Below are 55,311 nucleotides of genomic sequence, written 5' to 3' on the forward strand. Positions count from 1 at the left end.
GCCCCAGGCCCGACGCCTTCATCCCGCCCATGGGGGCGTCCATGGAACCCCAGGCCGCGGCATACGCGTCGTTGACGTTGACCGTGCCGGCCTCGAGCCGGGCGGCGACCGCTCGGCCGCGATCCTCGTCGGACGTCCAGACGCTGAAGTTCAGGCCGTACTCGCTGTCGTTGGCGCGAGAGATCGCCTCCTCGTCGTCGGCTACGCGGTAGACGCTGACGACGGGTCCGAACGTCTCGTGGTCGTAGACCTCCATCGTGTCGTCGACGTCGGTGAGGATCGTCGGCTCGTAGAAGAACGGGCCGAGGTCGGGACGCGCCCGTCCGCCGGCCAGGACGGTCGCACCCTTGGCGCGGGCGTCCTCGACGTGCCGCTCCACGGTCTCCAGCTGCTTGGCGGAGACGAGCGAGCCCATGTCGCCGGAGTAGTCGATGCCTGCCGACAGGGTCATCGCCCGCGCGGCGCTGGCGAACTTGGTGGTGAACTCCTCCCACAGGGCGCCCGGCACATAGATGCGCTCCATCGAGATGCACAGCTGTCCGGTGTTGGAGAAGCTGGCCCGGATCGCGCCGGAGACGGCCTTGTCGACGTCGGCGTCCTCGAGGACGAGGAGGGCGTTCTTGCCGCCGAGCTCCATCGAGCTCTCGATGAGGCGCTCGCCGGCCTGGGCGGCCACGGTGCGCCCGACGGCCGTCGAGCCGGTGAACATGAGGAAGTCCGAGCTGTCGATGATCGGCTTGCCCAGCTCGGCGCCGGAGCCGGTGACGACCTGCACCAAGCCTGGCTCCATGCCAGCCTCCTCGAGCAGGTCGACCGCCCACAGTGCCGTGTACGGGGTCTGGGCGTCGGGCTTGGTCAGCACCGCGTTGCCCGCGACGATCGCCGGCAGCGCGTCGCTGATCCCGAGGGTCAGCGGGTAGTTCCACGGCGAGATGACCCCGACGAGTCCCTTCGGGTGGTGCAGCTCCCACACGCGGGTCAGGCCCGGCTGGGCGCCCTGGCGCCGCTTGGGTCGCAGGTATGCCGGCGCGGTGTGGGCGTAGTAGCGGGCCGCCATAGCGGCGTCCATGATCTCCTCGAACGCGTGCCGGCGGGCCTTACCGTTCTCGAGCTGGATCAGGTCGAGCGCCTCGTCCTGACGCTGCAGCACGAGGTCGTGGAACCGCAACAGGACCTTGGCCCGCTGCCTGACGGGCCGCGCCGCCCAGGCCTTCTGAGCGGTCCGTGCCCGGGCGGCGGCCGCGACGACGTCCTCGCGTGTGCTGCGCGGGACGGTGCCGAGGACCTCGCCGGTCATGGCGTTCGTGACGTCCTGGGTCAGCGCCGAGTCGGCGACCACGACCCGGCTGCTCAGCCGGCGAAGCCGGTCGGTGTCGATCCGCGGGGTGAGGGCGCGGTTGGTGTTGGTGCTGATGTGGTCAGTGCTGTTGCGGTTCGTGGCGGTGCTGTGGGTGACGGTGGTCATCGTGGGTCTCCTGGTGGTTTCGCTCAGAGCGCCAGGACGCGCGGCATGTGCAGCGCGAGCTGGCCCGAGGTCATGACGTCGAACATGAGGGTGCGGATCGGAGCGAGCGATCGGACGTCGTCCGAGAGGCGGCCGGTGCCGAGCGTGAGCTCGATCCCGCGCGGCAGGAACTGGCTGCCGGAGGCGAGGGCGTTGGTCTGGTTGAAGGTGCCGTGCCAGCCGCCGTTGAACTGCGTGTACGAGGTCAGGGCGGACACGGCGGTGCCGCTGCGGTGGGTGTGCTGGGTCGGTGTCGGTGCGGTCAGCTCGAGGTCAAGCCCACCATTGTCGTTCGCCACGCGGCCGTAGGTGCGCGTCGGCGTGATCTCGACGTCGATGTCGGTGACCCACTTGGGGAAGCCGTAGCCGTCATGACCGCGGACCTGGGCGATGTCGGTCGTCACGGGGAGCGATAGCACGTAGGAGTCGAGGTGCTTGTTCTTCAGGGCGGCGAGCAGGTCCACGGTGCCGAGCCCGCCGTGGTGCGGCGGCCGGACCGCGATCCCCACGGCGACCTCGTTGTAGGCGTCGATGTCGGCGACGTCGTAGCGAAAGAGGATGACCGAGGCGAGGCCGAGCCCGGGTGCGATCTCGAGCGGGTCGAGCTCGTCGGGCAGGCGCCTGCGCAGCCGGTGGGTCGGTGCGACCATGACCAGCCGTGCCGTCGAGATCGCGTAGTAGAAGTTGGGCGTGAAGGTGGGTCCGATGTTGGACTGGACCTCGGTCTTGGGCTGGTCGCGGAACCAGTCGACCCCGGGCACGCGCGGATCGCGCGCCACCTCGTCCAGGTCGGTCTGCATCCGGTAGCGGTCGTAGAGGCCGCCCTTGGGCACCTGCACCGTCCGCGGCCCGAGGGGAACCTCGACCTGCTGCGTCTGCGTCGTCCTTGTCCCTGTCGTCTTTCCCGTGTTGCTCATGGCTCGCGTGCCTTCCTGTCTGGAGTAGCCGGCCCGCTGAGTTCCTCAGCGGCGATGTTGACACTGTCAACATAGACTCTCCCGCGACCATTCCCCCCGGAATGTGGCCCTGCTCTCAGGGTGCAGTGCGCATGGGTGCGGCTATGATGTGAACATCGCTCACTTCGATCGTTGAGGACACCCGGCATGACGGCCACGGCCACCCGCTCCACCTACCACCACGGCGACCTGCGCGCCGCCTTGGTCGCGGCGGCGAACGAGATGCTCGAGCAGGGTGAGCCGCTCTCGCTGCGCGCGCTCGCCCGACGCGCGGGGGTCTCACCGACCGCGCTCTACCGGCACTTCGCCGACAAGGAGGCGCTCGAGTCCGCGCTCGCCGTGCGGGGCCTGCGCGACCTGTTCACCGACCTCACGGCAGGCAAGGCGGCACCGTCGACGCCGAAGGACGTCACGGAGCTCGGTGTCCGCTACGTGCGGTTCGCACTGCGCCGCCCCGAGCTCTTCAAGCTGATGTTCGGCCGCGAGTGCGACGACCAGGACGACGAGCGCGTGCGCGCGGCGGCCGCCCTCCACGACTACCTCGCCGCCGTCATGGCCGACGTCTTCCCCGGGTCACCCGCCGACGACCTGGCCACCGCCGGCTGGGGGCTGGCGCACGGCCTGGCCTTCCTCCACCTCGACGGCAAGCTCCCCAAGGACAAGCCGCGCGCGGTCGACCGACGCGTGCGCGCGGCATACGCCGCCATCCTCCCGACCACGAACTGACCCAGCAGACAAGGAAGTCCCATGACCAAGCGCATCCTCCTCGTCGTCACGAACGTCGGCCACTACGAGATCGACCCCTCCCACCCGACCGGCCTCTGGCTCTCCGAGCTCACCCACGCGTGGGACATCTTCGAGGAGCACGGCTTCGAGCAGACGATCGTCAGCCCGGCCGGTGGCCGCTCCCCGCTCGAGCCGCGCTCGCTGAAGTTCCCGAACTACGACAAGTCCGCCAAGGCCTGGCACGACGACCCGGCGCGCATGGCCCTGCTCGAGACCACGAAGGCGCCGCACGAGGTCAACGCAGCCGACTACGACGCCATCTACTTCACCGGTGGCCACGCGGTGATGTTCGACTTCCCCGGCAGCGAGGGCCTGCAGCAGATCACCCGCGAGATCTTCGAGCGGGGCGGTGTCGTCGGGGCGGTCTGCCACGGCTACTGCGGCCTGCGCGACACCAAGCTCTCGAACGGCGACTACCTCGTGGCGGGCCGCAACCTCACCGGCTTCTCGTGGCGCGAGGAGGTGCTGGCCCGGGTGGACAAGCTGGTCCCCTACAACATCGAGGAGGAGATCCAGGAGCGCGGCGCCAACTACTCCAAGGCGCTGCTGCCCTTCGTGTCCAACGCCGTCGTCGACGGCACCCTGGTCACCGGCCAGAACCCCGGATCCGCCAAGGAGACCGCCACCAAGGTCGCCGCTCTCCTCTGATCACGCGTCCAGCTGGAGATGAGCTGGGTCTCAGACCTTGATGACCTGCAGCGCGCCGATCTCGGCGAGCGGGTCGAAGTCGCCGTCCTGGCTCACGACCGGCAGGTCGTTGCTGATGGCGATGGCGGCGATCCACAGGTCGTTGACATTGACCCGACGGTCGGCGTCGCGCAAGCGCACTCGCAGCTCTGCCCACACCTGCGCCGCCCGCACGTCGACCTGGAGCACCTCAGCATCGAGAGCAACGTGCAACGTGGCCAGCCTGCGGGAACGCGACACGCTGTCCGCGGCAGCGAGCACACCCGCCTGGAGCTCGGCGATCGTCACCACGCACACCGCCAACTCAGCTGGGATGCGGTCGCGGTCGATGGGCCGTCCGAGCTCGCCCGAGGTCAGGACACTCGTGTCGGCGAGCGCGCGCTGGGGCGTGGTCTCAGTCGAGGTCATCGAGATCGTCGGTGGTGCCCTCGGTGATCCAGGCGAGGTCCCGGACCAGCATGGGATCCGGCTGCTGTCGATCCAGCAGTGACACGATGTCTGCTTTAGGGATCGCGGGTCGGCGCCGGCTCTCGACCCGTCGGATCTCGGCCACGGGCCGGCCGTGGACGGTGACCGTGTAGGTCTCTCCGCGCGTCACCCCGTCGAGCACGGAGGCAGTGTGGTTCCGCAACTCTCGGGAGGCAATCGTGGGCATGTGCGCAAACGTAGCACATGGTGCTACAGGACTTCTCGGGATAGTGTCTCCCCGCCTCTTCCCCTCGGACGCAAGGACAAAGACAGATGTCGTATGCCGTGGACTTCACCGACGTCTCCACCGTCGGCCTCGAGTCGTCTCCCGTCGCGGACGCACTTGCGGGTCTGCGGGCCAACGAGGCGCGCTACTTCAAGAACAAGTACGACGTGACCTTCACGACGGAGCCGGCCGCCGTGGCGAAGGAGATCGTCGACTGGGTCGCCAAGGTCCTCAAGGAGGAGCGGGACATCGTCATCTCCTCGCCGGCGCTCGAGGCCACCGAGCTGCACGTCGAGGGCATCCGCTGGGCGCACGTGTTCTACGAGGGCGGGCTCGCGGTCAACGTCCTTTACACGCTCGACGACGGTGGCAAGCGCGCCGTCGGCTTCAAGCTGTCCGAGGGCATGGAGGTGCCGGAGGAGCTGAGCGGCTTCAAGTTCGCCCGGCAGAAGTCCAAGCTCGCCGGCACGATCCGCGGCTCCTACTTCGTCATCAAGGGAGAACACTGACCGAGCCATGACGCTTCGACGCCACCCGATCACCGTCCACACCAAGGAGCGGGGGCGGCTCCACGCTGACGATGTGGAGTACCGCTACCCGATCAATCCGCGGCCCCCCGACACCGGGCAGCCGCCGTGGCGGCCCTTTCCGCCACATGACCTCACCCTAGGTGACCCGGGCGCGACCGTCACACTAGCCCGGTCGGCCCGCTGGTGGCGGCTGGCGGGAGACGTGCTGTTCGTCGCGATGTTTCCGGTCCTGATCGTCGTGTGGCGCGCGGTCGCCGACTGGTCGGGTGCGCTCATGGTGACAGCACGAGCCGCAGTCATCGTGCTCGGCATCGTCGCGGTGATCGCGTGGCGCAAGGGCCGTGGCTCCGTGCGAGGGCGTCGACGCGCCGCAGCGACCTTGCGGCCCGAGGGGTTGACCCGTCCCGAACCGCTGCGTTCGGTTGCGTTGGACGACATGAAGCACATCAGGGTCCACTACGATGCGACGGCCAAGGGTGACCCGCCAAGCCCGAGCGAGACCGCGTGGGTGGGCGTCGATTCGCTGGATTACGGGCCGCGCCCCAAGTGGGTCCAAGACATTATGGACGCCTCGTCCCTGCCGGATGAGGGCGGCCCGTCGATGGCCACGGCCTCGATCGAGCTGAGGCGTGAGAACGACGCCTCCAAGGCTCGGGCCCTCGGCGTTATCCGGGGGTGGGCTCTCGCGCGACCCGAGCTCGTGACCGACAACTACACGGCGTGGCTCCTCGGGGTACCGAACACGGCGGAAAACATTGTGCCCATGAATTGGCGACCAGCGGGTGTCGGCTGGGCCGAGGTGGGCCGTCCCGACTTGGGCGGGGACTCGCCCGAAGCCGTCGAGCGGCGGGCCCAGCTCGCCGCCACGGTTGTCGCGGCGCTCGAGACCCTCGGCCGTGTCACGTGGTACCGCGAGGTCTACGGCCCGGAATACGACCACGAGGTCGGCAACCCCGACGGTTCGTACTCCCCGCCGTCGAACCCCTCGCGGGTGAGTGGGCCACCCAGAGAGCAGATCCGCCTCCACGCGACCAAGCCCAACGGTGAGTCGACGGACCTCGTGTCGGTGACCCTGCACCAGTACATGGCCGAGGGAACCTCGCAGCAGGTCTCGGATGCGGTGCTGGCCCAGCTGCGTGACGAGGCGTTGGATCGTATCTGCCCGATCCTGCGCTGGGACCGCGACAAGCTGGGGCGCGGTGGAGGATGGGTCAACCCCACCTGAGCACTTGCCGTGCTCGCAGCTACATTCGCCGAGAAGCGTGGCCCAGCGAAAAGCGGTGGTGCGGAAACGTCGAGCCGCTCCAGACTGTCGGGGTGCTCGCCGACATCTGGCCGATCTTCCGGCTGCGCATCGAGACTCCGCGGCTGGTGCTGCGACTCCCCGAGGAACCCGAACTCGTGGCCCTCGCCGACCTCGCGGCCGCCGGGGTCCACCGTCCGGACGAGCGGCCGTTCCTCACGCCGTGGGCCGAGGGCAGCCCCCAGGACCGCACCCGATCCGTCCTCCAGGGTCACTGGGGCCGCCTCGCCGACTGGGAGCCCGACAGCTGGAGCCTTGGCCTCGGCGCCTTCACCAAGGACGCCGGTGAGCCGCGTGGGCTGATCGGCTTGCGCGCCAACGACTTTCGCGTGGTGCGTGAGGTGAGCACCTGGTCGTGGATCGGCCTCGCCCACCAAGGACAAGGCCTCGGCACCGAGCTGCGCCACGGCATACTCACCCTTGCGTTCGACCACCTCGGGGCGCTCGACGCCACCACCGGCGTCTTTCAGGACAACCATGCGTCCCAAGGGGTTTCGCGCAAGCTGGGCTACGAGCACGACGGCATCACCCGTGACCGGCGCGGCGAGGAGTGGCTCGTCTCCGACCGGCTGCGCCTCACCAAGGACCGGTGGGACGCACGCGCCGAACTCCTCGACATCACCGTCACCGGCCTCGAGGAGGAGAGTCGCGCCCTCTTCGGATGAGGGGCCGGCTCACACCGGCGCGAGCGGAGTGGGTATGCCGTCCGGGAGGGTGACGGTGATCGGCTCGCCCGGCCGCACCTCACCACCGGTCTCGACCACGGCCATCACGCCGGCCTTGCGGATGTAGGGGATTCGCGCGATGTCGGGCGAGGCCGTCGAGGGCGCCGGTTCGTCGGTGGGGGTGCCGTCACCGCGGGACAGCACGACCTTGAGCAGGCCCGGCCGGAAGGCGTTGATCTGCACGCACGGGTTGCGCAGCCCGGTCAGTCGCACCACTGCCTCGTCACCCAGGCCGAGCAGCGTGCCCGTCGGCAGCGACAGCAGGTCGACACCTGTGGTCAGGACGTTCTCGCCGAGGTCGCCGGGTGCGAGCTCGTAGCCGAGCTTCCGGGCCTCGTCGAACAGCTCGGCGTGGATGAGGTGCACCTGGCGCAGGTTCGGCTGGTTGGGGTCGCGACGGACGCGGGACCGGTGCTGCACCAGCGTGCCAGCGTGCGCGTCACCCATGACGCCGAGCCCGGCCACGAGGGTGATCGACTCCACCGGGACCTTGGAGAACCGGTGGGTCTGGTCCCGGCTGACGGCGGCGACACGGGGGGTGGGCACACGGCATACTCCCACGGCCGCAACGGAACCCGACGAGATGGGGCGAGGTCAGACGAAGAGCATCCCGCCGTCGACGAGCACCGACTGGCCCGTCATGTAGTCCGAGTCCGGGCCGGCGAGGTAGGACACGAGGCCCGCGACGTCGGCGCCGGTGGACACCCGGCCGAGGGTGATGCCCGCGGCCATGGCCTGCATCGACTCGCCCTTGCCCACGTGGTTGATCGCGCCGAGGTCGCTGTCGATCTGCTCCCACATCGCGGTGTCGACGATGCCGGGGCAGTAGGCGTTGACGGTGATGCCGTGCTCGGCCCACTCCTGCGCGGCCGCCTGGGTCAGGGCGCGCACGGCGAACTTCGAGGAGCAGTAGACACCGAGCAGCGCGAACCCCTTGTGCGCGGCGATCGATGCGGCGCCGATGATCTTGCCGCCGCTGCCCTGCTCGATCATCTGCCGCGCCGCCTCGGTGTAGCAGAGGAAGACGCCGCGGCCGTTGACGGCGTGAACTTGGTCGTACTCCTTTGCCGAGACCTCGAGCAGCGGCTTGGTCTGGGCGATGCCGGCGTTGGCGACCATGACGTCGAGCGACCCGAGGTCGCGGGCGGTGTCGCGGACGAGCGCGGCGACGGAGTCCTGGTCGGACACGTCACCGGTGAGCGCGACGTGGTCACCGGCGTCGACCGCCGGCAACCCAGCACGAGTCGACTCGAGCTCGTCAGCCATGGACGGCAGGTCGGACACGGCGACGCGGTGCCCGTCGGCAGCCAGCCGATGCGCGATCGCCTTGCCGATGCCCCGGGCAGCCCCGGTCACGTGGACGTTGCTCATCCCTGCGCTCCTTCGTCGTTGCCGGTCCCGGCGGGACCTCACTGCGGAATGCACATGACGCTAGGTGGGCGCACGGGGCTGGCACAGGGTTGCACCGCGTTGCATCCGCGCCGGCAGGGCAGACTCAGGTCCGTGATCCTCCCCAAGGTCCGAGACCCTCGACTGGTCACCATCCGTCGCGGTGGCACCCTCACCGACGAGCACCACCGGATGCTCGCGCTGTGGGCTGCGGCATGCGCCGAGCACGTGCTGCCGCTCTTCGAGGAGGGCCGCCCGGGCGATGCGCGACCGCGTGCGGCCATCGAGCACGCGCGGGCGTGGACCCGTGGCGAGGTCCCCATGATGGTGTCGCGGGCGGCCGGGGGCCACGCCATGGGTGCCGCGCGATCCCTCACGGGTGCAAGCCGATTCGCCGCGTATGCCGCGGGGCAGGCCGGGTGCGTCCCGCACGTCGCGGAGCACGACCTGGGGGCGGCGGCCTACGCCATCAAGGCTGCTCGTGCGTCGGTCTCCGGTGACGACGCCTCCGAGGCGGGCCGCCGCGAACGCGACTGGCAGCGGGCCCAGCTGCCCGACGAGGTGCGAGAGCTCGTCCTGGCGGATCAGGTCCGGCGCAACGACATCTGCTGGAACGTGTTCGCTGACTGAGGTGGGCGAAGGCGCGTCTGGTGGGGCACCCGGGGCGCCACGCGGCATACCTCCGCGGGGTGGTGCCCGATGAGAAAGTGGCCGGCGAGGAGTCTGCTTTCCAGAACAACCACGTCACACCGCACCCGCAAGGAGCAGCCATGTCCCTCACCAGGGTCCACAACCTCTCCGTCTCACTCGACGGCTTCGCCACGGGTGAGCCACAGTCGCTGGAGGCGCCGTTCGGCCACGCCGGGGAGCGGCTGCACGAGTGGATGTTCGCGACGTGCTTCTGGGGCGAGGGTGGGGCGACCGGCGTCGACGACGCGATCGCCCGGCGGCACGAGGAGGGGATCGGCGCGGAGATCATGGGCGCCAACAAGTTCGGGCCGCCCGGCTGGCACGACGACCCCGACTGGAAGGGGTGGTGGGGGCCCAACCCGCCGTTCCACACCCCGACGTTCGTGCTGACGCACCGCCCGCACGACCCGATCGAGATGGAGGGCGGGACGACGTTCCACTTCCTCGACGCGACACCGGCGGAGGCGCTGGAGAAGGCCCGGGCGGCCGCAGGCGGCAAGGACGTGCGCATCGGTGGCGGTGCGACGGTCGTGCGTGACTTCGTCGCGGCCGGGTTGGTCGACCACCTGCACCTCGTCCAGGTGCCGATCGTGCTCGGACGCGGGGTGCGGCTGTGGGACGGGCTGGCGGCGCTGGAGGTCGACTACACGATCGAGGCCGTGTCGACGCCGAGCGGTGTCACGCACCTGACGTTCGACCGCCGACCCACCGCCTGACGCGAGTCGTCTGGTCCCGCCCTCCCCTGAGTGCCCCTGGGTGCCCGGACCCCCGTCTGCTTGAGAGACCGGGCACCCAAAGCCCTCTCGGGTCAGCGAATCTTGATGACCTCCCGGTGCAGACCCTTGCTGCTCTTGCCGCTCGGGTCGTAGCCGCCCTCGATGTTGCCCTTCTCGTCGACCGAGAACCATTGCAGGACAGTGCGTTTCGCGGTCAGCGTGACCGGCAGGGCGCCACCACGAACGCCGTCCTGCTGCACGGTCGGGGAGCTGAGCGTCGGTCGCGAGCCGTCGGTCGTGTAGTAGATGGTCGCGGGTTCGCTGGTCTGCCACAGCACGTCGACCGGTCCGGCGTAGCTGCCGCGCCCGTCGACGTTGGGCGTGCTGGTCGGAGCGGTCTTGTCGAGCTCATACTGCTGGGCCACCTCGAAGATGCCGTACCAGCCGTTGGCGAACTCCATGGCCTGGGAGAACCCCTCGTCGCGGAACTGCGGCCAGAACGCGCCGGTGTCCTGCCACGAGCTGGTGGCCTTGTCCCAGCGCGGCAGGCCGACCTCGAAGTCCCAGGCGTAGACCTTGGGCTTGCCCGACGTGGGCTCGTTCACGCCGCCGTAGTAGGTCTCGTCGCCGGAGTTGCCGGCCGCCGAGTAGAGGACGTCGACGACGGTGCCGGTCTGGCCCGGCCACACCACGGTGTCGCGGTACTCGCGCACCTCGCTGAGGATCTTCTCCGACGCGGCGAAGAAGTAGTTCTCGGTGCCGAGGCTCGGCCGGGGGAGGGTGGTGCGGTCCGGCCGGTAGGACGCGGGCGACCACATGAAGTAGCCGCCGTAGGAGTGGGTGTTCATGGCGAACTTGATGTTCGGGTGGGTCTTGGTCAGGTAGGTCTCGTTGCGCGACTCCGGCTCGGACAGCTCGGCCTTGCCGGCGAAGTTCGAGCCGCACGTCGCGGTGGCACCGACGTAGCCGTCGAAGAGCGACCCGACCGAGAAGTTGCGGTTGATGTTGACACCCCGGTTGGTGAGGTTGCCGTCGGGCCGCTCGCAGCCGCTGTCGTTGAGGTTGTTGCGCTGGATCGGGTCGTCGTACAGGGAGTAAGCGGACCCGTCCGGGTTGACCTGCGGGATGATGAAGATGTCGAGGTTCTCCAGCAGTGAGCCGGTCAGCGCGTCCGTGTCGGCGTTGCGGATGAGCCGCTGCGCAGTCTCGATGGCGACCAGCGACGTGACCCACTCGCGGGCGTGCTCCTGGGAGTACATGAGGACCCCCGTGCGTGACCCGTCGCGGTGCTTGCCGATCCGAATCGCCTTGACCGTCAACGGACCTCGCGGGTAGCTGGCCGGTGCCTTGTAGCGGCTGCCCTCGGGGTAGCCCAGTGTCGGGTTCGGCAGGTCGATGACCTCGGCGAGGTCGGGCCGGTCGGCGGCCAGCTTCTCGATGACCGCGTCGGTCTGGGTCGCGTCGACGTAGCCGTCGTCGGTGAAGCCCCACTGGAAACCGGCCGGGTATGCCGTGGTGCCGCCCGACGTCCACGGCTGCAGCGCCGCGGTCACGGACGTCCCATCACCGGACTTCACGGTGACCTTGGTCGCGCCGCCGTCCACCATCTGGGGCTCGTCGAACCGGTGGTAGAGGTAGACACCGCGGTCGACGAACGCGCTGAGCCGCAAGGTCTGCCCGGTGTCCGTCGTCGCGGTCACGGTGTCGGTCGGACCGACCTTGCTGCGGACCTCGAGGCTCACCATGCGGGTGCCCTCGGTGGTCCACGTGTCGGAGCGGAGCACCGTCAGCGTGCCCTTGGGTGACACGACCGGTGGGCGTGACCCGCCGGGCTTGCCGGAGGACTTCGACGAGCCGGCCGATTTCGGCGCCAACGCGGCCTTCTCGGCAGCGCTGAGCGGGGTGGCAACGCCCTTGCGTTGGGCGTTCACCTCGGCGCGGGTCGGACCGTCGAGGGTGCTCAGGACCTTCGCCCCCCGAGCCGTGAGGGCCGATACGTCGCTGGCCCCGTCAAGGACGACGGTCGCCTCGATGACGCCGTCCTTCCCCGACGACACGTCGTGTGCCACGTCGAAGCCGGCGGCCTCGAGGCGTTGCACGTCAGTGGTGGACGCCACCTGGATGCGGACCAGCTTGGCGATGGGCGGACCGGAGTCGGCTGCGGCGGGAGTGGCCCCCGGGCCCTGCACGAGCAGGCTCCCGGCGAGGGCGATGGTGGACAGACCGGCAAGGGAGAGTGATGCGGTGCGGCGCATGTCCAGACGGTATTGCGCTACCGGCGGGTACGCGCGGGGAAGGCTGTGACGCGCTCAGTCCGCGGAATCGAGCAGTGACCGGAGCTCACCCGGTCCCATCGCCGCGGCACCCACCCGCTCGAGGCGTCCGCGGAGGCCTCGGTCGGCCGTCGCGACGGTGACCTGGTCACTAGCGTCCCGCGCGGTGGCGGCTTGGGCGACGATCTCGTCGTCTCCCTCGCGAGGCGCATGCACCACCTCGACTGCGCCGTCGGTCGACTCGCCCGGGCCGGACTTGGCCGCACCCTCGAGCACGAGCACGACCCGGTCGTACGGCAACCGCTCGCGCGCCTGCTCCACCTGGGCGAGGAGGCGACTGGCTGCACCGGCACGGTCGCGCCACCACCCGTCCGGTCGGGAGCCAACCACGTTGGCGCCGTCGATGACGAGCGTCCGCCGGGTGCTCACGACACCCTCGCGATCACGACGGCCTGCGCGTCACGCTCCTTGTCCGACAACGGTTTTTGTTCCATTCTGGCCACCTCCGTCATGCCCGCCCCGGCGAGCACGTCGACCACCTGGTCCGGCGTCCGGTTGTACCGCTCGAGCACGACGTCGAGGCCGTGCGCGGCATACGCGGGAGCAACGTCCCGCACCCCGCTGCCCGACTGGAACGCCACCAGCACCACGCCGTTCGGTCGGGCGACCCGCCGCAGCTCGGCAGCGAGCCGGGGCAGCTCCGCGTCAGGGCTGTGGATCGTGGAGTACCACGAGAAGACGCCGTCGAACGTCTCATCGGCGTGGGGCAGGTCGGTCAGGGAGCCCTGCCGAGTGACGAAGTCGGGGTGGTCGACCCGCGCACGACTGACCATCGCCGGTGACAGGTCCACCCCCTCGACGTGACACCCCAGCCCAGCCAGCAGCGGCAGCATCCGCCCGGCACCACAGCCCGCATCGAGCACGGTGGCGCCATCGGGCAGCAGCGAGGCGAAGTGCTCGACCATCGCCAGGTCGAGCGGCGCCTCCGCTTCGGTCGAACGGAAGTGGTCGGCATACGTGGGCGCCACGACGTCGTATGCCGCTCGCACCGTGCCTTCGTCCTGACGCGCCACGACGTTCCGGTCCGCACCCATGGCCCCAGTCTTTCCCATGCGCGCACCACGGGTCCGGACGGCAGGATGGTGGGCATGCCGATCACGGACGAAGAGCTCATCGCGGCAGCGGCCCAGGCCCTGAACCCACGACAGCTCGCGGACGGCTCGTGGGTCGCGGACGTGGGTGCGGCGTTGGAGGCGGTGGACGGTCAGATCTTCACGGGCGCGTCGATCGGCGGCTACCTCGCCGTGTGTGCCGAGCAGAGCGCCTTCACCCAGCTCGTGTCCACGACATCGCCCCGCATCCGTCGGGTCGTCGCGGTATGGCGCGACCCGGCTGACGGAGTCCTCCACGTCCTGCCTCCGTGCGGACGGTGCCGCGAGTTCATGCGGGTGCTCGACCAGGCAAACCTCGACGCGCAGGTCATCCTCGGCCCGGACCACACCAGGAGCCTGGCCGAGCTCCTGCCGCTCCCGGGCTGGCACGCCGAAGCCGTGGAGCGTTCGAGAGGCTGACCTGACTGACCACTCATGTCCCGCAACATGCGGTGGAATTTCGGGCGGGTTCAGGGGGTGAAGGCGAGGGGGTCACCCGGGCGGGCCTGGGCGGCGAGGTCGAGGTCGGTATGCCGCACGACGGCGATCACGGGGTATCCGCCGGTCACGGGGTGGTCGGCGAGGAAGACCAGGGGCCGGCCGTCCGCCGGCACCTGCACCGCCCCGGAGACGAGACCTTCGCTGGGAAGCTCGCGGCCGGCATACTCCTGCGCTCGTTCGAGTGGCGGGCCGTCGAGGCGCACCGCGACCCGGTTGCTGTCGGGGGAGACGGTCCACGTGGCGGTGCTGAGGGTCGCGGCCTTGGCGAACCAGTCGGCGCGCGGGCCGGGGGTGGTGCGCAGCCGCACCGGTGACGGCACGCGCCGGGGCGCGGCCGCGTCGACGACGGGGAAGGCGCCGGTGGGTGGAGTGCCGACCGGCACGGTGTCACCGGCCGTCAACGGGGCGGGGCCGATGCCGGAGAGCACGTCGGTGGACCGCGATCCGAGGACCGCGTCGACCGCGATCCCACCCCTGACCGACAGGTAGGTCCGCAGGCCAGTCTCCGGTGCCCCGAGGGCGAGCCGGTCGCCGTCCCCCAGCACCATGACCGTCGCCATCGGCACCTGTCGACCGCTGACCGTCGCCGGGACTGTGGCGCCGGTGAGGGCGATGGTGAGTGCGCCGTGGACGACGAACTCCGCTGTGCCATAAGTGATTTCGAGAGCAGCAGCATCGTCGGTGTTCGCCAGGAGCCGCTGGCCGAGGGCCCACGCCGACCGGTCCGCCGCCCCCGAACGCCCGACGCCGATCGCGGCGAGACCGGGGCGCCCGCCGTCCTCGACCAGCACCGGCAGACCGCAACGCACCACCTCGAGTGCCGGTCGCGAGGTCATCCGACGGCCCTGAACCGCACTGTCCACCCCGGCCGCAGCAGGGCCGGCGGGTCGCGGTCGACGTCGAAGAGCACGAGGTCGGTGTGACCGACCAGCTGCCAGCCGCCGGGGGAGCTGCGGGGGTAGATGCCGCTGAACTCCCCTGCGAGACCTACCGATCCGGCCGGGACGGACGTGCGCGGCGTGGCTCGTCGAGGAACCTCCAGCCGGTCATCCCCGCCGACGAGGTAGGCGAACCCGGGCGCGAAACCACCGAAGGCGACCCGCCACGGTGTGCCGGTGTGGGCGGCCACCACCTCCGCCTCGGTGAGCCCGGTCGCCGCGGCCACCTCGGCGAGGTCCGGTCCGTCGTAGACGACGGGCACGTCGACCTCACCCTCGGCCGGCCCGGGCTCGCCCCCGGCGACACCGCTGAGGACCTCCTCGAGCCGCGAGGTCAGCGGGGCGACCTGCTCTGGCGACTGCGTCGTCACGAGCAGGGTCCTGGCCGCCGGGACGACGTCCACCACGCCGAGTTCGACGCTCGAAACCAGTTGGCGCACTGCGTGATCGGCGGCAAGCACCATCTCGAGGTCAGCGAGCTCGACCAGCACGGCCTGCTCGCCGTAGGGCACCAGCCGAACCGTCACGTGAACGCCTCGATGTCGACTCCCGCCTCCTCCAACCCAGCGCGGACCTGTCGCGCCATGGCGACGGCGCCCGGGCTGTCGCCATGGATGCACACCGAGTCGGGGTCGACCTCGAGCTCGGTGCCGTCGACCGCGGCCAGCACCCCGTGCGTGACCAGTCGGACGACCCGCTCCGCCACCACTGCGGGGTCGTCGAGCACCGCCCCGGGCTCGCGCCGGGACACCAGGGTGCCGTCGGCGTTGTAGGCACGGTCGGCGAAAGCCTCGGTGTGACAGCGGATTCCGGCAGCTGTGGCCTGTCGCAGAAGCTCGGAGCCGGGCAGCCCGAGGATGGCGAGCTCCGGGCCGTAGGCCAGTACCGCGCTCACTACCGCCTCCGCGTGCGCGGCGTGGTGCACAACGGTGTTGTAGAGGGCACCATGCGGCTTGACGTAGGTGACCCGGGTGCCGGCCGCGCGGCATACCCCGTCGAGCGCGCCGAGCTGGTAGATCACGTCCGCCCGCAGCTCATCCACGCTCGCGTCGACGAACCGGCGACCGAACCCGGCCAGGTCGCGGTAGGACACCTGCGCCCCGACGCGGACCCCCGACGCGGCCGCGCGTTCGACGGTGCCCAGGAGGGTCAGCGGGTCTCCGGCGTGGAAGCCGCAGGCGACGTTCGCACTGGTGACCAGGTCGACCATGGCCGCGTCGTCACCGAGGGTCCACCGGCCGAACGACTCGCCGAGGTCCGCATTGAGGTCGATGGTCCGCGGCGCCGCACCGGCGCCGGCGCTGCCAGCCATGGCACCGACCGTACTAGCCCCTCACTGGCGGGGCTGGATCTCGCCCATCGGGCCGAAGCCGTCGACCTCCTCGGCGTCGACGTAGATGATCTGCGGCTGGGCGGAGACGATGTCCGGCATGGCCGCCATGAACTCTGCGACGTGGTCCTGCTGCATGTGCTCGGCCCCGGCGTCACCATCGCGGAAGCCTTCGATGCAAACGAAGCTCAACGGGTCCTCGACGCTCTGGGAGAACTCGAAGAACACGTTGCCGGGCTCCTCGTTGACGGCGGCGGCATAGCCCGCGGACAGCTCGCGCCACTGCTCGAGCTTGTCCGCACGGATCGGGAACTTGACGGTGATGAGGATCAACGCACTCTCCTGCTGCTGGTCAGGCCTGGGCTGCGGACTCGTCCAGCCTTGCACGCGACTGACAAATCCACCTGACGGCCCCACCTCGCGGATGCCACAGTGGGGCCGTGCCCCAGGTCGTCCTGCTCACCGAACGTCTCCGGCTGGAGCCGCTGGCCGACGAGCACCTCGAGCACGAGGTCGAGCTCGACAGCGATCCGGAGGTCCTGCGCTACCTGTGGGGGCGCGCCCGCAGCCGCGCCGAGGTGGAGCGCAGCCACGTCGAGCGGCTGGCCCACGCGGACCGCGTGGACGGGCTCGGGATGTGGGCCGGCTTCCTGACGCAGGGGGCCGGATCGTCAATCGCCGCACCGTTCGTGGGCCTCTGGATGCTCACGCCGCCGCACGGCCCGGACCAGGTGTTCCGTCCCGACGAGGCAGACCTCGGCTACCGCGTGCTGCGCCGGTACTGGCGGCAGGGCTTCGCGAGCGAGGGGTCGCGGGAGCTGTTGCGCCACGGCTTCGACGACCTTGGCCTCACGCGGATCTTCGCCCAGACGATGGCGGTCAACGAGCCCTCACGGGCGACGATGGCGTCGCTGGGCATGCGGTTCGTCCGCGGCTTCACCATGTCGTTCGACGAGCCGTTGCCGGGGGCCGAGGAGGGCGAGGTCGAGTACGAGCTGCGTCGTGAGGACTGGCTCGCCTCGGCCGACCACGCGTCGTCGGGTATGCCGTGAGCCCACCTCCCAGCCCACCCAGCCGGTGGGCGCGTGCTGCCCTTGGTCATGTGGAGCAGCTCAGCACCGGCGGCCCGCTGGACCGGTCGCTGCGGGTCACCCTCAACTTCCACCCCGACCGCGCGGCCAGGGCCGGCGACTCGCGCACCGTGCTCGAGCGGCTGGCCGACGAGGGCGTCTACCGGTCGCAGTTCGAGACCGGCACGAGCAACGGTGGTCTCACCGCCCACGAGGGCGGCGACCGATGGCGTTGGGAGCAAAGGATGTTCAGCCACGCCTACGACGATGCGCCACCCACTGAGCGGCCCAAGTACGGCGCCCTCGACCACCGCGGTCGGGGGCTGGGCGGCGCGCCCCGGTTCGGCTCGGCCCACCTGCGGCTGCACGCGCACGTGCTCGACCGGACCACCTTCTGCTTCCCCGACTCGTTCCTCGAGCCGGAGCACTTCGCCACGGCCCGCCGGTTCGACCTGATCCGGCTCGCCGACGCCTTCGACGCCATCCCGCGCACCGAGGCGCAGGAGCTGGAGGAGGGCGGACAGCTCGACGACTACGTCGAGGCACACGTCCACGGCCCGGTCGCGCTGGCCGAGGATGTCGAAGCGCTCGTCCTCGACCCCTGCTACCGCGGCACCCCGACCGAGGCCCACGCGCAGGCGCTCAGCCGGCGACACGGCATACCGGTCGAGTGGCACGAGGGCAGACGGCTCGCTACCGAGGAACTGGTGCAGCACAAGGAATTTCGTGGCCCGCACATCGTGGACGTCGGTCTGCGGGTGGGCGAGGACGACGCGCTCGACGCCGCCGTGATCGGTCGCGCCGTCGCACAAGGACGGGAGGACCCGCAGGACCTCAAGAAGGTGTGGCACCTCGTCGCCCGGTTCGGCACCCCGCCTACCCAACGATGAATTCGGTTGGTACCGCTGGTCAGTACGTGTGACGGCGGCTCATGCCGGAGCCGCCCACGCACGAGGAGCACGCCATGGACCAGCCGCAACCCACCCAGCAGACCCTGGCGACCGGTCTTGGTCTCGTGGAGTCCGTACGCGTCCACGACGGCACGCTCTGGTACGCCGACTGGTCGGCGGGCGCCATCCACCGGCACGACGTCCACTCCGGCGCCGACGAGGTCGTCGCCACGGTCCGATCGCTGCCGCTCTGCTTCGACTTCGACCCGCAGGGTCGTCTGGTGGCGCTCGACTGGCGGGCTGGTGTCCTCCTGCGGGGCCGTGCCGGTGATCCGCTCGAGCCCTGGGTCGAGGTCTCCCACCTCGCGCAGGGCGCAGGCAACGAGGTGCTCGCGGTCGGCGACGGGTCCTTCTACCTCAACTTCGGCAACTTCAACCCCGAGCAAGGGTTTCCCACCGAGCCGGTCGGTCTCGTCGCGCACGTGTCCGCCGAAGGGGTGGCTCGCGTGGTCGCCGAGGGGCTGGCCTTCCCCAACGGGATGGCGCTCACCCCCGACGGCTCGACGCTGGTCGTGGCCGAGTCCTACGCGGGCCAGCTCACCGCCTTCCCCATCGAAGCCGACGGGTCGCTCGGCGAACGCCGCGTCTGGGCCGCGGTGCCCGGCTCGGCGCCCGACGGGATCTCCATGTCCGACGCCGGGACCTGCTGGTGTTCCGAGGTGCCCGGGTCGGTGGTCGTCGGCGTCACCGAGGGCGGTGGCGTCGTGGGCCGGGTCGAGCTCGACCGGGGCGGCTTCTCGTGTGCGCTGTCCGAAGACGGCACCGAGCTGTACGTCGCGGCCGCCCGCTGGCCGGCCGATGGCAACATCGCCGACCCGGCGCACGACTGGGACGGCGTCATCCTGCGCGCGCCCGTGCCGCCAACCACCGCGTGAGCGACGGTGTGAGGGTTGGCCAGATGCGAACCTGGGTTTGCCAATTGCCCAACCCAGGTTCGCATTGCGGACCATGGGTATGCCGCTGCGCGGGCTAGGGTCGATGGATGCGTCGCCCGCTCCGGTCCGCCGCGGTGAGATCCCCGGCAGCCCAGGCGCCGACTCCGCACACGTGCGGCAGCTGGACCGCCTGGCCGCCCTCCTCGCCACCCGCCTGCGCTGAGTAGCGGACGCCGAGCAGCGGACGTCGACGTTCGCGCACTTCGCCACGAGTCACACACCCCCCGCTGCGCGAGCCGTGGCGAACTGCGCGATCGTTCGGCGGAATGGCACCACGCGGCATACGGTTGGCCCTGACATGGCTCTTGCGCTCTCGGTCCTCGACCTGGTCCCCGTCCGCTCCGACCAGACCACGTCGGACGCGGTGCGTGCCTCGACGCAGCTGGCCCGGACCGCGGACCGGCTCGGCTACACGCGCTACTGGGTGGCCGAGCACCACAACATGCCGGCCGTCGCCGCGACCAACCCGCCCGTCCTCATCGCGATGCTCGCCGCCGCGACCGAGCGCATCCGGGTCGGGTCCGGTGGCGTCATGCTGCCCAACCACGCGCCGCTGGTCGTGGCCGAGCAGTTCGGGCTGCTCGAGGCGGCCAACCCCGGGCGCATCGACCTCGGCATCGGCCGCGCACCCGGCAGCGACCCGGTGACGTCGTGGGCGTTGCGCCACGGCGGTGGCGGGGTCGACGACGAGGCGGTCAGCCGGTTCCCTGAGTACGTCGAGAACGTGATGGCGATGCTCAGCCCCGACGGCGTCGGCCTCAACCTGCGCGGCCGCCAGTACCCGCTGCACGCCACGCCCGCCGCGACCAGCGTCCCCGAGGTCTGGCTGCTCGGTTCGTCCGACTACTCCGCCAGGCTCGCCGCCCAGCTCGGGCTGCCCTACGTCTTCGCCCACCACTTCAGCGGGCAGGGCACCGCGGAGGCGCTTGCGCTCTACCGGGGCGGGTTCAAGCCGTCGGAGTATGCCGCGGCGCCGCGGACGTTCCTCACCGCCAACGTCGTCGTGGCAGAGACCGAGGAGCAGGCACAGCGCCTGCTGCTGCCGAACCTGCACTCGATGGCGGCCCTGCGCACGGGTGCCCCGCTGACCCCGCAGCTCCTCGTCGAGGATGCCGAGGCGTCGCCGCTCACGCCCGACCAGGAGGCCATCGCCGACGGGATGCGGCGGCGCGCCTACGTGGGCACCCCCGACCAGGTGGCTGCCGGACTGACCGAGCTCGCCGACCAGTTCGACGTCGACGAGGTCATGGTGCACCCGGTCGCGGGGGCGCTCACGGGCACTCCGGCCGACCAGGCGCCCGCCCGCGAGGCGACGCTCGAGCTGCTCGCCGCTGCCCTGCTCTAGCCTGTCGGGCGTGAGCATCGAGGAGACGGCTGCCGCCGCCGCGCGCACGTATGCCGCGCAGCGGCCCGAGCTGGAACGTCTCACCAAGCTCTTCATCGAGTTCGTCACCGAGCTGCTCGACGACGCAGGCATCAACTACGTCAGCATCACCGGACGCACCAAGAGCGTGGAGTCCTTCGCCGCCAAGGCGGCTCGCACTGTCGTCACCGACGATGGCGAAACCGTTGCCCTGTATGGCGATCCGCTCACCGAGATCACCGATCAGATCGGCGTCCGGGTCGTGACCTACCTGCGCGGCGACGTCACCGCGGTGGCTGAGGTGCTGTCCGACCAGTTCAGCGTCTTCGACGACCGGGACATGGGCCAGGAGACGGCGCGGCAGGGCCGGTTCGGCTACTCCAGCCGCCACCTGCTCGTGGCGCCCGACCCGCTCAAGCCGCTGCCCGCGGCATACGCCCAGCTCAAGGGACGCACCGCGTCGGTGCAGCTGCGCTCGATCCTGCAGCACGCGTGGGCCGAGTTCGAGCACGACGTGCGTTACAAGGGAACGATCCCCGTCGAGCAGGCGCCCGACCTCGACCGCCGGTTCACGCTCGCGGCCGGGCTGCTCGAGCTGGCCGACCGCGAGTTCACCGAGATCCGCGACCGGCTGCAGGCCAGCATGGAAGGCCAGCAGGTGCCCTCGGGGCAGGACGACCCGCGCATCAGCTCGGCCGACCTGGCGACCTTCCTCGCCGGGCAGTTCCAGGACGCCCGCTGGTCGCGGACCGACCACTACGCGTGGATCTCCGGGCTGCTGCTCGAGCTCGGCATCACCTCCCTCGACGAGCTCACCGGCCTGCTGCGCTCGATCGACCTGGCTGGCATCAACGCACGGATGGGGTACCGGCACCCACCGGCTGCGGTGCGGCGCCTCGACGATGCACTCCTCGCCGTCTTCGGGCAGCGCTACATCGCCTTGCACGGCAACGAACACCGCGAGGGCGCCCTGCGCGCCCGCCTCGAGAAGCTGCGCGCCTGACCACCGGCCACCGACCACGGCGCGGCACGGCGCCGCGCGCCGCGCGGCGGTTCATGTCCCGCAACATGCCGCCGATCGCGCGGCGGGTCTAGGGTAAAGCGGTGAAACGCGTTGTCCTGACCGCGATCGCGGTCCTTCTGGCCGTGCTGTTCACGTGCGCGCTGCCTTCGTCAGCGGCCCCGCCGGCTCCGGCGGCGACCACGCCTCCCACCTCGCCGGCGGTGCCCACGGGCTCGGCGCCGGCGCCCGCACCGACCCGGGCACCCGGCATACCGGCGACGCTGCGGGTCGGCACCGAGGGCGTCTACCCGCCGTTCAGCTACCACGACGAGAAGACCAACAAGCTCACCGGCTTCGACATCGAGTACATGGATGCGCTGGCGGCCAAGCTGGGCACCAAGGTCGAGTACGTCGAGACTCCGTGGGACGCGATGTTCGCCGCGCTCGAGACCGACCGGTTCGACCTCGTCGCCAACCAGGTGACCTACAACGAGGAACGGGCGGCGCTCTACGACCTGTCCGAGCCGTACATCGAGACCACCGGGGTCATCGTGGTCCGCGACGGTGACGACTCCATCAAGAGCCTCGCCGACCTCAAGGGCAAGCGCGCAGCCGAGAACCTCACGAGCAACTGGGCCGAGGTGGCCAAGAACGCCGGCGCCACGATTGTCGGCGTCGATGCCATGGCGCTCGCCATCGACAACCTGCGACAGGGCCGGGTCGACGTCGTCGTCAACGACAAGCTCGCGATCCAGAACTACCTCGCCACCCGCCCCGACCCGGGCGTCAAGGTGGTCGCCGAGACGGACGACACGAGTCGGTCGGTGTTCGCTGCCCGCAAGGGATCCGGCTACATGCCCTCGATCAACAAGGCCATCAACGAGCTGCAGGCGGACGGCACGACCAAGCGCATCTACGACAAGTACTTCACGCCCAAGGCGCAGGCGCCCAGCCGGTGGGACCTCGTGCGCGACAACGCCTGGCCCATGCTGCGCCAGCTCATCAAGGTGACCATCCCGCTGACCTTCATCAGCTTCGCGATCGGCCTCGTGCTGGCGCTGCTCGTCGCGTTGGGGCGCATGTCGCCCAACCCCGTGCTCTCCAACCTGGCGCGGTTCTACATCTCGGTGATCCGCGGGACGCCACTGCTCGTCCAGCTGTTCATCATCTTCTACGGGCTGCCCGAGTTCGGGGTGAAGATCGACCCGTTCCCGGCCGCGGTGATCGCGTTGAGCCTCAACGTCGCCGGGTATGCCGCGGAGGTGATCCGCGCGGCCATCCAGTCCCTGCCCAAGGGGCAGTGGGAGGCGGCCGAGACGATCGGCATGAACCGGGTGACGACGTTGCGACGCATCATCATCCCGCAGGCGGCGCGCACCGCGGTGCCGCCGCTGTCGAACACGCTGATCTCGTTGCTCAAGGACACCTCGCTCACCTCGGTGATCCTCGTCGTCGACCTGCTGCGGCAGGCCCAGATCGCGGCGGCGCCGTCGCTGCAGTTCTTCACCATGTACCTCATGGCCGCCGTCTACTACTACCTCGCCTGCCTCGTGCTGTCCTTCATCCAGTCCCGCACCGAGGTCCGACTGAACAGGTTCGTCGCCTCATGACCGACCACACGCCCCGCCCCGACCACTCGACCACCGACGGCGGCTCCGTCGCGCCGCCCACGGCAGCACGCGGCATACCCCTCGTCGCCGTCGACCACCTCGCGAAGTCCTTTGGCGCGCATGAGGTCCTCAAGGACATCTCGTTCACCGTCGAGCCGGGCACGGTCACCTGCGTCATCGGTCCGTCGGGTTCGGGCAAGACGACGCTGCTGCGTTCGCTCGACGCGCTCGAGATCCCCGATGCCGGCGTGGTCAGGGTGGGCGACTGCACCGTCGACTTCGGGGAGATCCACCCGGGCCCCAAGCGCAGGCTCGACCGGCGGACCCGCGAGCTGCTGGCGACGCTGCGGTCCAAGAGCGGCATGGTGTTCCAGGCGCACAACCTCTTCGCTCACCGCACCGTCCTGCAGAACCTGCTCGAGGGGCCGGTCGTCGTGCAGGGCGAGCCCGTCGCCCAGGCCACCGAGCGCGCCCGCCGGTTGCTCGACGAGGTCGGGTTGTCGGCCCACGTGGACAAGTACCCCTTCCAGCTCTCGGGCGGGCAGCAGCAGCGTGTTGGCATCGCCCGGGCGCTGGCCCTGCGCCCGCAGGTGGTGCTCTTCGACGAGCCCACCTCCGCGCTCGACCCCGAGCTGGTTGGCGAGGTGCTCGGCGTGATGAAAACGCTTGCCGCAGAAGGGTGGACGATGGTCGTCGTCACGCATGAACTGCGGTTCGCGCGTCAGGTGGCCGACCAGGTGCTCTTCATCGACGAGGGCCTCGTCGTCGAGCGCGGCACCCCCGAGCAGGTCATCGGTGACCCGCAGCAGGCGCGCACCAAGGCGTTCCTGCGCCGCATCATGGAACCCATCTGAGCCGAGTCGAGTGCCTGAGACCTACCCATGGGTCGGTCTCAGGCACTCAACCCGGGTTGCGCTCCTGGAACGCGAGCGCCGGTCCGGCGAGTATGCCGCCCTCGACCGGCAGCGTGACGCCGCTGACCCAGGCGGCGTCGTCCGAGGCGAGGAACGCCACCGCCGCCGCGATGTCGTCCGGCTCACCCAACCGCCCCATCGGGTAGAGCGGTACGAGGGCGTCGGGGTGCTGGGTGTCCCACACGCGCGTGCGGACCGTGCCGGGCGCCACGACGTTGAACCGCACCGGCCGCTGCCCTTCGCCGACCCGCGCCGCGGAGTACTCGACGGTGAGGTTCTGCGCCAGGTTGGGCAGCGCGGCCTTGGCCACCGAGTAGCCGACGTTGCCGAAGGCGGACAGCCCGTTCACCGACCCGGTCATCACCACCGCGCCCCCGTGCCGCGAGGTCAGCAGGCGCGGCATTGACGCCTGGACGCATCGGATCGTGCCACGCAGGGTGGGCCCGACCTGGCGGTCCCACGCCTCGTCGTCGAGCCCGTCGAACCCCTCGCCGCTGGCAACGCCGACGTTGGCCACGAGGACATCGAGGGCACCGAAGGCGTCGACGCAGGCCGCGACCATCGCGGCCACGTCAGCGGCGGCCGTGACGTCGCACCGCCGGGCGGCCGCGCGGCCATCGCCCAGTCGGTCGGCCACTTCCGTCGCCGCGTCGACGTCGAGGTCGGCGAGCAAAACGCTGGCGCCCTCGGCGTGCAGCCGGGTGGCGATGGCGCGACCGATGCCGTGGGCGGCGCCGGTGACCAGGGCAGTGCGCCCGGCGAACCGCGCCATGCCGGGCCGGTCGGCTGGGGTGGCGGAGGGAGTAGACGTCACGACGCCAGTCTGTCGGGAAGTGGCGGCTCCGGCAGGAATGCACGTGCGCCCCGCCGGAGTGGGTGCATTCGCGCCACTTTCGTCAGCTCTCGACACAGTGGGGGTATGCCGGGTGCTCACCCGGGTGCCGATGGTCACTTGGGCGGCCACGCGGCATACCTGGGACGTCTGCGTCACCGGCGGCCATGGCAACCACTCACGCAGACGCAACGCAGTCGGCGCCCACCCCGCGAACGGGATGGGCGCCGATTGCGTTCAGCGAGAAGGTGACTCGGTCAGTGGACCATCACCGCGGGCGTGCCCTCGGTGTCACCGTCGTCGAGCAGGTGCGACTTCTCGCGCTTGCGCGGGAGGAAGGCCGCGGGGACCAGGGTCAGCGCGACGAGGAACGCGGCCACCCAGAAGGTGTGCGCGAACGCCTCGGCCGACAGCTTGGCGACCTCGGCCCCGAGGGCCTTCGTCGCGGCCGCCTGGTCGGCACCGAACTTAGCCAGGAAGGCTGCGACATCAGGCAGCTTGGGGATCAGCTGCTGCTGCTGCGCCTGCGTCTTCCCCGCGAGCTCACTCGCCTGGGTGACCAGCGGGCGGTCGTTGAACTGGTTGGTGAGGACGACCGAGAAGATGGCCACACCGACCGACGACGCGATCTGCTGGGTGATGTTGAGCAGGGTCGACCCGCGGGCCACGTCGTGGTTCTTCAGCGTCTTCAGCGCCGAGGTCATGATCGGCATCATCGTGCCGCCCATGCCGAGACCCATGACGAACAGGACCGGGATGAGGAAGCCCCAGTGCGAGGAGTCCGCCTCGATCTGGGTGAGGGCGAACATGCCACCGGTGATGAGCAGCAGCCCGAACGGCACGATGCGGCCCACCGGGAACTTGTCGGCGAGCGCACCCGCGATCGGCATCGTCAGCATGGCGCCGACACCCTGCGGGGCGACCAGCCAGCCGGCGGACAGCGGCGTCTCACCCTGCACCTGCTGGAGGAACTGGGGGATGAGCAGCAGCCCGCCGAAGAACGCCGCAGCGAAGATGAACATCGTGATGCTGGCGACGGTGAGGTTGCGGTTCTGGTAGAGCCGCAGGTCGAGCAGCGGGTGCGCGGGCTTGAAGCTGTAGAGCACGAACGCCACCATGAGCGCCAGACCGGCCAGGCCGGGGACGAGCACCTTCGCGTGGCCGATGCCGCCCGCCTCCGGGATGGAGGAGACGCCGTAGAGGAACGCGGCGAGGCCGGGGCTCATCATCGCCATGCCGACGAAGTCGAACGACTCGGACGGCTGCGGGTTGTCCTTCGGCAGGGCGAAGTAGGCGTAGACCAGCGCGATCAGGCCGATCGGCAGGTTGATGAGGAAGATGTAGTGCCACGAGAAGTGGTCGATCAGCCAGCCACCGAGGATCGGGCCGAAGATCGGGCCGAGCAGCATCGGCACGCCGAGGATCGCCATGAGGCGGCCCATGCGGGCCGGACCGGCGGCGCGGGTCATGATCGTCATGCCGAGCGGCATGAGCATGCCGCCGCCCAGGCCCTGCAGGACGCGGAAGGCGATGAGCATCTCGATGGAGGTCGCGGCCGCACACAGCACCGAACCGGCGGTGAACAGCAGGATCGCCAACATGTAGAGGCGCTTGGTGCCGAACCGGTCGGCGGCCCAACCGGAGAGCGGGATGACGGTGGCGAGGGCCAGCGTGTACCCGGTGACGGTCCACGCGACGGTGGAGTAGGCAAGCGGCTCACCCCCGTCGGCGAAGGCCGTCTGGAACGTGCGCAGCGCGACGTTGACGACGGTGATGTCGAGGATGGACATGATCGCCCCGAGAACGACCACGCCAGCGACCTTGAGGACGGCGGCGTCGATCTTCTCGGGGTACTCGATCTGGGCAGGTGCAGCCACAGGGTTACCTCTTCGAGGCGAAGAATCGGATAGGGAAAGAAACCGTGGGGCGTTCGCGACACTGCAACCCGCCCGGAACAGGCCAACCAAGGCTAGCGACCGTCTATGCCCGATCTCACCAACTTTTTCTCCGGGCGGGGAAATTCCCGGCATACCGGTCATGAATCCCCAGCAACCCGGCCATCGACCGGGTCCGGTGGCACGGGCTCAGACTCAGGCAGTGCCGTCGCCGGCCGCCTCGAGGGCCGCGATGTCGATCTTGCCCATCTTCATGAGCGCGTCGAAGACGCGGGCCGCCCGGTCCGGGTCGGAGCTGGCGGCGATCTCGTCCCAGTTCTCGGGGACGACCTGCCACGACAGCCCGAACCGGTCCTTGAGCCAGCCGCACGGCCCCTCCTCGCCGCCGTCGGCGGTGAGCGCGGTCCAGTAGTGGTCGATCTCGTCCTGGTCCTTGCAGTCGATCGTGATCGAGATGGCCTCGTCGAAGGTGAACTGTGGTCCGCCGTTGAGCGCGACGTAGGGCACGCCGTCGAGCTCGAACGCGACGGTCAGCACGTCGCCGGCGCGGTCGCCGGCGCTGCTCGGGTAGCGGGCCACGGTCGTGATCTCGCTGTTGGGGAAGACCGAGGTGTAGAACTGTGCGGCGTCCTCGGCTTGGGTGTCGAACCACAGGCAGGGATAGGTGCGGGGCATGGTGACCTCCGGGGTCGGTGGGCCGGCGGGCCTGCTGCCCACCGTCTGCCTGCTCTGACCGGCGCAGCCGCCGGAACTCATCGCGGCCGGCCCGCGGACCGCTACCGTCGGGTGGGTGAGCGACCGCGTGCCCGATGCGCTGGGTGAGGCGATGCAGCGCCTGTATGCCGTGGAGCCCGACGAGTTCATGGCGCTGCGCAAGAGCGTGGTCGCCGAGGTGAAGGCGGCGGGGGATGCCGCCACCGCCAAGGAGATCGGCCAGCTGCGCAAGCCCAGCCTCGCGGCGTGGGCCCTCAACGTCGTGGCGCGCGAACGCGTCGAGGTCGTCGAGGACCTCGCCGACGTGGGGGAGCGAATGCGGGGTGCACAGTCGCGGATGGACACCGCCGCCCTCACCGGCATGCGCGGTGAGCGCGACGCCGTCCTCGCCACACTGGTCGAGGCGGCGACCGACGTGGCCGCCGCGCACGACCGCCGCCTGAGCCCGGCCGTGCTCGACACGGTGCGCGCGACCGGCATCGCCGCGCTCGCGGACGAGACGGCGCAGGCCGCGGTGGCGTCGGGGCAGCTGACGAGGGCGTTGTCGTACTCGGGGTTCGGGGAGGTCGACCTCAGCGATGCGGTGGCGCGCACGACGGGTGGTGCGATCCTCACCGTCATCCAGGGCTCCGGGGCGGCCACGCGGACGGCCGGGTCCACGGACGCGGGTCAGGGTGAAGGAACCGGCGCGGACGCCGGTGCCGAGGGGCCTGCGGACGACGTCGACGACGCGGACGACACGGCCGCCGCGGAGGCGGCCCGCGAGGCGGAGCTGGAACGCCGCCGGTCCGCACTCACCGCGGCGCAGGAGGCGGTCGAGGCCGCCCGGGCCAAGGCCGAGGAGACGCGGGAGCGGCTGGCCGTCGTGGAACGCCAGCTCGCCAAGGCCCGCGCCGCCGACGAGCGCGCACTCGAGGCGGTCACCGACGCGGTGCGGGCGCGCAAGGCCGCCGAGGCCGATCTCGCTGCGCTGCAAGGCGACTGACCAGCGCAGACGCGTCCCCGCGGCATACGGCAACGTCTGCGTGAACGGTGGCCATGACAACCACTCACGCAGACGCAAGGCGGGCGCGAGGTGGGGCAGGGCGGCCGCGGTGTCCACGATCCGTCCACGACGGACTCATGCGTTTGTCGTAAGTGCAGGCTTCAACTGCTGCCTAGGGTTGGTGCCTGCAAGGCAGGGATTGCAAGGAGAGCCACATGGCGCTGGTCGCAACCACCCTGCGCTACCCGAACAGGGCCGAGTGGGTCAGCGCCACCCGGTGCCTGACGTCCGATGACCCGGGCCTGGTGCGCAGGGTCAGTCGCGTTGCCCGCGCGGCGCGCAGGGGAATGGGCCTCGTCCTCGACGGGTCGGGACGCGCCGACCAGGTCGCCGCCGCGGTGGCATCGCGTCTCGCTCCGCAGACCCCTGTCCTGCTCACCGACTGCACCTGGTCGACCGGCGGTTCGGTGCTCGACCGTGTCCTGAGCCGGGTCGGGGTGCGGCTACTCGACCGCCCCAACGTGACCTTCAGCGTCGGGTCGCAGGCCGAGGCCGAGGTGTTCCCGCGCACGTGGGGGATCGCGCCCGAGCGGGTGACCCATGCCTCCTGGTACCACGGTGTCCCCGACGCCGACCCGCTCGACGACGTGCGTCACGACGGGCCGGTCTTCGCCGGTGGCCAGTCGGTGCGCGACTACCGGCCCTTCCTCGAGGCGATGGCGCTGCTGCGGGTCCCGGCGCTGGTGTCCGCGCCGGACTTCGCGCTGCCGGGGGACGTTCCGGTGCCGCCCGGGGTCGACGTGCGCGAGCTGCGTCCCGCCGCCTACGACCAGGCGCTGCGGTCGGCCAGCGTCGTGGTCGTGCCGCTCCAGCAGCGCCACGACCGCGCCGCCGGCCAGTCCACCTACCTCACCGCGATGGCGCTCGGAAAGCTCGTCATCGTCACCGACAGCCTCGGTGTGCGTGAGCACGTCGAGGACGGCGTCACCGGTCTCGTCGTCGACCCGACACCCGAGGCCCTCGCCGATGCCCTGCGCTGGGCGCTCGACCCCGCGAACACCGAGGCCGTCGAGCGGATCCGCACCGCGGCGCGTGCATTCGTCACGACCCACTACTCCCCACAGCGGCACATCGCCCGGCTGGTCGAGCTGGCCGGACGTCTCGGCGCCACCCGGGTCGACGCCCGGCCGCGGTCCCGGCGCGTGACGATGGTTGAGTTCCCGCCGGCCGGTGGGCTGTTCCAGTTCGCCGTGCAGCTCGGGGAGGGGCTGGCCCGCCGCGGTCACCAGGTCGACGTCCTCACCGGACCCCGCCCCGAGCTGGCGTCGCGCGAGCCGGGCTGCCACATCCAGCCGGTCCTGCCGACCTGGCACCCCCACGACGAGAAGCCGCCGCCCGCGTGGTGGCGCAAGCTGCGCCGCGTCGTCCGGGCGGGGCAGCACGTGCTCGCCTGGGTCCAGGTCGTCGCGGTCCTCGCGATCCGTCGACCCGACGTCGTGATGTGGTCGGCCTGGCGCTTCCCCGTCGACGGCTGGGGCGTGCAGGTCGTCCGCCGCGTGCTGCCGCACGCCAGGCTCGTCATGGTCGCCCACGAGCCGCGCCCCCTCGTCGAGCAGGGTGGCGGCGACGGCGCGGCATACCGGGACAGCGGCCTGCTCACGCGAGCGCTCGCCGGCGCGTATGCCGTCGTCGACCACGTCTACGTCCTGGGCGAGCAGACCCGGCAGGTCTTCGAGGAGACCTGGCCGACCCGCGCGACCGTCACCGTCGTCCCCCACGGCGACGAGCGCATCTACCCGGCCGACTCCGTCAAGCCGGTGACCGGCACCCCACCCGACGTGCTCACCTTCGGCACCATCACGGCATACAAGGGGATCGACGTCCTGCTCGAGGCCTGGCCGCACGTCACCGCGCAGGTGCCCGAGGCGACGCTGCGCATCGTCGGCCCGCTCAGCGCTGACATCGACGCCGCCGACCTCGACCGCCGGGCCCGCGCCGTCGGTGCGCAGGTGAGCACCGGCTACGTCGCCGTCGAGGACGTGCCGTCGGTGTTCGACCCGGCGCGGGTCGTGGCACTGCCGTATCTGCGCAGCAGCCAGAGCGGGGTCGCGCACCTCGCCCAGACCTTCCGGCGGCCCGTCGTCGCCTCCCGGGTCGGTGACATCCCCGCGGTCGTGGCCGACGGGGTGACCGGCCTGCTCGTCGAACCCGGTGACGCCGTCGCGCTGGCGCACGCCCTGGTGACGATGCTGCGCGACCCGGACCTCGCCGAGCGCCTCGGGGAGGCCGGGGAGCGGCTCCTGACCGCCGGTGCCTCGTGGGACGAGGTCGCGGCCGCCGTCGACACCGTCTGGGGTGGGCGGTGAGCATGGCCACCCGGGGGCGCAGCAACAGCCTCGTCACCGGTGTCCTGTGGAACCTCGCCCAGTTCGGCGCGGGCCGGTTCGTCACCTTCGTCGTCACCATCGTGCTGGCGCGGCTCGTGGAGCCGTCCGCCTTCGGCCTGCTGGCCCTCGGCCTCGTCGCGCTCGGCGTCTTCGACCGGCTCAAGGACGTCGGTGTCGGTCAGGGGCTGGTGCAGCGGCCGGGCCCGTGGAGCAAGCTCGCGCCGACCGGCTTCATCCTCACCGTCGTCGGGGCGGTCGTCCTCGCCGGCCTCTGCGCCGTCTTCGCCCCGCAGATCGGGGAGCTGCTCGGTGACCGCAACCTCGCGCCGGTGCTGCAGGTGCTCGCCATCAGCCTCGCCGTCAGCGGCCTCGCGGTCTTCCCCGATGCCGCGCTGCGACGGCACATGTACTTCCGCCAGCGCACCGCCCCCGAGCTGGCGGGCGCCGTCGCCAAGGGCGTGGTCTCGATCGCGCTCGCACTCGCCGGGTGGGGTGTCTGGAGCCTCGCGTGGGGCCAGGTGGCGGGATCGGCGGCCACCACGATCGGCTACTGGATCGCCTACCGCCGCCACGTCGACGACCCGATCCGGTCGGGCTGGTCGCCGCCGGTGGCGCGCTCGCTGCTGACCTACGGTGGGCAGCTCGCCTGGGTGTCGCTGGCGGCGCTGCTGCTCGACAACCTCGACTACCTCCTCATCGGGCGTCGGCTCGGGGCGGAACAGCTCGGCTACTACACGGTGGCCTTCCGGCTGCCGGAGCTGCTCGTCATCAGCGTCTGCACCGTCATCGGCCAGGTGCTGTTCTCCACCTTCTCCGCGAGGCAGGGGGACCACACCGGGCTGCGTGACCAGTACCTCATGACCACCGCGGCGGTGGCCACGCTCATCGTGCCGATCGGGGCCGGGCTCAGTGCCACGGCGCCGGATGCCGTCCCCGTCGTGCTGGGCAGCGCCTTCTCCGCCAGCGTGCCGGTGCTGCAGTTCCTCGGGATCTACGGGGCCGTCTACGCACTGACGTTCCACGCGGGAGAGCTCTACAAGGCGACCGGTCGCGCGCACATCCTGCTGTGGCTCGCCGTGGTCAAGCTCGTCCTGATGCTGCCGGCCCTGTGGGTCGCGGCCGGCCACTCCATCACCGCCGTGGCCGGGACCCTCGTCGGCCTGCACGTCGTGTTCGCCGTCATGCGGGCCGGGATCGTGCGCCGGTACATCGGCATCGGCATGGGTGCCCAGCTGCGCGCCGTCATCGCACCGGTGGTCGCTGGCGTCGTCATGTGGGGTGCGGTGGTGCTCCTGGGGGCGCTGCTGCCCGACTGGCCGCACCTGCTGCGCCTGCTCCTGCTCATGGTGGCCGGGGCCGTGGTCTACGTCGCGGCCCTGTCCGTCCTCGACCGCGCGGCGGTGCGCCAGATCCGCTCGATCGTCGCCCAGGTGCGAGGAGCCAGGGCATGACTCGGCACACCGACAGGCTCGCCGGCGTGGCCGTGCTGTCGACGGCCCTGAGCGACGCGTCGGGTGTCCACGTGCGTGCCGACGCCGTGCGTGGCAACGACCTGCGGCCGGACCAGTGGGCGGCTGGCCGTGAGCTGATCGTCGACCGGCCACGGCCCGACGCCGCGGTCATCGTCGTGGCCGACGGGGCCGCGAGCGCCGCGGCACAGCTCGAGGCCGTGTGCGCCGAGGCCGGCGAGGCACCGCACGGCCCGGTGTGGGTGCTGTGGCGCGGGTGGCGCGCAGCGGCCGTCCGCCGGGTTGCCGACCGCACGGGCCTGGTCGTCCACGCGTCCTTCCGGTGCACCGACTCACCGTCCTCCCCGGTCCACCTCGTCCGTGAGGGGCCGAGGCAGGCAATCCGGTGGTTGGGAGCGTCGGCGCGCGAGCGCTGGGGCTGGCGCAGCCGGTTCGGCAGCATCGCCAACCAGCTGCCCGGCGTCGGCCGCTACTTCTTCGAGGGGCGCGCGGTGCTGCTCGGCCGTCCCGACACGACGCTGCGCTGGCCCGGCGGCGTCGCCACCGGTTCGGCCCCGGCAGTGCTGCACCTGGCCGGTGGCCCGACCTCCGGCCGGGTGGTGCTGACCTGGGCCGACGCCTCCGGTGAGCCGACGGTCCACACCAAGGTGGCCGGCCCCGCCCAGGCCGACGACCTGCGCGCCGAGTTCCGTGCCCTGACGGTCCTGGCCACCATGGGCGGCCTGGACGGGTCCGTCCCGCGGCTCGCGCAGTGGCAGGAGACGCCGGGCTGGCTCGCCATCACCCAGACGCACCTGCCCGGGCACGCGGTCCACGCCCGCGCCATCGGACCACGCGGGCGGGCCGCCGCGGGGCAGAACCTCGAGGACCTCGTCGACCGGTGGGTCCGGGACCTCGCGCTCGCCAGCCGCAGTGTGGCCCTGGGCGAGATTCCCACCACCGACCAGGCGCTGCCCGTGGACGTGGCTTCGGCCTTCCGCGACCCCGGCCTCAGCGCGGCAGTCCTGCGCGGACTCGTCGTGTCGAAGGAACGTCCCGGCCTCGTGCACGGCGACCTGTGGCGGGGCAACGTCGTGCGCGCCCCCGACGGCGCCTCGATCGGCGTCATGGACTGGGAGTCCGGCCGGGTCGGGCACGCGCTCTTCGACCTCCTGACCTGGGTCGTGACCGAGCTCAGCGACGATGTTGCCGTCGGTCCGGCGGTGGCCCGGGCGCTCACCCGCGGTGGCGACGGTGCCGTCACGGCCAGGCGCGTGCGGACCCTGCTGTCCGCACTGGACCAGGAGCTCGAACCCGACGACGTCGAGGCACTGGTCCTGGCCCAGCTCGTGCTCATCGCGCTCGAGGGCGGGCCGGCCGCGGCGACGACCGAGACGCGACGACGCGAGTGGCTGGCCGCGGTCGAGCACCTGTGGCAGTCGTGGCTGCGTGACGGGTCGCCCTGGCGGCCGCGCACCGACGGATGGGTGCGGTCATGACCGCGACCAAGGTGTTGCACGTCCTCGACTCGTTCAGCTTCGGCGGGGCCGAGCAGCTCGTCGCGAGCCTGGGCGCGCAACCGTCGCCCGACCTCGTGGTGCGCGCCGCGAGCCTCGCGCCGGAGGGTCTGGGGCGGGACGCCATGCTCCCGCGGCTGGAGGCGGCCGGGCTGCGCCCGGTCCACCTCGGCGTCCGCCGGCTCCTCGACGCCCCGGGCCTGTCGCGTCTGGTCGGCCAGCTGCGCAAAAGCGGGACTGACGTCGTCCACGCCCACCTCGGGTATGCCGCGACGGTCGTGCCGCTTGCAGCTCGCCTAGCCGGGATCCCTTGTGTCGCAACGCTTCACCACGTCCCTGAGGACCTCCCGCGTGGTGAGTGGCTCAAGGAACGGATGTCGGTGCGGGTGCCGACGCGGCTGGGCCGGTTGGTGTTCGTGTCGCAGTTCGCCCAGGACGAGTTCGCGCGCCGGCACGGCCCGGCCCAGGACTCGTGGCGGGTCATCCACAACGCGGTCGACCTCGACCGGTTCCGGCCGCCGGAGCACCGCACCGAGCGGCCGCCGACGTGGCTGGCGCTCGCGGCACTGCGCGCACCCAAGGGCCACGACGACCTGCTCCACGCCTGGGCCCGGGTGGTGAGCAGCCATCCGCAGGCACACCTCCTCGTCGCCGGTGACGGGCCGCAGGCCGACCACCTGCGCGAGCTCGTGGCCCGGCTCGGCCTGCGCGACCGGGTCGAGCTGCTCGGCGCCCGGGAGGACGTGCCCGAGCTGCTGCGCCAGGTCGACGGCGTCGTGTCGGCGTCGCACACCGAGGCGCTGCCGACCGCCCTGATCGAGGCCGCCGCGAGCGGCCTGCCGGTCGTCGCCACCGATGTGGGGGGCACCGGCGAGGTCGTCAGCGACGGCGTGACCGGACGGCTCGTGCCGGCGAACGACCCGGACCGGCTCGCCGCCGCACTGACCGACCTCGTCGACGACCCCGACAGCAGGGCCCGAATGGGCGATGCGGCCAGGTCACGAGCGCTGGACCATTTCGGCATGACCCGCTGGGTCGACCAGCTCACCGATCTCTACACCGAGGTGCTCGGCACCCGCAGCAAGGAAAGGACACCATGACGTCCAGCACGGACCCGTCCACCACGGAGGAGCCGTCCACCACGGACTCCCCCACCCCACGCAGGAACCGGCGGCCGTTCTGGGCCCTGGTGCTCGGCCTGGCGGCTGCCCTCGCCGTCGGGGCGCTCGGCACGGCATACGTCCTGGCCCAGGCTCCCGTCTACGAGGCGCAGGTCGATGTCCTCGTCAGCCCCAGCCAGACCGCGAGCAACTCCGACGCCGCAGCCCTGTTCGACTCGCTCAGCCGCGGACAGGTGGCTGCCACGGCCGCCGAGATCTTCCGCCAGGAGCGCTGGCACGCCGGTGAGCGGGGCACGGTCGAGGCCGGCGTCGTCACCCCCAGCGCGGTGATCCAGGTGACCGCACAGGCCAGCACCGCGGCCCAGGCCACCAAGCTTGTCGAGACGGTCGTCGCCAACGCCGACCCCGAGGTCGACAAGGCGCTCGCGCCCTACCAGGTCGAGCGCCTCGACGACACCAATCCCACTGCGACCGTGGTGGGGTTGTCGCGCGGCCTGATGCTCGTGCTCGTCCTCGTGGCCGCCGTCGTCGCGGGTGCCGCCGTGTGGCGGTTCGTCTACGCCGGCAGGAGCGCTCGCGGCGCGTGACCTCCACCCCAGCCCCCCGGCGTGACGGCTCCGTCGTCGCGCTCGTCGTCGCGTGCCTGTTGGTCGCCGCGGAGTTCTCCGGCGCCTACGGCGTGCTCGACTCGATGCTGCCCTTCTCCGGGTTCACGGCGCTGCTGGGGGTCGGCGCGCTCACGGCCGTCCTGACCGCGCGGGACTGGTTGCGCGGTTTGCCGCTGGTGGTCCTGGGGGCCATGGCCTGCTACGTCCTGGCCCTGGCCCTGTCGGCGACCCAGTCGACGGTCAACCCGACGGTCACCGCGACCGCCGTCACGGACGGCCTCAAGGAGCTGGTGTTCGTCGCGGTGCTGCTCGCACTCGTGACGGCGTCGCCGCGGCGGTGGCGCTGGCCAGCGCTGGCGACGAGCCTCGCCGCGCCGCTCGCCCTCGTCTGCGTCTTCGCGCCCATCAACGAGTGGGTGCTGGGAAACACCTACTCGTTCGGTGGGTTCGACACCGTCACCACCGCGCTCGGCGTGGGCGTCATCGCCGCCCGGCACGCCGGCCCCGTGCCCGACGCGAACTTCTGGGGGCGGTTCCTCGTGCTGGCGTTGCCGTTCGCCCTCGTCATCACTACCCTGCTGTGGCGGCGGGTGGTCCGGCGTGAGCCGCGCCGGTCGGTGCTGCTGGCGCTGGTGACCTCGGGCGGGATCGTGGCGATCCTGCTCAGCGTCTACCTCACCGGGTCGCGCGGCACCTTCCTGGCGGCGGCCGTGGCGCTCGCGGTGCTCGTCTTCGCGGCGGGTGTGCCCCTGCGGCGGCTGTGGTGGGTCGTCCCGGCGGGCGCCGCGGTCTTCGTCGTCCCCGGCGTGGGCAGCCGGCTGCTCAGCACCTTCAGCGTCTCGGAGAACGCCCAGCGCGCGGGTGCGGACGGCTCGGTCATCGAGCGGCTGGCCACCCAGGAAGTGGCGCTGCGGATGATCGAGCAGTCACCCCTCACGGGCATCGGCCCGGGTGGCTACGCGCAGGTCTTCGCCCGCGAGGCCGCCACGACCGACCTCAGCCTCACGCGGGTGGTGGCACCCCACAACCTCTACCTCGCCCTGTGGTCCGAGTCCGGCATCCTCGGCCTGCTCACCTGGCTCGCCCTCGTGGTGACCGCGTGCTGCCTCGCGGTGCGGGCCCTGCGGGTCGCGGCCGCCTCACCGGACCCCCGGGTCGCCGGGTTGCGACCGTATGCCGCGGCGGCCCTCGCCGGCATCGTCGCCTGGTCGGTGGCCAGCGCCTTCCTCCACCTCACCTATGCCCGGATCCTGCTCATCGTCATCGTCCTGGCCGCGGTGCTCGACCGCGAGGCGCGTGCCGCGACCGCCGCGGAGCCGGACGTCGTGCACGACGTCGGCGCGCACCGCACCGACCGCGGCTCCTTCGTCGGTGAGGTGCGGGCCGGTGCCGGGTGGGCCGTGGGCGCCGGCGTCATCAGCGCCGTGGTCGCGGTGGCCGCGGCATTCGCGCTCTCCGGCGGTTCGCGCACCACGCTCTCGGGCTGGCTGGTGCCCGTCGACGACGGCACCTACGCGTTGAGCCTGCGCACGCGGACCGCGGTGCTGCCCACTTTCGCGGTCGCCCTCGGCTCCAACTCGCGCAGCGTCGTCGATGCGCAGGGCGACCCGAGCAGCGGCCTCGTCACGCTCACCGCGTCCGCCCCCAACGGCCCCGCCGCGATCGCCCAGCTGGAGGAGGTCGCCGCCGGCACCCCCTCGGTCCTCGAGCACACCGGTCTCGACCGGCTCTACACGGTGCGCTGGAGCGAGGTGCGGGTGGTGCCCTCGAGCGACCGCCTCGTCACGGTCGTCCTTGCCGGAGCGGGTGGTGGCCTGCTCGGGGCCCTGGCCGGAGTCCTGGCGGCCATCCGTCGCATCCGGCCCAGGCCCGCGTGGCACGACCTGGAGGAGACCGCGTGAAGGTCGCCCACGTCATCCACTCCCTCGGTGCGGGCGGCGCCGAGACGGTCCTCGAGCACCTGGTGCCGGCCGCCGCCGACACGGGCGTCGAGGTCGTCGTCATCGGCTTGTCCGACGCCGAGGACAACCGCACCGCCCAGCGGCTGCGTGCCCTCGGTGCCCGCGTCCACGAGCTGCACCGCCCGCGCTACGACCCCACCGTCGTGCGTGCCGTCGCCGGGCTGTTGCGGTCCGAGGGTGTGGACCTCGTGCACACGCATCTCAAGCACGCCGACGTCGTGGGCGGCGCGGCCGCCCGGCTGGTCGGCCTGCCTGCCGTGTCGACGCTGCACGTCATCGAGGACCCCACCACCCCAGCGGCGCGCCTTCGCGTGCGGTTCGCGGCGGCGCTGCGCTCCCGGCTCGCCGCCCGGACCGTCGCCCTGTCGGGCGCACAACGCGACTGGTATGCCGTGTGGGCACCTCACCCGGAACGAATCGCATTGGTGCCCAACGGCGTTGCCGAACCCGCGCCGACCCGTTCCCGCGACGAGGTCCGGGCCGAGCTGGGCGTGCAGCCGCACGAGGTGCTGGCCCTGACCGTCTCGCTCATGCGCCCCGAGAAGGGGCACGCCGACCTCCTCGACGCGCTCAGCGGCATACCAGACGAGGTGCCGCTCGTGGCTGCCCTCGCCGGTGACGGTCCGCTCCTGGAGGACGTGCGGCGACGGGTCGGCGCCGACCCGCGGCTGCGAGATCGCGTGCGGGTGCTGGGTTTTCGCACCGACGTCGACGACCTACTCGCCGCGAGCGACCTCGTCGTGCATCCCAGCCGGGCCGACGCGCTGCCCACCTCCGTGGTGAGCGCCATCGCCAGCGGGAGGGCCGTCGTCGCGACCGACGTCGGCGGCCTGACGGACATCCTCGACGGCGGGGCGGGCGTCCTCGTCCCGGCCGGATCGGCGGCCCAGCTGCGCTCAGCCGTGCTCGAGCTGGTCGGCGACCCTGCCCGGCGCGCGGCCCTGGGCCGACGCGGGCGGGAGCGCTACGACAAGGAGTTCGCGGCACCGGTGTGGGCGTCGCGACTGCACGACCTGTACACCCAGGCAGCCGGGGGACCCGTGACAAGGGAGGCCCCATGACCGTCCAGCGAGTCGTCATCGTCAGCGCCGTGGCGCCCTACCCGCAGGACAGCGGGAAGAGCGTGGTCATCGCTGGTTTCCTCGAGCACTTCCGGTCGCGGATGCCTGCGGCCGAGATCCACTACGTGCACGTCGGGAATCCGTTGACGAGCCTGGCCGGCTTCGACGGGGTCACCGTCCACGAGGCGGGGCGACGCGGCCGCCTCGAGCTGGTCCGGAGCCTCCTGTGGGGGGTGCCGGTTCAAGGGCTCAGCCTGCAGGAGGCCTTCACGGCCTCGGGGCAGGTGGCCCACCGGCTCGGCACCCTGCTCACCGAGATCGACGCGGACCTCGAGGTCATCGACACCATCCGGATGGCCCAGCTGGTCGAGCACCACCGGCCGCGTGGTCGCCGGGTCCTCTACCTCGACGACCTGTTCAGCGAGCGCTACCGCCGCATGCTGGGGGTGCTCGACGACGACCGCGGCAGCCAGTTCGACCCGCTCGGCCAGTTCACGGTCCACGTGCCGTCGGTCCTGCGCGGGCTCACCCGCCACCAGTCGGTGCGGCGCTGGCTGCTGCTGCTCGAACGCCGGCTGGTCCAGCGTCGTGAGCTGCGTGCGGCGCGGCAGGCCGAGCTGTCCCTGCTGCTCAACGCCGAGGAGGCGCAGCTGCTGCGCGAGCGGTCCGGTGCCGCGGTGCAGGCGGTGCCCCCGCTGGTGTCGGTGCCGTCGACGACGCGGGCCCCGTGGTCGGGGCGGCCCGAGTTCTGCTTCGTCGGGCTGCTGTCGATCGCGCACAACGACGACGGGCTCACGTGGTTCCTGCGGGAAGGCATGCCGGAGCTGTTGCGGCAGCGGCCGGACGCCGTGCTGCACGTCATCGGGCGCGGCGCCTCGCCGCAGGTGGTCGAGCTGGCCCGCCAGTTCGGGGACAGCGTGCGGCTGCACGGCTTCGTCGAGGACCTCGACGCCCTGGTGGCGCCGAGCTGCGCGATGGTCAACGTGCTGCGCTTCGGCTCCGGGGTGAAGATCAAGGTCCTCGAGGCCATGGCTCGTGGCCTGCCCGTCGTGACGACGGCCGTGGGTGCGGAGGGGATCGCCGAGTCGGGCGACGGGCTGGTCGTGACGTCCTCGGCCCGGCAGGCCGGCCGTGAGCTCGCCCGGTTGGCCGACCCCGTGCAGCGGGAGATTGCCAGCCGCGATGCCGCCCGCCTGTATGCCGAGCGGTACGCGCCCGAGGTGGTGCACGCGGCATACGATGCTGCCTTTGGCACCACGGTCCTGGAGAGGAGACGGACCTGAGTCCGCGACGGTATGCCGTCAGGGGGTCCCGAGTCGTGCCCGTCACCGCGGGTGTGGTCGTGCTCGTGCTTGCCCTCGTGTCGGTGGCCCTGACGATGCAGCGGTCGCCGGAGGGTGCCCCCGCCCGCCTGTCGGCCGGTCAGGCGCAGCCGCGCGAGACCGACGTGCGGGGCCCGCGCAGCACCGCACCGTCACCGAGCACCACCACGGCCACGACGACGCGCCCGCCGACCCCGGCGAGCCGGACCACGAAGCGACCCACACCCACGGCACCGACCGGGCCGCGCATCCAGGCACCCGCCGTCACCCCGCAACGCCAGGTGGGGCCCGTGGCCTTCGACCCGGCCCAGCTCTTCCCGACGGGGCCGTTCCGCACGGTCGTCAGTCGGGCACCGGTCGACCCGGCCTCGGCGTCCTACGTGCAGCGGATGAGCAGCGAGAAGCTCGTGATCTCGTTGCGGCAGTGGACCGTTCCGGTCTACGCCGCGCAGCAGTCGACACCCAGGACCACGGTCGCGCTGACCCAGACCTGGGGCAGCGGCATCACCGAGCTCAGCGGGGTGCCGATGCCTGCGGGCGTCCGGCCCGACCCGGCTGGCGACGGACACCTCACGGTGGTGCAGCCGAGCACGGGCTGCGTCTACGACTTCTACCGCGCGCGCCGGGACGGCACCGGGTGGGCCGCCAACTGGGGCAACGCGATCCCGCTCGGGTCCTCGGGCATCTATGCCGACGGCGGCGGCACCCGGGCGGCCGGCTTCTCCGCAGCGCTGGGACTGGTGTGGCCGCAGGAGATCGAACGGGGGCGCATCGACCACGCGCTCGTCTTCGGCTACCCGTACACCCGCGCGGGCGACCCGGTCGCGCCGGCCACCCGGTCCGACGGCCGCAGCACCGACCCGGGCGCGCTGCCCATCGGCTCACGGGTGCGCCTCGACCCCAGCCTGGACCTGTCCCGCCTGCGCCTGAGCCGCGCCGAGCGCGTCGTGGCCAAGGCCTTGCAGGAGTACGGCATGGTGCTCGGGGACACCAGCGGCGGGTTCACCCTGTATGCCGCGCAGCCGCTCGGCCTGGGAGCCGACCCCTACCCCTCCATCTTCGACACGAAGAGTGACTGGGCCTCGCTGGCCAAGCTGCCCAAGGGCCGCTTCCAGGTCGTGGACGTGCCCGGTGAGTCGGCGCAGGGCGCAGCGTCCGCGTCGTCCTGCGGCCAGCTGGAGTAGTCGAGCGTCGAGCGCGGCAGCCCCGGACTCGGGGCAACCGTCGCTTTCGGGCAGGGATATCTCATCTCTTCTCATCCATTTGGATGAGGAACTTCTCGCCAGTTCGGCAGTGTGAGCAGCCATTTGGGCTCGGTGGATGACGTCGCCTGCCTAGGTTCTCGCTGCGATGAGATCACGAACCACCTCCCCCCGTAGAGCAGTGCCAGCCATGGCGGCCACCGCCGCGGCGGTCTGGCTGGTGGCCGCGCCGAGCCCCGCCGAGGGCCGCCCATTGGGCCCGTCGTCGTCCACCCAGCGCGTGGTCCGTACCTACGTGGGGTCGGCCGCCCGGGCCGCGAAGCCGGTCAAGACGCCCGCCACCCCCACGCCGACCTCCACCTCGACGCCGCCCACCTCGACGACGAGCCCGCCGGTCACGACCACGACGCCACCCACCTCGACGACGACCCCGCCGGTCACCACGACCACGGTCGACCCGACGAAGCTGTTCCCGACCGGTCCCTTCCGCCAGCGCGTCGACGCCATGACCGTCGACCCGGCCAGCACGGCATACATCTCCCGGATGAACACGGGAAACCTCGTAATCTCGTTGCGGCAGTGGACCGTCCCGGTCTATGGCGCGACCAGCAGCACCCCCCTGTCGAAGGTGACCCTCACCGAGACCTGGGGCTCTGGCATCACGCTGTTCGACGGGCTGCCGATGCCCGCCGGAGCCCAGCCCGATCCTGCAGGTGACGGACACCTGACGGTGGTCAAGGAGAGCAACGACTGCGTCTACGACGTCTACCGGGCGCGACAGACGACCACGGGCTGGGCGGCCAACTGGGCCAACGCGACACCGATGTCGGGCTCGGGCATCTACCCGGACGGCGGCGGCACGCGAGCGGCGGGGTTCTCCGCCGCACTCGGCCTCATCTGGCCGCAGGAGATCGAGAGCGGCTCCATCGACCACGCCCTCGTCTTCGCCTACCCCTACACCAAGTCGGGCCTCCCGGTGCCGCCGGCGACCCGTTCGGACGGGCGCACCGACCTCCCCGACGCGCTGCCGATCGGTGCGCGGGTGCGGCTCGACCCCACCCTCGACCTGTCCACACTCCGCCTCAACCGCGCCGAGGAGGTCGTGGCCAAGGCGTTGCAGCAGTACGGCATGGTGCTCGGCGACACCAGCGGCGGCACCACCCTCTACGCCGCGCACCCCTACGGCCTCGGCTACGACCCCTACGCCGCGATGTTCGGCACGACGAGCGACTGGGCGTCGCTGGCCAAGCTGCCGAAGAGCCGGTTCCAGGTGCTGACCCTGCCCCCGACGGTGGCGAAGAAGACCGCACCGCAGTCGGTGTGCTCCGCACTCCGGTAGTGCTCGACGCCCTCGGCGCGTAGGTTGCCGAGCATGGCCAACGACACGGACGGGACCACCCAGGACGGCATCGACCCGCAGGTGCCACCCAGCGGCCCGGGGTGTGTGGAGTGCCTTGAGTCCGGTGGCTGGTGGGTGCACCTGCGCCGGTGCGCGCAGTGTGGCCACGTCGGCTGCTGTGACACCTCACCGAGCCAGCACGCGACGCACCACTTCGAGGGCACCGGCCACCCGGTGATCCGCAGCTACGAACCGGGTGAGGACTGGTTCTGGGACTTCCGCGAGCAGAAGGGCTTCGTCGGGCCGGCCCTCGCCGACCCGCAGAGCCACCCCGCTGACCAGCCGGTGCCGGGGCCCGAGGGCGCCGTGCCGGAGGACTGGATGGACCACATCAACCAGTGACGCGAAACCGGTGGCCCGCCTCGCGTGAGGTGGCCGCCGGTCAGGGTGTTCTCAGGGTCAACTGGGTATCTGCCCTGATGTGCCGGGGGTGACCGGCCCGACAGGCTTGCTGTCATGGCCACCCGACTCGCCCCGGTCCCGCGCACGGCCGTCAAGCTCCTCGTCTCCGGTGCTGCCGCTGCCGGCATCATCGCGGTCGCGCTGCCCAAGGTTGCCGGCGCGCAGTGGTCGCAGATCGCAGGGGTGCTTGGTGGGCTGAGTGGGGCGCAGCTGGTGCTGCTGACCGTCGTCTGGCTCGCCGGGCTGTGGGTGCAGACGCCGGCGCTGACCGCCGCGCTGCCCGGCCTCACGCACCGCAGGGCGTTGCTGCTCAACCTGACTGGTTCGTTCGTCTCCAACCTGATGCCGCTCGGGGGCGCGGTCGGCACGGTCGCGAACTGGCGGATGGCGCGGACGTGGGGCTTCACCACGGTGGCGTTCGGGCGGTGGGCGGTGCTGACCAACCTTGTCGACACGTTGCTCAAGTTCGTCCTGCCCGGGCTGGCGCTGGTGTGGCTCGGCGCCGCGGGCCTGGAGGTGAAGGGCTCGGTCAGCACCGCGGCATACGTCGGCCTCGGTCTGCTCACCGCGTCGGTGCTCGCGGTCTGGCTCGTCGCCCGCGACGACCGCGCGGTGCGCTGGCTCGGTCGGGTGGCCGACCGGGTCGTGCGCCGGGTGCGGTTCGTGCGGCCGCCCGAGGGTGGGTATGCCGCGTGGGCGGCATCGTTCCGGCGTGACAGCGCCGACCTCGTCGCCCACGGGTGGGGGCGGATGGTCGGCGGCAAGCTCGCGTATGCCGCGTTGCAGGCCGTGCTGCTGTGGCTGTGCTTCCGGGTCATCGGGGCGGAGGTGCACCCGGCGGTCGTGGGCGCGGCGTTCGCGGTGGAGCGCATCCTCACGATGGCGGCGATCACGCCCGGCGCCACGGGGATCGTCGAGCTGGGGATGGTCGGGGTGCTGGTGGCGCTCGGGGTCGAGGCGGCCCCGGCGGCGGCCGGGGTGCTGCTCTACCGGGCGTTCATCTTCGGGATGGAGATCCCGGTCGGCGGCCTGGCCTTCGGCGCCTGGCTCATGCGCACCCGCGGCCGCGTGGTCGCCCCCGCCTAACACCCCCGCTGTCCCAGCTTTTCCGCGTCAAGCGGGAAAGCTGGCTTCGCACGCACTAGTGGACCGAGCGAAGCTCACAGTTCGCGTGCGAAGTGATCGGTGATCAGGCCATCGGATGGCCCAGGAGCGCCAGGTCGCGCTCGGCGTACCGGTGGTGCTCGAGGTGCTCGTGCAGGATCGTGCGCAGGCTCTGGCCCACGGTGCGTGACTCCTCGCCCCACTCGTGCCACAGGACCGCCGACCGGGGTTCGTCGAGGCGGGCGTCGTCGGTGGCGGCGAGCTCGTCGTTCACGTATGCCGTCACGTCGACGCCATGCGCCGAGTGTGCCAGCGACCTCGGGACCTGCGCGTCGTGGCTCGCGCCGCACGCTCGCCGCCGCTGCCACCTGAGGCCACCCCACGGCATACCCTCCAAGAAGTGTTTGACAGCCAGCCACGTCAGCGAGCACACTGTCAAACATGTCTTTGGGAGATGAGACCGAGCCCGAGCGGCTGCGGCGGCTGCGCGCGGTGGCCCACCCGGTGCGGTTGCGCATCCTGTCGCTGCTCACCGGCTCCGAGCTGTCCGCGGCCGAGGTGGCGCGCGAGCTCGGCATCACCCAGGCCAACGCCAGCTACCACCTGCGGCGACTGGCCGACACTGGCCGGGTCGACGTGGTCGGCACCGAGAAGGTCCGCGGCGGGGTCGCCAAGAAGTACCGCTACTCCAAGGAGACGGACGCCGGCCCGGGCCGGGGTGGCACGGCGCAGCGGCTGCGCACCGGCGCCGGCGACCCGGCCGCGCTCCAGCTCATCCTGGCCGCAACCGCCACCGAGCTGCAGCGTCGCTCGGCGCAGCACCAGCCCCGTCCCGAGCTGGCGCGCGACACCGTGTACAGCGACCTTGAGACCTGGCTCGAGCCGGAGACCTGGAGCGAGGTCGTCGAGCTCGTCGAGCGCGCCAGCACCCTCGCCCACGAGCGGGCGCGGCCGGCCCGCACCGAGGGCACCGTGCCGGTGTCGTTCACGGCCATCCTCTTCGGGCTGGGCGAGGACCCGACGTGAGGCTAGCCGACTCCTGGGAGGCATTGCGGGAGAAGAACTTTCGCTGGCTCTTCATCGCCCGCACCATCTCGCTGACTGGGTCGTCGATGGCGCCGGTCGCGTTGGCGTTCGCGGTGCTCGAGGTCGGGTCGGCGAAGGCGCTTGGGTTGGTCCTGGCCGGTCGCACCATTGCGCTGGTCGTCTTCCTCCTCGTGGGCGGGGTCATCTCCGACCGCCTCCCGCGAAGGCTCGTGCTGATCGTCTCCCACGTGGCCACCGCGCTGACGCAGGGTGCCGTGGCGTGGCTCGTCATCACGGGCCACGCGACGGTGGCGTCGGTGCTCGTCCTGGAGTGCCTCAACGGCGCGGTCTCGGCGTTCACCCTTCCGGCGCTGCAGGGCCTCGTCGTGCAGGTGACCCCGACCCGCCTCCTGCAACAGGCAAACGCGTTGATGTCGTTCGCGCGCAACGGAACCCTGATCATCGGACCGGCCCTCGCCGGACTCATCGTGGCCGGCCCGGGTGCCGGGTGGGCCCTGGCGTTCGACGCCCTGACGTATGCCGTGGCGGCGCTCGCGTTGGCCCGGCTCGCCATCCCGCCGCTCGCGCGAGCGACCACGTCGATGGTGCGGGACCTGCGCGAGGGCTGGTCGGAGTTCACGCGCTACCAGTGGTTGTGGGTGATCGTCGTCGCCTTCGGCGTCCTCAACGCGATCCACGTCGGCGGCTGGATGGTGCTCGGTCCCTACCTCGCGACCCAGCACCCGGACACGCTCGGCGAACGCGGGTGGGGTTTCGTCCTGGCCGCCGAGTCGGTGGGTGCGATCGTCATGACCCTCGTGCTGATGCACTGGCGGCTGCGACACCCGCTGAGGCTGGGGATGGTGGGCGCCAGCCTGTTCGCCGTGCCGCTCGTCGCCCTCGGGGTGGCTCCCAGCGCGGCCCTTCTGGTCCCGGTCGCGGTGGTGGCCGGCGCCGGGATGGAGGTCTTCGGCACCGGGTGGAACGTCGCGATGATGGAGAACGTGCCGGCGCAGGCGATGTCGCGGGTGTCGTCCTACGACATGCTCGGTTCGTACCTGGCGATCCCGGTCGGGACCACGGTGTTTGGGGTGCTGTCCACGGTGGCGGACGCGCGCTGGCTCGCGGGCACCGCCGGGCTGGTCTATCTCGTCATCTGCCTGGTGACGCTCGCGCTGCCCAGCGTCTGGCGTCTCGAGCGGGTCGCGGCCAGCGAGCCGGTGGACGAGTCAGCCGAGCAGCCCACGCAGGGCGGCTGACTCGGCCCGGAGTCGTTCGGCAGCCTCGGGCTGACCGGCGAGGGTGAGCTCGTCGGCGGCCGCGTCGCGCTCGCGAACCTCCTCGGTCACGATGCCGACCTGCTCGTCCTCGGTGAGGTGGCGCCGTTCGGCCTCGGCCGCGCCCACACCGACGGCCCCCGCGATCGGCCCGGACCCGCCCCGGGTGTCCAGCTCGGCCGCAGGCACCGCCTCGGCGTTGGAGATGGCCGCCATGGCCGACCGGATCGCGCTGATCGCGGCCGTGTCCTTGGACCGCATCGCGGGCACGAGGGCAGCGCGAAGCCGCTCGGCGATCGAGTTGGCCGCGCCCGTGCCCTCGGTGGTCATGCCCCGATCATCGCGCACGGGCGCCGGTCTCGGCGCGCCGTTTGTCCAGCCACTCCATGACGGGCGTCGCCGTGACGCCGTGGACGAAGACGCTGAGCACCACGGTGAACGCCACCGTCGACCAGAGCCACCGGGCCTCGGGAAACTCCGCCTTCCCCAGGGCATAGGACAGGTAGTAGAGCGAGCCGATCCCGCGCACCCCGAAGAACGCCGTCGCCAGCCGCTCGCGGGGTCCGAGACCGCCGGGCTCATTCTGGTGGCGCGGGGCGATGCCGAGCCCGACGAGCCCGAACACCGGCCGGAAGACGAAGACGAGTGCCAAACCGACCAGCACCCCCTGCCAGTCGAGGTTGGCGAGCAGTCCGTTGGTGAGCTCGACCCCGAGCAGCAGCAGCACGAGCAGGGTGAAGAGCCGCTCCAGCCGCTCGACCACCTCGTGCATCGAGCGCTGGTAGTCGTGGTGCCGCTCGGCGGCGCGCACCGTCATGGCGCAGGTGAAGACCGCGAGGAAGCCATAACCGCTCGCGACCTCTCCGACGCCGTATGCCGTGAGGAGAGCTGCGAGGGCAAGCAGCGGCTCGTTCTGCTCGGCGAGCCGCAGGGAAGACGACCAGGAGCGGAACGCCACCTTCCCCAGCACCCACCCGACCCCCAGGCCGGCGAGCACGCCGATGGCGACCTTGCCGACGAGGTACCACGTGACCCACTTCAGTCCCCAGTCCGCGAAGGTGCCGGCGCTCGCGAGGAGGATCGCGGCATACACGAACGGGAAGGCGAGGCCGTCGTTGAGGCCGGCCTCCGACGTGAGGGCGAACCGCACCTCGTCGTCCTCGTCGACCTCTTCGGCGTCGAGCCCGTCACGCTCGGGGTCGGCGGGTCCGCCGACCTGGACGTCGGAGGCGAGCACCGGGTCGGTGGGGGACAGGACGGCCCCGAGCAGAAGTGCGGCCGCGGGGGCTATCCCGAGCACCCACCATCCCAGCAGCGCGACACCGCCGATGCACAGCGGCATCGTGACCGCGAGGAGCCGCCACGTGGGCGACCAGGCGCGCCACGACGCGCGGCTGCGGATGAAGAGAGGTCGGTCGAGGGCCAGGCCCACGCCCATCAGGGCGATGAGGATGGTGAGCTCGGTGAGGTGCTCGACGACCGTGCCCCCCTCGACGGGGTCCAGCGGTATGCCGTCCACGAGGGGCGTCAGCCCGATGACCATGCCGATGGCGACGAGCACGATCGGGGGTGACAGGGCGACCTTCCCGAGGACACGGGGCAGGGCAACGGCGAGGAGCAGGCACAGGCCCGCGACGAGGAAGATGGCATCGGATTGCATGGCCTCGCCACGCTAACAACGGGGTGTCAGCGCAGCGAGGCGAGCAGCTCACGTGGTCACGATGTGGGCTGGAACCGCCTGAGCCGCAACGAGTTCGTCACGACGAAGACGGATGACAGCGCCATGGCGGCGCCCGCGAGCATCGGGCTGAGCAGGCCGCTCGCGGCGAGCGGGATCGCCGCCACGTTGTAGGCGAACGCCCAGAACAGGTTGCCCTTGATCGTGCCGAGGGTGCGGCGGGCGAGCCGGATCGCGTCGGGTGCCGCGCGCAGGTCGCCGCGGACCAGCGTCAGGTCGCTGGCCTCCTTGGCGACGTCCGTGCCGGTGCCCATCGCGAGTCCGAGGTCGGCCTGGGCGAGCGCGGCTGCGTCGTTGACCCCATCACCGACCATCGCGACAACCTTGCCGTCGCGCTGGAACCGCGTGACGACGTCGGCCTTGTCCTGCGGCATCACCTCGGCCACGACCTCGTCGATGCCCACCTGGGCAGCGACGGTGCGTGCGGCCGCCTCGTTGTCGCCGGTGAGCATGACGGGGGCGAGGCCGAGGGCGCGCAGCTCGCGAATCGCCTGTGCCGACGTGGGTTTCACCGCGTCCGAGACGACGATGACACCGCGGGGTATGCCGTCCCACGCCACCGCGACCGCGGTCGCCCCACGCTGCTGGGCGGCGTCGAGGGCCTCGGTCAGCCCGTCGGGCAGGTGGACCGACCAGTCGGCGAGGAGGCGCGGGCGCCCCACGACGACCGCCCGGCCGCCCACCACGCCGTGCACGCCGAGGCCGTCGTCGCTGGCGAAGTCCTCGACCGGGTGGAGGTCGCCGGTCTCGTGGGCGGCGCGAGCAGCGCGCGTGATGGCGGCGGCGATGGGGTGCGCCGAACCGGACTCCACGGCACCCGCGACGGCGAGCACCTCGTTGGCCGACTCACCCTGTGCGGCAACGACATCCGCGACCGCCATCTCGCCGGTGGTGATGGTACCGGTCTTGTCGAGCAAGACCGTGTCGACGGTGCGGGTCGACTCCAGCACCTCGGGGCCACGGATGAGCAGGCCGAGCTGGGCGCCGCGCCCGGTGCCGACCATGAGCGCGGTCGGGGTCGCGAGACCGAGGGCGCAGGGGCAGGCGATGATGAGGACGGCGACGGCGGCCGTGAAGGCGGCGGTCCAGCCCGCGCCGGTGCCCGCCCAGAAGCCGAGCGTAGCGGCGGCCAGGACCAGCACGACCGGCACGAAGGTGCCGCTGATGCGGTCGGCGAGCCGCTGCACCTGGGCCTTGCCGTTCTGGGCGTCCTCGACGAGCCGGGCCATCTGCGCCAGCTGGGTGTCGGCGCCGACCCTGGTGGCCCGCACCACGATCCGGCCGCCTGCGTTGACGGTGGCGCCGATGACGTCGTCACCGGCTCGCACCTCCACGGGCACGGACTCACCCGTGACCATCGAGGCGTCGACGGCGGACGACCCGGACTCGACGACCCCGTCGGTGGCGATCTTCTCGCCGGGGCGCACGACGAAGCGCATGCCGACGGCCAGCTGGTCGGCGGGCACCCGCTCCTCGACCTCGCGGCCGTCCGGCCCGCTGCGCAGCACGGACGCCTCACTGGCGCCCATCTCCAGGAGCGCCCGAAGCGCCGCGCCGGCGGTGCGCTTGGCCCGCTTCTCGGCATACCGGCCGGCGAGGATGAACGTCGTCACCCCGGCGGCGGCCTCGAGGTAGATGTTGCCCGCACCGTCGGTGCGCTCCAACGCGATCCGGAACGGGTGGGTCATGCCCGGCTCGCCCGCGGTGCCGAAGAACAGCGCGTAGAGCGACCACCCGAATGCCGCAAGGGTGCCGATCGACACGAGGGTGTCCATCGTGGCCTGCCCGTGCCGCAGGTTGACCCACGCCGCACGGTGGAACGGCCAGGCACCCCACACCACCACGGGCGCGGCGAGCGCGAGCGACAGCCACTGCCAGTAGCGGAACTGCCACGCCGGCACCATCGCCAGCACGATGACGGGCACGGACAGCAGTGCAGACACGACCAGCCGGTCACGGAGCGACTTGAGCGGATCCGACTCTGCCGCAACAGCATCCGACGAGCTGGCGGGGGTGCCTGGTACGGGCTTTGGCGGGGGAACCGTCGCGGTGTAACCGGTCTGCTCGACGGTGGCGACCAGGTCGTCCTCGGTGACGTCGCCGGCATACGTGACCTTGGCCTTCTCGGTCGCGTAGTTGACGCTGGCGGTGACGCCCTCGAGCTTGTTGAGCTCCTTCTCCACGCGGGCCGCGCAGGATGCGCAGGTCATGCCGCCGATGACGAGCTCGACCTCGCGTGTGGGCGCGACGGATGTGTCCGTGTCAGTGGCCATGCGAGGCGGCCTCCGTTCCTGCGGTCATCGTGAACTCGGCGGTGCGCACCACGCCCTTGTGCTTGAAGTCGAGGTAGAGCCGGTAGGTGCCGGCGCTGGGTGCCTGGGTGTGGAAGACGATCTGCGGTCCGGGCTTGGTGCGCCCGTCGCCCGGCTCGCCATCGGGGTGCACGTGCAGATAGGCGAGGTCACCCTGGCGCAGGGCCACGAGGTGCCCGTATGCCGCGAGGTAGGGCTGCAGGTCCGTGACCGGGGTGCCGTCCTTGCTCACCGACAGAGTCAGCTTGGAGTCCTTGCCGGGGGCGAGGGTGCCGTCGAGCGTGACGGTGTAGCCGTCGACCGTCGCGGTGGTGCTCGGCTTCGGAAGTGGCTGCGGCGCAAAGGATCCCGGCACGAGGGCGTCAGCCCCGAGGGTCACTGGCTCGATGTCCCCGGCCGGGTCGAAGTCGGCGAAGAACCGCCACGCGCCCGGGCTGAGGTCCAGCGTGGTCGACCACGTGCCAGCCGCGTCGCGGGTCGGGTGGACGTGCTGGAACCCGGACAGGTCACGCCGCACCGCGATGAGGTGCAGCTCCTTGTCGTGCGACGGCGTGTATGCCGTGACCGGCTTCGTGTCGGCGTCGAGGACGCGGAACGACACCGGGACGTCCTTGCCGGCTCGGGGCTCCGGGTGGTCGAGCACGAGCCGCAGCCCCGACTCGGCCACCTGGAGCCCTGCCGGGAGCTCCGCGGCGCCGGCAGTGGCGACGGCCTTCGACCCGTGCGAGTCGCCATGACCCCCGGAAACTGCCGATGTCGTGGAGCCGGTCGGCTCGGTCATCCCATGGCCGGCCATCTGCTCACCGGCGCCCTTCTCCTTCGGGTCACCACCCGGCATACCCAGGTCTGCGACCCGGCCGATGCCGAACGCGGCGACGAACACGACGGCTACGCCTGCGGCGAAGAGCCCCAGGCGCGTGCCGGTGTTCACTGGGCGAGGCTGTAGTTGCCCGCCTCGTCGAGCGCGGCGGACACCTCAGCCGGGGTCAGCTCGTGGTCGGCCTCGACGGTCACGGCGGACGTGCCACCGGCGACCAGGTCGACCTTGACGTCGGTCACTCCGGCGACGGCCTTGAGCTCCTCGGTCACCGCGCTGGCGCAGTGGCCGCAGGTCATGCCGACGACGTCGAAGGTCTGTGTGCTCATGGTGAATCTCCTTGAGGTGTAGGGGTTTGCGGGGAGAACGGGTCAGGACCGGACGAGCCGGGCGATGGCGTCGGACGCCTCGCGCACCTTGTCCTGCGCCTCGGGCCCGCCCTTGCGCGCGGCGTCGACGACGCAGTGCTCGAGGTGCTCCTCGAGCAGCTCGAGCGAGAAGGACTGCAGCGCCTTGGTCGACGCGGACACCTGGGTGAGGATGTCGATGCAGTACTTGTCCTCCTCGACCATGCGCTGCAGGCCGCGGATCTGCCCCTCGATGCGGCGCAACCGCTTGAGGTGGCTGTCCTTCATCGGCGTATAGCCGTGGGTGGGGCGCTCCGTGTTCTCCATGCCAGACACCATACCCCCCTATGGTATCCAGTCAAGTCCCGGACACGACAAACCCCTCGCTGTGCGGCATATGTCGGGCTGTCAAACCGAGGTATGCCGCGCAACGGGGGTTTGCGGCGGCGCGGGCCTAGTCGTGGATGTCGCTGGGGTGGTGGGCCAGGGGGGTGACGTGGATCCGCATGTGGGGGAAGAGGGGCAGGCCCGAGAGGAGCTCGTGCAGCTCGTCGTTCGAGGCGACGTCGAAGATCGAGATGTTGGCGTACTCGCCGGCAATTCGCCACAGGTGCGGCCAGCGGCCATCGAGTTGCAGCTCCTGGCTGTAGGCCTTCTCCCGGGCGAGCAGGGCATCCCGCTCGCCCGGGTCGAGGTCGGCCGGCAGCTGCACGTCCATCCGGACGTGGAACAGCATGTGACGCAGCTCCCCTCGTCAGGCCGCGGACTCGGCGCGCACCGGGTCGAGGACGAAGCCGTACTCGATCGTCTCGTGGTCACCGGCCGGCTTCGGGTCGAGGATGAGCTCAGGCTTGACCGCCGAGGCGATGTCGTCGCTGTTGTGCTCGTCGCCCGGGAAGTAGAGCTGGGCGGTGAGCAGCTCGTGCCCGTCGGCCGAGGCCTTGACGTGGATGTGGGCGGGGCGCCAGGCGTGCCAGCCGGCGGCGGCGATGAGCTTGCCGCACGAGCCGTCGGTCGGGATCTGGTAGGGCGCTGGCCGGATCGTGGTGATCTCGAAGTCGCCGTTCTCGTCGGCGGTGAAGGTGCCGCGCAGGTTCCACTCGGGGATGCCGGGGGCGAACTGCGAGTAGAAGCCGTCGGCGTCGGCGTGCCACACCTCGACCTTCGCCCCGGCCAGCGGCTGGCCGCTGGTGGACGTGACCTTGCCGGTCCAGACCAGCGGGGTGCCGGACTCGCCGTCGCGCATCGGCAGGGTGCCCTTGGCGCCCTGCTCGGGCGAGTTCGGCACGTAGTAGGGGCCCTCGATGGTGCCCTTGTTGCCCTCGCGGTGCTCGGTGGCGACCTCCTCGACGACGTGCTCGATCCACACGTCGAGGAACAGCGGCCACTCGCCGTCGTCGCCGACGCTGATGAGCCACGACTTGAGCGCGTTGTACTCGTCGTAGGTGACCTTGTGCCTGCGGATCGTGTCGTGCACGGCCTCGATGACCTCGCGGGCGAGCAGGTTGACGCGCTCGGGGTCGGCCTGTGCGCCGGCCTTCTTGTCGGTGCGGAACCGCTCGGTGGCGGAGGCGCCCGACTTGGCGGCGGTGGCGGTTTCGTTGGTGCCAGCGACGGTTGTGTCACTCATGATTCCTTCTCCTGGTTACTTGGTGGGTTGGTGGTGGTCAGTGGTCGGTGCGGTAGCGCGCGAGCTTGGCCTCATCGATCTCGACCCCGAGTCCGGGCCCGGGACGGACGGCGAGGTGGCCGCCGTGGATCTCGAGCGGCTCGGTCAGGAGGTCGTCGCTCATGTCGAGGAAGTTGGATAGCTCACCTGCGCGCGCGGCCGTGAGCTTGTATGCCGCCCCGAAGGCGACCGTGGCGACCGTCCCCAGCTGGCCGTCGATCTGGTTTCCCATGACGACCTCTACGCCGAGGCCCTCCGCGAGGTGGTGCACGCGCTGCGACTGGGTGAACCCGCTGCGCGCGGTCTTGATGCTCACCGCCGTGGCGGCTCCGGCGAGCAGCTCACGGGTCACGTCGGCCGGTGTGACCGCGGACTCGTCGGCGATGAAGGGGACGCTGCACTGGTCGACCAGCCAGCGCCGGCCGAGGACGTCGTCGGCGGGGCACAGCTCCTCGGCGAAGAGCAGGTCGAGGTCGGCCATCTCGTGCAGGGCGCGCGCGGCCTCCGAGGCGGTCCAGCCGCGGTTGCCGTCGACGTAGAGCTCGATGTCGGCGCCCAGCCCTTCGCGGAGCGCACGGACGACCGCTGTGTCGAGCCGGTAGGGGTGGCGGCCGACCTTCACCTTGAAGGTGGTGATGCCGTGGGTGTCGCGGATCCGCTCCGCCTCGGCCACCATCGCGGCCGGCTCGTCGAAGCCGAGCATGTGCGAGACGCGCATGCGGTCGGTGTAGCCGCCCAGCAGGTCGGTGACGGAGGTGTCGAGGGTGCGCCCGAGGGCATCCCAGATCGCCATGTCGACTGCGGACTTCGCGGCGGGGTTGCCCACGGTGCGAGCCAGCCGGGCCGCGACGACCTCCCGCTCGAGCAGGCGGGTGCCGACCACCTGGGGGGCGAACAGGTCACGGACCGCAGCGACGATGCTGGCCTGGGTCTCGCCGTAGGTGAACGGGCGCGGCGGGGCATCGGCGACACCGACCACACCCTCGTCCGTGTGCACTCGCACGAGCACGTGCTCGGCGACGCTGACCTCGCCGCTGGCGAACCGCAACGGCTTGCGGTACGGGATGGCGTAGGGGATGGCCTCGACGGTGGTGATCTTCATCGCTGCGCCCGATTCGTGCTGGCCTTTCGTGCCGCGGACCGGCTGGCGCTCGCGACGACCTCGACGATCGACTCGACGAGGGCTGGTGGTCGTTCGCGCCAGGCGAGCGCGAGCTCGACACTGCCGGCATCGACGACGTCGCGGATCACCAAGCCGTCCAACGGGATCGACCGGGCCGACGCCGGGACGAGCCCGATGCCGAGGCCAGCGGCCACGAGGGCCAGCAGGACGGCGGTACCGGGTGCCACATGCTCGCGCCGTGGCGCGAAGCCGGCCTCGCGGCATACCCGAAGAACGGCCTCGTTGACCGCGGAGTCCTTGCTGGCGTAGAGCACGAACGGCTCGCTGCGCAGGTCGGCCATGGCGATCTCGGGCTCGTCGACGAGCCGGTGCCCGGCGGGGAGGGCGAGGACGAGCGGGTCGACCTCGAGGGTTTGCACGACGATGCCCTCGCCCGTGGCCGGCGGGCGCAGGACCGCGAGGTCGAGGTCGCCGTCACGCAGGCCGTCGCACAGCTGCGGCGTGAGCTGGTCGGCGTGCACCTCGAGGGCGACCTCGGGCAGCTCGCGCTCGAGCGCACGGGCGATGGCCGGCAGCTGGGAGAAGACGGCCGTACCGGTGAAGCCGATCCGGGCCAGACCGCGGCGGCCGTCGGCGATGCGCTGGACCCCGGAGGTGCTTGTCTCGACGGCGTCGAGGATGCGGCGGGCCTCCTCCAGGAGGTACTCGCCGGCGGCGGTGAGGGCGACCTGTCGGGTGGTGCGGGTGAAGAGCGTCGCGCCGAGCTGGCCCTCGAGCTGGCGAATCGCCTGAGACAGGGCGGGTTGCGCCATGTGGAGGCGCTCGGCGGCCCGGCCGAAGTGGCAGGTCTCGGCGACGGCCACGAAGTAGCGCAAGTGGCGCAGCTCCATCGGTTCCTCCTGGGCGGTCGGTCGCCTCGTCGGTGGGGCGATTCATTCACGGTAGGTACGGATATTGAGTCAACACAAGGTCTTGTTTTCGGCGCATTGATTGGCTGGAGCGATCAATGGATGTCCGGGTCATGAC

General features: G+C 71.4%; 57 protein-coding genes and 1 pseudogene (1 of these 58 running past the window's edge). 31 read left to right on the plus strand and 27 right to left on the minus strand.

The features are described 5' to 3' along the window. Together HJG52_RS19145 and HJG52_RS19150 are read right to left on the minus strand one after the other, a co-directional pair. Positions 1-1,465: the 5' portion of a succinic semialdehyde dehydrogenase gene (locus HJG52_RS19145; RefSeq protein WP_171245235.1), read on the minus strand. Its footprint begins 164 nt before the window's first position; 1,465 of the gene's 1,629 nt are visible here — the first part of the coding sequence; it begins with the start codon at positions 1,463-1,465; the stop codon falls past the left edge of the window. A gap of 23 nt (positions 1,466-1,488) precedes the next feature. Next, a complete protein-coding gene (locus HJG52_RS19150) occupies positions 1,489-2,421 on the minus strand; it encodes an acetoacetate decarboxylase family protein (protein WP_171245236.1) in 933 nt (310 codons plus the stop codon). A gap of 186 nt (positions 2,422-2,607) precedes the next feature. On the opposite strand from HJG52_RS19150, the gene HJG52_RS19155 reads away from it, so the two are divergent. Then, positions 2,608-3,186: a TetR/AcrR family transcriptional regulator gene (locus HJG52_RS19155; protein ID WP_171245237.1), complete on the plus strand. Its 579-nt coding sequence runs from the start codon at positions 2,608-2,610 to the stop codon at positions 3,184-3,186. 21 nt (positions 3,187-3,207) lie between these two features. After that, positions 3,208-3,894: a type 1 glutamine amidotransferase domain-containing protein gene (locus HJG52_RS19160; protein ID WP_171245238.1), complete on the plus strand. Its 687-nt coding sequence runs from the start codon at positions 3,208-3,210 to the stop codon at positions 3,892-3,894. A gap of 30 nt (positions 3,895-3,924) precedes the next feature. On the opposite strand, the gene HJG52_RS19165 is transcribed toward HJG52_RS19160, so the two are convergent. Beyond that, positions 3,925-4,341, minus strand: coding sequence for a PIN domain-containing protein (locus HJG52_RS19165; RefSeq protein WP_171245239.1), 417 nt, complete (start codon positions 4,339-4,341; stop codon positions 3,925-3,927). Next, complete coding sequence (locus HJG52_RS19170) at positions 4,328-4,588, minus strand: type II toxin-antitoxin system Phd/YefM family antitoxin (protein WP_171245240.1); 261 nt, start codon at positions 4,586-4,588, stop codon at positions 4,328-4,330. The genes HJG52_RS19165 and HJG52_RS19170 overlap by 14 nt, the downstream gene beginning before the upstream one ends. 86 nt (positions 4,589-4,674) lie before the next feature. On the opposite strand from HJG52_RS19170, the gene HJG52_RS19175 reads away from it, so the two are divergent. The 3 genes from HJG52_RS19175 to HJG52_RS19185 all read left to right on the plus strand — a co-directional run bounded on the left by HJG52_RS19175 (position 4,675) and on the right by HJG52_RS19185 (position 7,125). Continuing rightward, positions 4,675-5,136, plus strand: a complete 462-nt coding sequence (locus HJG52_RS19175; RefSeq protein WP_171245241.1) for a phage tail protein — start codon at positions 4,675-4,677, stop codon at positions 5,134-5,136. A 7-nt stretch (positions 5,137-5,143) separates the two neighbouring features. Then, entirely contained in the window at positions 5,144-6,382 is a 1,239-nt protein-coding gene (locus tag HJG52_RS19180) for a hypothetical protein (RefSeq protein ID WP_171245242.1), read from the plus strand. A gap of 92 nt (positions 6,383-6,474) precedes the next feature. Continuing rightward, the gene (locus HJG52_RS19185) at positions 6,475-7,125 is read left to right on the plus strand and encodes a GNAT family N-acetyltransferase (protein ID WP_206071162.1); all 651 of its coding nucleotides are present in this window, start codon (positions 6,475-6,477) and stop codon (positions 7,123-7,125) included. 9 nt (positions 7,126-7,134) lie between these two features. Here HJG52_RS19185 and HJG52_RS19190 read toward each other — a convergent pair whose 3' ends face one another. After that, entirely contained in the window at positions 7,135-7,731 is a 597-nt protein-coding gene (locus tag HJG52_RS19190) for an MOSC domain-containing protein (protein ID WP_171245244.1), read from the minus strand. 48 nt (positions 7,732-7,779) lie between these two features. Then, complete coding sequence (locus tag HJG52_RS19195; RefSeq protein WP_171245245.1) at positions 7,780-8,556, minus strand: SDR family oxidoreductase; 777 nt, start codon at positions 8,554-8,556, stop codon at positions 7,780-7,782. A gap of 132 nt (positions 8,557-8,688) precedes the next feature. Between HJG52_RS19195 and HJG52_RS19200 the strand changes: the two genes are divergently transcribed. After that, positions 8,689-9,204: a putative immunity protein gene (locus tag HJG52_RS19200; protein WP_171245246.1), complete on the plus strand. Its 516-nt coding sequence runs from the start codon at positions 8,689-8,691 to the stop codon at positions 9,202-9,204. A 140-nt stretch (positions 9,205-9,344) separates the two neighbouring features. After that, a complete protein-coding gene (locus HJG52_RS19205) occupies positions 9,345-9,980 on the plus strand; it encodes a dihydrofolate reductase family protein (RefSeq protein WP_171245247.1) in 636 nt (211 codons plus the stop codon). A gap of 92 nt (positions 9,981-10,072) precedes the next feature. Here HJG52_RS19205 and HJG52_RS19210 read toward each other — a convergent pair whose 3' ends face one another. From HJG52_RS19210 to HJG52_RS19220, 3 genes are read right to left on the minus strand one after another with little or no spacing between them, the layout of a single operon-like run. After that, on the minus strand, positions 10,073-12,235 hold the full coding sequence (locus HJG52_RS19210) for a M14 family metallopeptidase (protein ID WP_171245248.1): 2,163 nt from the start codon (positions 12,233-12,235) through the stop codon (positions 10,073-10,075). A gap of 54 nt (positions 12,236-12,289) precedes the next feature. After that, entirely contained in the window at positions 12,290-12,682 is a 393-nt protein-coding gene (locus HJG52_RS19215; RefSeq protein WP_171245249.1) for an NYN domain-containing protein, read from the minus strand. Continuing rightward, positions 12,679-13,347, minus strand: coding sequence for a class I SAM-dependent methyltransferase (locus HJG52_RS19220; protein ID WP_171245250.1), 669 nt, complete (start codon positions 13,345-13,347; stop codon positions 12,679-12,681). The genes HJG52_RS19215 and HJG52_RS19220 overlap by 4 nt, the downstream gene beginning before the upstream one ends. 54 nt (positions 13,348-13,401) lie before the next feature. On the opposite strand from HJG52_RS19220, the gene HJG52_RS19225 reads away from it, so the two are divergent. Continuing rightward, a complete protein-coding gene (locus HJG52_RS19225) occupies positions 13,402-13,824 on the plus strand; it encodes a cytidine deaminase family protein (RefSeq protein ID WP_171245251.1) in 423 nt (140 codons plus the stop codon). Between the two features lie 50 nt (positions 13,825-13,874). Here HJG52_RS19225 and HJG52_RS19230 read toward each other — a convergent pair whose 3' ends face one another. From HJG52_RS19230 to HJG52_RS19245, 4 genes are read right to left on the minus strand one after another with little or no spacing between them, the layout of a single operon-like run. After that, entirely contained in the window at positions 13,875-14,741 is an 867-nt protein-coding gene (locus HJG52_RS19230) for a 5-oxoprolinase subunit C family protein (RefSeq protein WP_171245252.1), read from the minus strand. Next, positions 14,738-15,370 (minus strand): 5-oxoprolinase subunit PxpB, encoded by a 633-nt coding sequence (pxpB, locus tag HJG52_RS19235; protein WP_346767858.1) that lies wholly within the window; start codon positions 15,368-15,370, stop codon positions 14,738-14,740. Before pxpB ends, HJG52_RS19230 begins: the two co-directional genes overlap by 4 nt. Continuing rightward, the gene (locus HJG52_RS19240) at positions 15,367-16,155 is read right to left on the minus strand and encodes a LamB/YcsF family protein (RefSeq protein ID WP_171245253.1); all 789 of its coding nucleotides are present in this window, start codon (positions 16,153-16,155) and stop codon (positions 15,367-15,369) included. The genes pxpB and HJG52_RS19240 overlap by 4 nt, the downstream gene beginning before the upstream one ends. A 21-nt stretch (positions 16,156-16,176) precedes the next feature. Next, a complete protein-coding gene (locus HJG52_RS19245) occupies positions 16,177-16,506 on the minus strand; it encodes a putative quinol monooxygenase (RefSeq protein WP_171245254.1) in 330 nt (109 codons plus the stop codon). A 107-nt stretch (positions 16,507-16,613) separates the two neighbouring features. Between HJG52_RS19245 and HJG52_RS19250 the strand changes: the two genes are divergently transcribed. The 8 genes and pseudogenes from HJG52_RS19250 (at position 16,614) to HJG52_RS19280 (ending at position 23,958) form a co-directional block, all read left to right on the plus strand. Next, a complete protein-coding gene (locus HJG52_RS19250; RefSeq protein ID WP_171245255.1) occupies positions 16,614-17,225 on the plus strand; it encodes a GNAT family N-acetyltransferase in 612 nt (203 codons plus the stop codon). A 50-nt stretch (positions 17,226-17,275) separates the two neighbouring features. Then, positions 17,276-18,133, plus strand: a complete 858-nt coding sequence (locus HJG52_RS19255; RefSeq protein ID WP_346767859.1) for a DUF3626 domain-containing protein — start codon at positions 17,276-17,278, stop codon at positions 18,131-18,133. A 74-nt stretch (positions 18,134-18,207) separates the two neighbouring features. Next, on the plus strand, positions 18,208-19,068 hold the full coding sequence (locus tag HJG52_RS19260) for an SMP-30/gluconolactonase/LRE family protein (protein WP_171245257.1): 861 nt from the start codon (positions 18,208-18,210) through the stop codon (positions 19,066-19,068). 358 nt (positions 19,069-19,426) lie between these two features. Then, on the plus strand, positions 19,427-20,473 hold the full coding sequence (locus HJG52_RS19265) for an LLM class flavin-dependent oxidoreductase (protein ID WP_171245258.1): 1,047 nt from the start codon (positions 19,427-19,429) through the stop codon (positions 20,471-20,473). Positions 20,474-20,483: 10 nt separating this feature from the next. Continuing rightward, positions 20,484-21,494 carry a GTP pyrophosphokinase gene (locus HJG52_RS19270; RefSeq protein ID WP_346767860.1) on the plus strand — a complete coding sequence of 337 codons (1,011 nt, stop codon included), beginning with the start codon at positions 20,484-20,486 and terminating at the stop codon, positions 21,492-21,494. A gap of 221 nt (positions 21,495-21,715) precedes the next feature. Continuing rightward, positions 21,716-22,414: pseudogene (locus HJG52_RS21120) on the plus strand (transporter substrate-binding domain-containing protein); the annotation flags it as partial. A 66-nt stretch (positions 22,415-22,480) separates the two neighbouring features. Next, complete coding sequence (locus tag HJG52_RS21125; RefSeq protein WP_240978271.1) at positions 22,481-23,104, plus strand: amino acid ABC transporter permease; 624 nt, start codon at positions 22,481-22,483, stop codon at positions 23,102-23,104. Continuing rightward, positions 23,101-23,958 (plus strand): amino acid ABC transporter ATP-binding protein, encoded by an 858-nt coding sequence (locus tag HJG52_RS19280; RefSeq protein WP_171245259.1) that lies wholly within the window; start codon positions 23,101-23,103, stop codon positions 23,956-23,958. Before HJG52_RS21125 ends, HJG52_RS19280 begins: the two co-directional genes overlap by 4 nt. A gap of 46 nt (positions 23,959-24,004) precedes the next feature. Here HJG52_RS19280 and HJG52_RS19285 read toward each other — a convergent pair whose 3' ends face one another. The 3 genes from HJG52_RS19285 to HJG52_RS19295 all read right to left on the minus strand — a co-directional run bounded on the left by HJG52_RS19285 (position 24,005) and on the right by HJG52_RS19295 (position 27,420). After that, complete coding sequence (locus HJG52_RS19285) at positions 24,005-24,832, minus strand: SDR family NAD(P)-dependent oxidoreductase (RefSeq protein ID WP_346767861.1); 828 nt, start codon at positions 24,830-24,832, stop codon at positions 24,005-24,007. A 275-nt stretch (positions 24,833-25,107) separates the two neighbouring features. Then, a complete protein-coding gene (locus HJG52_RS19290) occupies positions 25,108-26,727 on the minus strand; it encodes a DHA2 family efflux MFS transporter permease subunit (RefSeq protein WP_346767862.1) in 1,620 nt (539 codons plus the stop codon). 213 nt (positions 26,728-26,940) lie between these two features. Beyond that, positions 26,941-27,420: a VOC family protein gene (locus HJG52_RS19295; RefSeq protein WP_171245261.1), complete on the minus strand. Its 480-nt coding sequence runs from the start codon at positions 27,418-27,420 to the stop codon at positions 26,941-26,943. A 115-nt stretch (positions 27,421-27,535) separates the two neighbouring features. Between HJG52_RS19295 and HJG52_RS19300 the strand changes: the two genes are divergently transcribed. The 13 genes from HJG52_RS19300 to HJG52_RS19360 all read left to right on the plus strand — a co-directional run bounded on the left by HJG52_RS19300 (position 27,536) and on the right by HJG52_RS19360 (position 43,958). Then, complete coding sequence (locus HJG52_RS19300) at positions 27,536-28,444, plus strand: hypothetical protein (RefSeq protein WP_171245262.1); 909 nt, start codon at positions 27,536-27,538, stop codon at positions 28,442-28,444. A 215-nt stretch (positions 28,445-28,659) separates the two neighbouring features. Next, positions 28,660-30,810, plus strand: a complete 2,151-nt coding sequence (locus HJG52_RS19305; RefSeq protein WP_171245263.1) for a glycosyltransferase — start codon at positions 28,660-28,662, stop codon at positions 30,808-30,810. Positions 30,811-30,812: 2 nt separating this feature from the next. Continuing rightward, the gene (locus HJG52_RS19310; RefSeq protein ID WP_240978273.1) at positions 30,813-32,282 is read left to right on the plus strand and encodes a lipopolysaccharide biosynthesis protein; all 1,470 of its coding nucleotides are present in this window, start codon (positions 30,813-30,815) and stop codon (positions 32,280-32,282) included. Next, positions 32,279-33,778 carry a phosphotransferase gene (locus HJG52_RS19315; RefSeq protein ID WP_171245265.1) on the plus strand — a complete coding sequence of 500 codons (1,500 nt, stop codon included), beginning with the start codon at positions 32,279-32,281 and terminating at the stop codon, positions 33,776-33,778. The genes HJG52_RS19310 and HJG52_RS19315 overlap by 4 nt, the downstream gene beginning before the upstream one ends. Next, the gene (locus tag HJG52_RS19320) at positions 33,775-34,896 is read left to right on the plus strand and encodes a glycosyltransferase (RefSeq protein WP_206071163.1); all 1,122 of its coding nucleotides are present in this window, start codon (positions 33,775-33,777) and stop codon (positions 34,894-34,896) included. The genes HJG52_RS19315 and HJG52_RS19320 overlap by 4 nt, the downstream gene beginning before the upstream one ends. Then, positions 34,893-35,504: a hypothetical protein gene (locus tag HJG52_RS19325; protein WP_171245266.1), complete on the plus strand. Its 612-nt coding sequence runs from the start codon at positions 34,893-34,895 to the stop codon at positions 35,502-35,504. Before HJG52_RS19320 ends, HJG52_RS19325 begins: the two co-directional genes overlap by 4 nt. Beyond that, positions 35,501-37,426, plus strand: a complete 1,926-nt coding sequence (locus HJG52_RS19330; RefSeq protein ID WP_171245267.1) for an O-antigen ligase family protein — start codon at positions 35,501-35,503, stop codon at positions 37,424-37,426. Before HJG52_RS19325 ends, HJG52_RS19330 begins: the two co-directional genes overlap by 4 nt. Beyond that, the gene (locus HJG52_RS21790) at positions 37,423-38,547 is read left to right on the plus strand and encodes a glycosyltransferase (RefSeq protein ID WP_171245268.1); all 1,125 of its coding nucleotides are present in this window, start codon (positions 37,423-37,425) and stop codon (positions 38,545-38,547) included. Before HJG52_RS19330 ends, HJG52_RS21790 begins: the two co-directional genes overlap by 4 nt. Beyond that, a complete protein-coding gene (locus tag HJG52_RS19340) occupies positions 38,544-39,830 on the plus strand; it encodes a glycosyltransferase (protein ID WP_171245269.1) in 1,287 nt (428 codons plus the stop codon). The genes HJG52_RS21790 and HJG52_RS19340 overlap by 4 nt, the downstream gene beginning before the upstream one ends. Positions 39,831-39,865: 35 nt before the next feature. Next, positions 39,866-41,053, plus strand: a complete 1,188-nt coding sequence (locus HJG52_RS19345) for a hypothetical protein (RefSeq protein WP_171245270.1) — start codon at positions 39,866-39,868, stop codon at positions 41,051-41,053. A 208-nt stretch (positions 41,054-41,261) separates the two neighbouring features. Next, the gene (locus tag HJG52_RS19350) at positions 41,262-42,410 is read left to right on the plus strand and encodes a hypothetical protein (protein ID WP_171245271.1); all 1,149 of its coding nucleotides are present in this window, start codon (positions 41,262-41,264) and stop codon (positions 42,408-42,410) included. Between the two features lie 33 nt (positions 42,411-42,443). Continuing rightward, positions 42,444-42,812, plus strand: coding sequence for a UBP-type zinc finger domain-containing protein (locus HJG52_RS19355; protein WP_171245272.1), 369 nt, complete (start codon positions 42,444-42,446; stop codon positions 42,810-42,812). A gap of 114 nt (positions 42,813-42,926) precedes the next feature. Then, the gene (locus tag HJG52_RS19360) at positions 42,927-43,958 is read left to right on the plus strand and encodes a lysylphosphatidylglycerol synthase transmembrane domain-containing protein (RefSeq protein ID WP_171245273.1); all 1,032 of its coding nucleotides are present in this window, start codon (positions 42,927-42,929) and stop codon (positions 43,956-43,958) included. Positions 43,959-44,061: 103 nt separating this feature from the next. On the opposite strand, the gene HJG52_RS19365 is transcribed toward HJG52_RS19360, so the two are convergent. Then, entirely contained in the window at positions 44,062-44,262 is a 201-nt protein-coding gene (locus tag HJG52_RS19365; RefSeq protein ID WP_171245274.1) for a hypothetical protein, read from the minus strand. 155 nt (positions 44,263-44,417) lie between these two features. Here HJG52_RS19365 and HJG52_RS19370 point away from each other — a divergent pair, with 155 nt between their 5' ends. Both HJG52_RS19370 and HJG52_RS19375 read left to right on the plus strand, forming a co-directional pair. Then, complete coding sequence (locus HJG52_RS19370) at positions 44,418-45,002, plus strand: ArsR/SmtB family transcription factor (RefSeq protein WP_171245275.1); 585 nt, start codon at positions 44,418-44,420, stop codon at positions 45,000-45,002. Next, on the plus strand, positions 44,999-46,261 hold the full coding sequence (locus HJG52_RS19375) for an MFS transporter (protein WP_171245276.1): 1,263 nt from the start codon (positions 44,999-45,001) through the stop codon (positions 46,259-46,261). The genes HJG52_RS19370 and HJG52_RS19375 overlap by 4 nt, the downstream gene beginning before the upstream one ends. On the opposite strand, the gene HJG52_RS19380 is transcribed toward HJG52_RS19375, so the two are convergent. From HJG52_RS19380 to HJG52_RS19425, 10 genes are all read right to left on the minus strand, one after another. Next, positions 46,232-46,609, minus strand: coding sequence for a GatB/YqeY domain-containing protein (locus HJG52_RS19380; RefSeq protein WP_206071164.1), 378 nt, complete (start codon positions 46,607-46,609; stop codon positions 46,232-46,234). The two genes, HJG52_RS19375 and HJG52_RS19380, sit on opposite strands and share 30 nt — an antisense overlap. 7 nt (positions 46,610-46,616) lie before the next feature. After that, entirely contained in the window at positions 46,617-47,939 is a 1,323-nt protein-coding gene (locus tag HJG52_RS19385) for a cation:proton antiporter (protein ID WP_171245277.1), read from the minus strand. A 56-nt stretch (positions 47,940-47,995) separates the two neighbouring features. After that, positions 47,996-50,290: a heavy metal translocating P-type ATPase gene (locus HJG52_RS19390; RefSeq protein ID WP_171245278.1), complete on the minus strand. Its 2,295-nt coding sequence runs from the start codon at positions 50,288-50,290 to the stop codon at positions 47,996-47,998. After that, positions 50,280-51,260: a hypothetical protein gene (locus tag HJG52_RS19395; RefSeq protein ID WP_171245279.1), complete on the minus strand. Its 981-nt coding sequence runs from the start codon at positions 51,258-51,260 to the stop codon at positions 50,280-50,282. Before HJG52_RS19395 ends, HJG52_RS19390 begins: the two co-directional genes overlap by 11 nt. After that, positions 51,257-51,475 carry a heavy-metal-associated domain-containing protein gene (locus tag HJG52_RS19400; protein ID WP_171245280.1) on the minus strand — a complete coding sequence of 73 codons (219 nt, stop codon included), beginning with the start codon at positions 51,473-51,475 and terminating at the stop codon, positions 51,257-51,259. Before HJG52_RS19400 ends, HJG52_RS19395 begins: the two co-directional genes overlap by 4 nt. A gap of 42 nt (positions 51,476-51,517) precedes the next feature. After that, positions 51,518-51,820, minus strand: a complete 303-nt coding sequence (locus HJG52_RS19405) for a metal-sensitive transcriptional regulator (RefSeq protein ID WP_171245281.1) — start codon at positions 51,818-51,820, stop codon at positions 51,518-51,520. 127 nt (positions 51,821-51,947) lie between these two features. Continuing rightward, positions 51,948-52,229 carry a muconolactone Delta-isomerase gene (catC, locus tag HJG52_RS19410; protein WP_171245282.1) on the minus strand — a complete coding sequence of 94 codons (282 nt, stop codon included), beginning with the start codon at positions 52,227-52,229 and terminating at the stop codon, positions 51,948-51,950. A gap of 18 nt (positions 52,230-52,247) precedes the next feature. Then, on the minus strand, positions 52,248-53,123 hold the full coding sequence (gene catA / locus HJG52_RS19415) for a catechol 1,2-dioxygenase (protein ID WP_171245283.1): 876 nt from the start codon (positions 53,121-53,123) through the stop codon (positions 52,248-52,250). Positions 53,124-53,160: 37 nt separating this feature from the next. Further along, the gene (locus HJG52_RS19420; protein ID WP_171245284.1) at positions 53,161-54,264 is read right to left on the minus strand and encodes a mandelate racemase/muconate lactonizing enzyme family protein; all 1,104 of its coding nucleotides are present in this window, start codon (positions 54,262-54,264) and stop codon (positions 53,161-53,163) included. After that, entirely contained in the window at positions 54,261-55,175 is a 915-nt protein-coding gene (locus HJG52_RS19425; protein ID WP_171245285.1) for a LysR substrate-binding domain-containing protein, read from the minus strand. The genes HJG52_RS19420 and HJG52_RS19425 overlap by 4 nt, the downstream gene beginning before the upstream one ends. Positions 55,176-55,311: the final 136 nt, after the last annotated feature.

The organism is Knoellia koreensis, from assembly GCF_013041615.1.
In the GTDB taxonomy this organism is placed as follows: Bacteria; Actinomycetota; Actinomycetes; order Actinomycetales; family Dermatophilaceae; genus Pedococcus; species Pedococcus koreensis.

Bases quoted from the DNA above. Each gene is read 5' to 3' on its own strand.
- HJG52_RS19225 (WP_171245251.1), top strand. From the start codon at position 13,402: ATGCCGATCACGGACGAAGAGCTCATCGCGGCAGCGGCCCAGGCCCTG.
- HJG52_RS19280 (WP_171245259.1), top strand. From the start codon at position 23,101: ATGACCGACCACACGCCCCGCCCCGACCACTCGACCACCGACGGCGGC.
- HJG52_RS19230 (WP_171245252.1), bottom strand. From the start codon at position 14,741: ATGACCTCGCGACCGGCACTCGAGGTGGTGCGTTGCGGTCTGCCGGTG.
- HJG52_RS19305 (WP_171245263.1), top strand. From the start codon at position 28,660: ATGGCGCTGGTCGCAACCACCCTGCGCTACCCGAACAGGGCCGAGTGG.
- HJG52_RS19420 (WP_171245284.1), bottom strand. From the start codon at position 54,264: ATGAAGATCACCACCGTCGAGGCCATCCCCTACGCCATCCCGTACCGC.
- HJG52_RS19260 (WP_171245257.1), top strand. From the start codon at position 18,208: ATGGACCAGCCGCAACCCACCCAGCAGACCCTGGCGACCGGTCTTGGT.
- HJG52_RS19325 (WP_171245266.1), top strand. From the start codon at position 34,893: ATGACGTCCAGCACGGACCCGTCCACCACGGAGGAGCCGTCCACCACG.
- HJG52_RS19370 (WP_171245275.1), top strand. From the start codon at position 44,418: ATGTCTTTGGGAGATGAGACCGAGCCCGAGCGGCTGCGGCGGCTGCGC.
- HJG52_RS19170 (WP_171245240.1), bottom strand. From the start codon at position 4,588: ATGCCCACGATTGCCTCCCGAGAGTTGCGGAACCACACTGCCTCCGTG.
- HJG52_RS19210 (WP_171245248.1), bottom strand. From the start codon at position 12,235: ATGCGCCGCACCGCATCACTCTCCCTTGCCGGTCTGTCCACCATCGCC.
- HJG52_RS19355 (WP_171245272.1), top strand. From the start codon at position 42,444: ATGGCCAACGACACGGACGGGACCACCCAGGACGGCATCGACCCGCAG.
- HJG52_RS19175 (WP_171245241.1), top strand. From the start codon at position 4,675: ATGTCGTATGCCGTGGACTTCACCGACGTCTCCACCGTCGGCCTCGAG.
- catC (WP_171245282.1), bottom strand. From the start codon at position 52,229: ATGCTGTTCCACGTCCGGATGGACGTGCAGCTGCCGGCCGACCTCGAC.
- HJG52_RS19340 (WP_171245269.1), top strand. From the start codon at position 38,544: ATGACCGTCCAGCGAGTCGTCATCGTCAGCGCCGTGGCGCCCTACCCG.
- HJG52_RS19295 (WP_171245261.1), bottom strand. From the start codon at position 27,420: ATGCCCCGCACCTATCCCTGCCTGTGGTTCGACACCCAAGCCGAGGAC.
- HJG52_RS19180 (WP_171245242.1), top strand. From the start codon at position 5,144: ATGACGCTTCGACGCCACCCGATCACCGTCCACACCAAGGAGCGGGGG.
- HJG52_RS19150 (WP_171245236.1), bottom strand. From the start codon at position 2,421: ATGAGCAACACGGGAAAGACGACAGGGACAAGGACGACGCAGACGCAG.
- HJG52_RS19310 (WP_240978273.1), top strand. From the start codon at position 30,813: ATGGCCACCCGGGGGCGCAGCAACAGCCTCGTCACCGGTGTCCTGTGG.
- HJG52_RS19400 (WP_171245280.1), bottom strand. From the start codon at position 51,475: ATGAGCACACAGACCTTCGACGTCGTCGGCATGACCTGCGGCCACTGC.
- HJG52_RS19205 (WP_171245247.1), top strand. From the start codon at position 9,345: ATGTCCCTCACCAGGGTCCACAACCTCTCCGTCTCACTCGACGGCTTC.
- HJG52_RS19350 (WP_171245271.1), top strand. From the start codon at position 41,262: ATGGCGGCCACCGCCGCGGCGGTCTGGCTGGTGGCCGCGCCGAGCCCC.
- HJG52_RS19360 (WP_171245273.1), top strand. From the start codon at position 42,927: ATGGCCACCCGACTCGCCCCGGTCCCGCGCACGGCCGTCAAGCTCCTC.
- HJG52_RS19390 (WP_171245278.1), bottom strand. From the start codon at position 50,290: ATGGCCACTGACACGGACACATCCGTCGCGCCCACACGCGAGGTCGAG.
- HJG52_RS19160 (WP_171245238.1), top strand. From the start codon at position 3,208: ATGACCAAGCGCATCCTCCTCGTCGTCACGAACGTCGGCCACTACGAG.
- HJG52_RS19165 (WP_171245239.1), bottom strand. From the start codon at position 4,341: ATGACCTCGACTGAGACCACGCCCCAGCGCGCGCTCGCCGACACGAGT.
- HJG52_RS19315 (WP_171245265.1), top strand. From the start codon at position 32,279: ATGACTCGGCACACCGACAGGCTCGCCGGCGTGGCCGTGCTGTCGACG.
- HJG52_RS19240 (WP_171245253.1), bottom strand. From the start codon at position 16,155: ATGGCTGGCAGCGCCGGCGCCGGTGCGGCGCCGCGGACCATCGACCTC.
- HJG52_RS19320 (WP_206071163.1), top strand. From the start codon at position 33,775: ATGACCGCGACCAAGGTGTTGCACGTCCTCGACTCGTTCAGCTTCGGC.
- HJG52_RS19380 (WP_206071164.1), bottom strand. From the start codon at position 46,609: ATGACCACCGAGGGCACGGGCGCGGCCAACTCGATCGCCGAGCGGCTT.
- HJG52_RS19155 (WP_171245237.1), top strand. From the start codon at position 2,608: ATGACGGCCACGGCCACCCGCTCCACCTACCACCACGGCGACCTGCGC.
- HJG52_RS21125 (WP_240978271.1), top strand. From the start codon at position 22,481: ATGCTGCGCCAGCTCATCAAGGTGACCATCCCGCTGACCTTCATCAGC.
- HJG52_RS19195 (WP_171245245.1), bottom strand. From the start codon at position 8,556: ATGAGCAACGTCCACGTGACCGGGGCTGCCCGGGGCATCGGCAAGGCG.
- HJG52_RS19405 (WP_171245281.1), bottom strand. From the start codon at position 51,820: ATGGAGAACACGGAGCGCCCCACCCACGGCTATACGCCGATGAAGGAC.
- HJG52_RS19425 (WP_171245285.1), bottom strand. From the start codon at position 55,175: ATGGAGCTGCGCCACTTGCGCTACTTCGTGGCCGTCGCCGAGACCTGC.
- catA (WP_171245283.1), bottom strand. From the start codon at position 53,123: ATGAGTGACACAACCGTCGCTGGCACCAACGAAACCGCCACCGCCGCC.
- HJG52_RS19385 (WP_171245277.1), bottom strand. From the start codon at position 47,939: ATGCAATCCGATGCCATCTTCCTCGTCGCGGGCCTGTGCCTGCTCCTC.
- HJG52_RS19265 (WP_171245258.1), top strand. From the start codon at position 19,427: ATGGCTCTTGCGCTCTCGGTCCTCGACCTGGTCCCCGTCCGCTCCGAC.
- HJG52_RS19220 (WP_171245250.1), bottom strand. From the start codon at position 13,347: ATGGGTGCGGACCGGAACGTCGTGGCGCGTCAGGACGAAGGCACGGTG.